The following is a 57,671-nucleotide window of genomic DNA, read 5'->3' as shown; positions in this document are numbered from 1 at the left end:
TCACTCGTCCAGCATGTCATCGAACGGCGTCTTGACCGCTACGTGGCCAAATAAGGAGGTTCCGAGTATGCTTACCGTTAAAGGATTAAACAAATCATTCGGTGAAAATGAAATATTAAAAAAGATAGATATGAAGATTGAAAAAGGGAAAGTCATCGCCATACTTGGGCCTTCAGGTTCAGGGAAAACGACGCTGCTCCGCTGCCTGAACGCGCTGGAAATTCCGAATCGCGGAGAGCTTGCATTTGATGATTTCTCCATCGATTTCTCCAAAAAGGTGAAACAGGCGGATATTCTAAAGCTCCGCCGGAAATCCGGCATGGTATTTCAGGCGTATCACCTGTTCCCGCACCGCACGGCTCTTGAAAACGTGATGGAAGGCCCTATTCAGGTGCAAAAGCGAAACAAAGAGGAAGTCAGAAAAGAAGCGATTCAGCTTCTTGATAAAGTCGGATTAAAGGACAAAATGGATTTATATCCGTTCCAGCTTTCCGGCGGCCAGCAGCAGCGCGTCGGCATCGCCCGCGCACTGGCGATTCAGCCTGAGCTCATGCTGTTTGACGAACCGACCTCAGCGCTTGATCCCGAGCTGGTCGGAGAGGTCCTGAAGGTTATCAAAGATTTAGCCAATGAAGGCTGGACCATGGTCGTTGTGACCCACGAAATCAAATTCGCCCAGGATGTGGCGGACGAAGTCATCTTTATCGACGGCGGTGTCATCGTGGAACAGGGACCGCCGGAGCAAATTTTCTCCGCACCAAAAGAAGAACGGACACAGCGGTTTTTGAACCGGATTTTGAATCCGTTGTAAAATCTTAAAAAACCCAAAACGGCATTCGTTTTGGGTTTTTTCTTTTATTAGATTAAATCCTAGCTCCCAGAAAAATGTGCGGTTTATGATTTTCATTTTGAAGCAGGACATTGTATCAAAGGGAGGAATTTCTTAAAGAGGACTATAAATGCCAAAACTCAAATATTAAACGTTACGGAGGCGCTATAATGAAAAAACTTATTATCAGCACCGCTTTAATTGGTTTCCTTTTTGCTGGTTTATTAAATGCGGGATCATACGCTAACGAGCCAGATTCATTTCAAATAGCAGAAAAGGCAATCAATATTTAAACCTAAACAGGGCGCCTGCGGCGGCCCTGTTTTTTTGTTGAGCTCCTTTCGCCTATTCCGCCCTTATGTCAGATATGCTACAATGACAATCGACTGATTTTTACGAAAGAAGGGACCTCACGTGAAGCAAGAACTTGTTCTGCGCTGGACATTTTATTTTACCGGTTTGATCATTTTGGCTTTTGGTGTATCCCTGACGATAGAAGGAAAAGCGCTCGGCATAAGTCCGTGGGATGCATTTCATTACAGCCTGTTTCAGCATTTCGGCCTTACCGTCGGTCAGTGGTCCATCATTATCGGAGCGATCATCGTCGGATTAACGTCATTGTTTACACGGGCTTGGCCAAAAATCGGGGCGATCCTGAACATGGTGCTCATTGGTGTTTTTATCGATTTTTTCAATTTTCTTCTGCCTGCCCCCTCGACCTACACGGGCTCCGTCATTGTCTTCTCTCTTGGCGTGGTGCTGATCGGTTACGGCGTCGGTGTTTATGTATCAGCAGGCCTTGGAGCGGGGCCGCGTGATTCACTGATGATGCTGATTACAGAAAAAACCGGCTGGAATGTGCAATGGGTGCGGAACGGCATGGAAATAACAATCTTGTTTGCGGCATGGGGCATGGGCGGCCCGATCGGTTTTGGCACCATTTTGACTGCCATCCTCACCGGACTCATTCTGCGCTTTTCATTGCCGCAGTCAATACTGCTGCTGAATTATGCTGTGGCAAGGCGGACAGCCGCTGTGAAAGCATCTCCGCCTCTACACTAAAACAAAGCCGCTTCGGCTTTGTTTTTTTATGTTCGACTCTATATGAGTCTTGTTGAAGTATGATAGGATGGTTTTGACAATCTTTTGCAGACGGAGGACCTAGAATGAAGATTTACGGAATACATATGGACCGCCCGCTTTCTCAGGAAGAGACTGAACGCTTCATGTGTTTCATATCGCCTGAAAAACGGGAGAAATGCCGGAGATTTTATCATAAAGAAGATGCTCACCGCACCCTGCTGGGAGATGTTCTCGTTCGCTCAGTCGTCAGCAGGCAGTTCCATCTGGACAAAGCCGATATCCGCTTCAGCGCGCAGGAGTACGGAAAGCCCTGCATCCCTGATTTGCCTGACACTCATTTCAACATTTCCCATTCCGGCCGTTGGGTCGTTTGCGCGTTTGATTCACAGCCAATCGGCATCGATATTGAAAAAATGAAACCGATCAGCCTTGAGATCGCCAAACGTTTCTTTTCAAAAACAGAGTACACAGACCTTTTAGCAAAAAAAAAGGATGAACAGACAGACTATTTTTATCATCTATGGTCAATGAAGGAAAGCTTTATCAAACAGGAAGGCAAAGGCTTATCGCTTCCGCTTGATTCCTTTTCAGTGCGCCTGGATCGGGACGGACAAGTATCTATTGAGGTTCCGGACAGGCATACGCCATGCTATATCAAAACGTATGATGCGGACCCCGGCTACAAAATGGCCGTATGCGCTGCGCACCCTGATTTCCCCGAAGAAATGACAATGGTCTCGTATGAAGCGCTTTTATAAATGACTCAGGAGTTTGCTGCCAAGCTCAATATTTTTCGATGAGAATGTATAAGGTTGCTTCAGTCTTCATACTTGAGACTGGCAGTCCTAGATGGGTGAAAATGTGAAGCGGAGTGAGGTTTCGGAGTCATGATTCTTAATGAAAGTCCGGCATGGCAATCCCACGCTCCAGAAAAAGAATCCATCTCTATGAACAAATGAAAATATATGTTAAAGTTGAAGGAAAATATATCCTGAGGTGTATTGTAAGAATGATTCAACATAGCGTCTTCCTAGAGGGAGCCATTTCATTACGAGATATGAGGTATTACTTTTTATACCAGCAAAGAAAAGCAGCAGTGATTTATTACATTGATCTTTTTCTTCTCTCTACCTTGGTGTATTCCATCATTGGATTTCCGTTTACTGTTTATTACAACGAAACGTTAGAATTGATTTATAATGGTATTTTCATAGCAGTGATATCTCTGATTTTCACCCTGCTCTTTATCGCCTTTTTATATCTGCGGCTGCGTAACGGTTATAAAAACAATGAGCGATTAAAACGAAAAAGGACATATACTGTTAATCGGCAAGGCATTCATATTCACTCCAAAAACTATGATACTTTGTTTGAATGGGATGAAATAAAGGGAGCGGCAGAATATAAACACTTATTCTCCATAAAAACTTCCAGTCGCCAGCTGATCTTGGTGCCTCAACGTTTTTTCACATTCGAAAATGAGCGGCACTCATTCAGACAGCTATTAAAAGAACATGTGCCCGCCAAACAAGTAAAATTGCAATCTTAAAAAGAGGGGTGCTTGCGCTCCCTCTTTTTTTGTTGAACATGAAAGGTTTTAAATGGCACCAGCTCCAATAAAGCTGATAAACCGACGAGCCCTGCACAAACAACAATAATCAGCAAATAATCATGAGTCATGTCAAAAAACAAGCCGCCCGCGTACACACTGAGAGCACCGGCGATCTGATGGATAAAGAAAGTAATGCCTAACAGCGAGCCGATTAATCCTGAAGGATAGCTTTCAGAAATAGACGCCGCGGTCAGCGGGATCACACCTGTGTAACTGAGCCCGAATAACAGGATAAAACCGAAGTACCAAAGTTCGCTTTGATGGATTCCGAGAATGGGAATGAGCAGGCAAATCAAGCTGAGCAGCCGAAGGAAAAATAAAATGGATAGCATCACGCTTCTGCTGCCGAGGAGATCTGACAGCCAGCCCGCCAATAATCCGCCAATGATGATAAACGCACCGAATGCGGCCATCATCCCGTTGACATGCGAGACATGCGCATCCTTCAGCATCGGCACAAGGCATCTATGATTCCCATGGTAAATCCGCATGTAAACACGCCGAAGTACAGGATATGAATGAGACGGGACTGCTTCACCACGCTCCAAAATCCCCGCCAGTCATAAGATTTTTTCACTGACGGCGCTTGCGCATATGGCGGGTGCTTCATCCCAAAGGCGAGAAGCGGCAGGAGAACAGCAGCGATGACGAGGCCCAATATCGTATAAGTGTTTTGCCAGCCGACATGATACGGAGCTGCGGCCCAAATGGGCGAGAGCAGCAGCAGGCCCGCAGAATTGGCATTGGTCAAAATAGCGAGCGCCAGCCCCTTGTGCGTGTCAAACCAGCGGCTGATGAAATACTGAGTCGTCACGCCGACCGCACAGGAATAGCCGATTCCGCCGAGCACGCCGTAAATGGCGGAAAACACATGAACATTCGATGAATGCGGAAGCAGCAAAAAGCTTGCGCTAATGCTAACAGCTCCAAGCGCCATCATTTTTCTGACGCTGAACCGATCGATCAAAAACCCGACAAAAAACTGCACGATGCCTGTTGTGATCATAAAAATGCTGACGGAAACCGAGATCAGCGACCTGTCGGCATGGAAGGTATCCGCCATCGGCAGCATAAAAAATTGAAAGGAGTTTCTGAATGAGTTCATTCCAATGGCGAAAACAAACGTAAGCAGCAATACAAACCATTTCATCTTAGGAGACGCGAGCATGTTTAGACCTTCCTTTGTTTGAGTATTGCGACTATTATATCATGTGAAAATTGACATTCCACACACAAAAAAAGCGGAACAGCCTAAGCTGTCCGCTTTTGATCACGATTGAATAATCGGATGCTGATTTAATATCGCAAAAATCCGTTCTGCCACTTCTTCCGTATGTGACAGCAAAAACATGTGCCCGCCGGCAAATTCATGGAATGTGATGTCTGCCGCCCACTTCTTCCAGCCTTCCGCATCTCGAATGCATTTTTCATCATCAAGCCCATTAAAGACATGAACAGGCGATTGGATCGGGGCCACATCGCGAAGGTCAAATTGTTCAAGAGCACGGTAATCCGCTCGGAAGGAAGGCAGGAAAAAGGACATGACTTCCTTATTTTCAACGAGCTCCGCGGGCATCCCGCCTAATTTGATAATATGATCGAGAAACTGATCATCAGGCAGATGGGACACTTTTTTCCGCTGAATATGCGGCGGCTGAATCGCAGAAATGATCACCGCCTGCGGAAAGATACCTTCACGCTCCAGCTTTTGCGCCAGCCTGAAGGTGATCATTCCGCCCATACTGTGTCCAAACAGCACGAACGGCCGATCAGGGCAAAGATTCAATTCTTTTTTGTACAAATCGGTCAGCTCTTCGAGGTCCTCAATGGCTGACGTTTGATTCGTGCCGTGTCCCGGCGGCTCGGCAGCGAGCATCTCACACTCCCCCTGCAAAAAAGCATGGAGAGGGCGAAACGACGCTGAGTAGCCGCCGGCAAACGGAAAACAGATGAGCCGCGTTTTTTCCGACGCATCGAATGATTTGAAGAGTTGGCTCATGGGCCGTCTCCTCCTTTCATCACTTCGTTTAAGAAACCGTTACGGTTTGTATATTAAGTAATTCGAGCAAAATCCCCACATTCCTATCTAGCGTTTCACCTTGCAGCATTTCAGCGTGTGTTCCGAAGCCTCTTTTCACACGGTAAGCACCTGTTGTGGCCTCTTCCCATGATGCAAGCCATTCCGGCATGTCAAAATCAGTATCGGATGTCAGCAGATCAATATCCGCTTTCACCTGTCCTGTGCTGATCAGGTTGACGTAGTAGGAGTAGAAAGCGTGTGTTTTTTGCTTGAGGCCTTGTTTGACGGCTTCGCTGTTGAGCGCTTCATTGTCTCGGTTGACATTCATCAGCGCTTCGACATCATTCTCAACCGTGCGTCCGTCCAGATCGCTGATACCTTGTTTTTTATAGGAATCCACCATGATGATCCGCTGAACAACGCGGCCTTGTTCCTCAAGCTTTTTGGCAGCTTCAAACGCAAGGCTGCAGCCCGCTGAATATCCGAACAGTGTCAAAGGCCCTTCCGGCTGAAGCTCCTGGATCAAATCCGCATAGCGGTCAAGCCTGTTATCCTCCTCAATGAAATCAAAGGCGCACAGTTTATATGACGGCAGGCGGCTGGCCATGTTTTGATACATGAGGCCATAGCCCAAGACCGGCGGGAATGCGAAAATGATTTGCTCCTGATCGGGATTCATGATGGTTACATCCTGCAATCCATCTGAGCCTCCGTTTTTCAAATACGCTGAAATGCCTGCGATCGTCGGCGCTTCAAACAACAGCTTCACCGGAATATCTATCGCTAGCTCTTTCTTGATGCGGGAAGCGGCGGTCATCGCCTTTAAGGAGTGTCCGCCGAGCGCAAAGAAATCATCATGAATGCCGACCTGCTGTCTGCCAAGGATCTCGGACCAGATGTGTGCGATCGTTTCTTCCGTCTCGTCGCGAGGCCCGATCCACTCTTCCGCCAGCTGATCCTGATCCGGTTTTGGCAGCAGCCGTTTATTGACCTTCCCGTTTGTCGTTAAAGGAAGCTCCTCCAGGAAAGTAAAGGTTTGCGGCACCATGTAAGCAGGAAGCTGTTTTTTCAGGTGCGCCTTTACATCCTCAACTGATAGCTGTGCCCGGTTCACGAGGTAGGCGTTGATTGATGCATCTCCAGACTCATGGCGGTCAACAACAACAACCGCATCTTTCACACCCGGGTATTCCTGCAGCTGCTTTTCAATTTCTTCAAGCTCGATCCGATGTCCTCGTATTTTGACCTGATCATCAATTCGGCCGGCGTATTCAATCGTCCCATCCGGCAGCCAGCGTGCCAAATCCCCTGTGCGGTAAAGCGTCTCACCGGGCTTGAACGGATTTGGGATAAACGTTTGCATCGTCAGATCATGACGGTTCAGATACCCTTTTGACACGCCCATTCCGCTGATGCACAGTTCACCGACCGCTCCGAATGGCTGGAGCTGGTTTTTCTCGTTAAGAATATAAACGCTGGCATTGCTGATCGGCTTTCCGATCGGCAATGAGGAGATGCCATCCGGTATTTCATGTACAACATGAGCTGTCGCAAACACCGTGCCCTCAGTAGGCCCGTAGCAATTAATCAGCTTGCCCGGCCCCAGGATCCGCAGCGCTTTTCTGACGTGAGGCACAGACGCGCGCTCTCCGCCGAATAATACGCAGCGAAGCCCCTTCATCCAATCCTCTCCCGCATCTGTGAGAAGATTAAACAGTGCGGTTGTCGCAAACATGACATTGACATTCTCCTGCTGGATCAGATCTGTGAGCCGTTCTGTATCAAGCAGTGTATGTTCATCTGCGATAATGAGCCGTGCCGCATTTAATATTGAAGCATAGAAATCAAAGGTAAATGCATCAAAGGCGTAATTCGAAACAGATAAGAACGTATCTTTTTCAGAAAATGCCATGTAGTCTACATGCTTGACCAATCCTTGAATATTGGCATGAGTCGTAATATTGCCCTTCGGCTTTCCGGTTGTGCCGGACGTATACATAATATATGCCGGATCATCAGGATCAATTGCGATTGCAGGGTCGCTTGCCTGCTCGTCGAACCGTGTTTGATCATCGATGAAGAGTGTTGTTCCTGTATACGGCAGCTGAATCGCTTTTTCTTTCATCTCCTGATGTGTCAGCAGACAGGCTGCCGCACTGTCAGTCAGCATATACGAGATTCGGTCCTCCGGCAGCTTCGGATCAATCGGAAGATAAGCCGCTCCCGCTTTTAATACCCCGAGAATGCCAATCACCAGTTCAAGCGAGCGCTTTGTATACAACGCGACAACGGAGCCTTTGCCCGCGCCTTGCTTTTGCAAACGGCGCGCAAGGCGGTTTGCTTCCTCATCTAATTGACGAAAGGACAGAGTCTGGCCGGAATACGTAAGCGCCGGCGCATCAGAATGAATGTTCACTGCTTCCTTGAACCAATCCGTCAGAGGTTTCGCCTCATGAGTTTGGGCCGGCGGGTTCAAGCCGGTAAGCAGAAACTCTCTTTCCTTTTCGTCAACAAGGCTGATCGTATGAACAGGCTGATCCGGCTTCTGGATGAGCTGCTGAATCGCTGTGAGCAGCTGAGATTTTAAGCGCAGAATAAACGCCTTATCAAACACATTCTCATTGTAGGCAAGCTTAATCAGCATCTCGTCTCCCGGGGAAGCCATCAGATTGAGATCATAATTCGACTTCTCAAAAACATGGACATCTTCCATATCAAAGCCGTTTTCACTGTTTTCTTCATTTTTTGCATCCTGAAGCGGATAATTTTCAAACACAATGATGTGGTCAATCAGTTTTGGCTGATCAGCCTGGCTTTGGATGTCATAAAGCGGAACATATTGATGCGGCTCAGACTGAAGCGATTGCTCCTGCAGCTGCCTGAGCAAACCGTTAAATGTGATATCCTCAGATAGTTTCACCCGTCTCGGGACAACGTTAATAAACAGCCCGACCATATGTTCAACGCCTTTGATTTCCGCGGGACGCCCGGAAACGACTGTGCCGAAGGTCAAATCGCCAGACCGCTGATAGCGGCTGACCAATACACTCCAGACTGCCTGCAGCGCCGTACTCAAAGTGGTATGCTGTGATTTTGCAAGCTCGGTAAACGCCTTTGTTTCCGCCTCGGGCAGAGAGAAGAGCAATTCTTTGGGCTCGTAGCCGTCCGTTTGTTTCTTTCTTTGCTCCGCAAACGTCGCTTGTCCTTCAAAATCCTCTAAGTACTCGCGCCAGTAACGCAGTGATGCCTGTTTATCCTGCTTTTCAAGCCACTTGATGTAGTCCTTATATGGTTTGACCGGCGGCAGGCTGTATGGCTTTTTCTCGCGCAGGGCATTGTATACCTTAAACAGGTCCTGCACAACGATGCCGAAACACCAGCCGTCCAAAATCATGTGATGGTAGCTCCACACCCACTCAAAGCTTTCTTCAGCTTTTTTGAAAATGGCTGCCCGCATTGGGATATCCCGCGTCAAATCAAAGCCCTTGATCTTATCCTGTTCTTTGTATTCGTTGATTTTGGCTGCTTGCTCGCTGCCCGTTAAGTGTGTCAGATCGATTTCTTCTATCTGAAACTGCCGTTTTTTCAATACGACTTGGACAGGCCTTTTTACTTTTTCGTGAATGAACACGGTACGAAATACATCGTACCGGTCCATGATCACATTCATGCTTTCTTCGAGGCATTTGATATTCAAGCTGCCTTTTACTTTCATCGTGATTTGTTCAAGATAAAAACTCTGGCCGGGATTCAGGATGGTATGAAACAGCATCCCTTCCTGCATCGGCGATAGGTAATACATATCTTGAACCTGATCCTTGCTAAATTGACTCATATGCTTCGCTCCCGCCTTCTGTAATTCCCTTGCGTTTTATTTTAAATTCTCCTCAAGCATGTCAAAAATATCGCCCATCTCGTCCATTCCAAGGTCCTCAGCACTGAAGTCGCTCGGCGTGAATTCCTTGTCTTCTTTTTCCGTGCAATGGCGGATCAGCATCAGGAGGTTTTCTTTAAACCGTTCCATTTGTTCCTCGACTGTAGCTCTTTCAAATTCTTTCTCATTGTAGGAGCAGGACAGCACAAACCGGCCGTTTCTGATCATGCCGCTGAAGCTCAAGGCGTACAGCGCTTCTGATTCCTCGCTTACTTGGCGCCCCATGTCGAAAGCGGACGGCTCAAAGAAGTCGGTTTTCACTTCACTGTCGAACTGGCCTAAATAGTTAAAGCTGATCTCTGGCGTGAAGCCCTTTGTTCCCTCTGCTTCTGTGACATAACGGAGAATGCCGTAGCCGACACCTTTGTCCGGAATGCGGCGCAGATTTTCTTTAACTGATTTGATGACGGCTGAGGCGTCTGCTTCAGGCATATCGAGCACAACAGGATATTGCGCCGTAAACCAGCCGACCGTTCTGGAGATATTCACATTCGGAATGATGTCCTCCCGTCCGTGCCCCTCCAGATTAATGCCGATTTTGGCATCGTCTGTCCATTCCTTCATTGTCAAACCGAGCGCGCTGAGAAGAATATCATTGATTTCGGTTCCATATGGCTGATGGACATCCGTTAAGAGATGTTTGGTGTCTTCTTCCGTTAATTCACACAGAACGGATGATGTATGCTTGACGATCCGCTGCTCTGTTTCGTAATCCTTCGGCAGAGGAGAAACCTGTTCAGCGTCAATTTGCGACCAGTATTCAGCCTGCTGTAAAAGATGCGCTGATTGGCTGAATGCCGCCAGTTCTTCCGCCCAATCCTTGAAGGAGTTCGTTTTTTGCGGGAAGACAATATTCTCTTCTTTCTCAGCCTGCACATAGCCTGAAGCAAAATCTTCAAGCAAAATCCGCCATGACACGCCGTCTACTACGAGATGGTGTACAGCAATGAGCAGGTGGTCGCCAGCTTCCGTCCGGTATTGCTCCGCCTTGAGAAGCGGTCCGTTTTGGAGATCGAGACTGCTTTGCAGCCTGTCCGCGAGAATCTTGATCTGGTTTTTCAGCATGTCTTCATCGGAGCCGTACAGGTCGACGATTTCAAAGCTGACCTTGCTTTCACTGATCGGTTTATACGCCTGAACGATGTCCCCGTTTTCCTCACGGTAAACCATACGAAGTGCGTCATGGTGATCGACCAGCGCCTGCAGCGTTTTCTCCACCAGTTCAGGGTCAAAGCCCTTCGCGGCGTGAAGCATCACCGATTGGTTCCAGTGGTGCTTGTTCGTAAAGTTCTTTTCAAAGAACCAGCGCTGAATCGGCGTCAGGTTGACTTCTCCCTCTACAGGCCCTTGGTCTGCCTGCTTGCCTTCGGCACGCTCCACGTATTGGGTCAGCTCCTCAATCGTCGGGTGCTGGAAGAGGTCTTTCATTTCCAGCTTCCAGCCGTGCTGGTTCAAGCGGCTCGCCATTTGGATTCCTTTGATGGAATCTCCGCCCATTGAGAAGAAATTGTCGCTGACACCGATCTCCGGAATGCCGAGCACATCCTGCCAGATACCGGCAAGCAGCTCTTCCATGTCGGTAGCCGGCGCTTTGTATTCTCCGCTTCCCGCTTCGATGTCCGGCTCAGGCAGGGCTTTGCGGTCTACTTTGCCGTTTGCCGTAACCGGAAGCTCGTTCAACGTCACCCAGAATGCCGGAATCATGTAGTCCGGCAGGGTTTCCTTCAGTGCTGATTTCAGCGCTTCGATGTCAGCGGTTTCCGGTGTGACGTACGCCGCGATCGCTGTATTGCCGCCTTTATCTTTGACAGCTGACACCGCCGCATCCTGCACGTCAGAAAGCTGGGCAAGCTGGACTTCGATTTCCGACAGCTCGATCCGGTAGCCGCGGACCTTGACCTGATGGTCGATCCGGCCGATGTATTCGATGCCGCCGTTCACCCATTTCACCAAATCGCCGGTGCGGTACATGCGTTCACCCGGCACAAACGGATCAGCGACAAACCGCTTCGCGGTTTCGTCTTCTCGATTCAAATAGCCGCGCGCCAATCCGCGTCCCGCCACGCAAAGCTCTCCGGCTACGCCTTCCGGCTGCACCTGATTGCCCTCGCCGAGAATGTACACTCTCGTATTGGCGATCGCACGCCCGATGGACAGCGAACCTTTCTCCGGATTGATCTCTGTGCTCGTGGCAACGACCGTATTTTCTGTCGGCCCGTAGTTGTTGACGAGCGTGTACGGCTGTTTCACCGCGCGCTTCAGCTTGTCTCCGCCTGTGAGTAATACGCGCAATGATGTGTTCTCAAGCTCCATGAACTGTTCCGCCAGCTGCGTCGGCAGGAACGTAATCGTCACGCCATGCGTTTCGAAATAGTCGTTCAGGCGGACGATATCGAGGCGGATCGCTTCATCAATGACATGAAGCTCGGCGCCGATCGTCCAAGTCGGGAACATCTCCCAAATGGAAGCGTCGAATCCAAAGCCCGCGTACTTCGCACTGCGGTCCTCCGCAGTCATGCCAAACGCGTCGTGGTGCCAGAAGCACAGGTTGACAAGCGCATGGTGCTCGATCATGACACCCTTCGGCTGTCCGGTCGTTCCTGACGTGTAAATCATGTACGCAAGGTTCTCCGCGTTTGCAGCTGTGAGTGGGTTGTCCTCATCGTTTTCATCAAGCGGCAGACTTAAAATCGTGCGAGCTCCGTCGAGAAGAATGACGTCTCCCTTGTAGCTGTCCGGCACCGAAATGCCTTCCTGTTTTAAGAGAAGCTTCGCGCCGCTGTCTTGTAAAATATAGTCAATCCGCTGTTCCGGATAATCAGGATCAATCGGCACAAACGCCGCTCCCGCCTTCAAGACGCCAAGCACCGCGGCGGACATTTCCAGCGACGGCTTCGTGAGAACGCCGACGCGCTCATCCGCACTGACGCCGCAGTCGATCAGAATCCGCGCAAGGCGGTTCGCCTTGGCGTTCAGCTCGCCGTACGTCCAAGACTGGCCGTTGTATGTGACAGCCGGGCGGTCTTTGTAGCGCTGGGCTGTTTCTTCAAATAGCTGATGAACCGTTTTGTCTGTCGGAACAGGCAGCGTTTTGCCCTTCCATGCCTCAAGAAGCGTTTGTTTTTCTGTTTCAGTGACGAGTGACAGGCTGGAAAGCGGCTGATTTGGATTTTCCGCAGCTGCCTTTAGTAAACGGAGAACGTATTCGCTCCATTTTTCAGCCGTTTCTTTTGAGAACAGATCAGTCGCATATTCAAGATGCAGGCCGATGCCGTTTTCATCAGTAAACCCGCCTAGTGTCAGGTCAAACTTAGACGTTCCCTGATGAGATTCGTAAGGTGAAATGCTTAGATTTTGCAATGTAAGCTGTTCTTTATCAGGATTTTCTGTCGTCACCATCACGTTAAACAATGGATTTCGGCTCATATCCCGCGGAAGATCAAGCTGATTGACCAAGTCCTCAAACGGATATTCCTGATGTTCAAGCGCTGACAGGTTCGTCTGTTTTGCTTGCTTCAGGAGCTCTGCAAAGGTTTGCTGTTCTTCCGCTTGCATTCTTAAGGCAAGCGTATTGACAAACATTCCCGGCATATCTTGGACATCTGCATTCGTCCGGCCGGCAGTAACCGAGCCAATGACGATATCCCGCTGTCCCGAAATTTTGCTTAAAAAGATGTGGAAAACAGCGTGAAGCACCATGTGCAAGGTCGTTCCGGTTTCGGCGAGCAGCTTTTCCACCGCCTTTGCCGTCTCGCTTCCCGTATGGAAACGGACCGTATCTCCTTTAAAGCTTTGCACAGGCGGACGGGCGTAATCGAGCGGAAGATCAAGCTCCGGCAGCTCTCCTGAAAGAACCGAGAGCCAGTACGCCTCATGCTCCTTCATCCGTTCCTTTTGCTCAGCTTCATGTTGCCAAACGGCGAAATCCTTGTAATGAAGCGCAGGCTCCGGAAGCTGCTCTCCTTTATACAGCAGCGCCAATTCTTTCACAAAAATGCCTCTTGATACGCCGTCTGCGATGATATGATGCATATCCAAAAGCAGCAAATGTTTTTTCGCTTCTATTCGAAGTAAAGCTGCGCGAATGAGCGGTGCATCAGTTAAATCGAACGGCCGGATAAATTCCTTGATCTTTTGGTCCGCTTCGTCTTCTTCCGCTTCAAACACATGAAGATCAATCGCCGCCTCCTCGATAATGCGCTGAACAGGCTCACCGTTTGCTTCCATAAAGGATGTCCGCAATGACTCGTGGCGGTTCACAAGCTGATTGAGCGAGTCGCGCAGACGCGCGATATCAAGATCGCCTTCCATCAGAAGAACAGATGGCATGTTGTAGCTGATCGTCTGCCGGTCAAGCTGATTCAGGACATACATCCGTTTCTGCGCGGATGACAGTGGGTACATCTCCTGTTTGTCAGCCGGTTTGAGCACGTGATGGCCGCCTGAAACTGCCGATGCCTCCATATAAGCCGCCAGCTGGCGAACAGTTGGCTGCTCGAACAGCGCTTTAAGCGGAACGGTTTTCTCTAATTCGGCCTGAATGTTGGCGATGAGCATCATCCCTTTTAATGAATGGCCGCCTAAATCGAAGAAATTGTCATCAATGCCGATCGCATCTATGCCAAGCGTTTTCTGCCACACATTGCATAGGCTCTTCTCAAGCGCTGTTTCCGGTGCGGCTGAGGCCTTGTGTCCGGATTGCGCAGCGTTCGGTTTCGGCAATGCGTTTCTGTCGGTTTTCCCGTTTGCCGTCAGCGGAATCGCGTCCAGCTGGACAAAGAAGGCAGGAATCATATGGGACGGCAGTGTTTGCGAAAGCTGGCTGCGGAGCTCCGCTTTTTCAATAGCTTGATCCGCCGTATAATATGCGCAAAGCTCTTGAAGCCCGCCCTCAGAAACCGCCAGCACAACGGCTTCTTGAATTCCATTAAGACTGAGCATGACCGTTTCAATCTCCTTCGGCTCAATACGGTAGCCGCGGATTTTCACCTGCTCGTCAGCCCGTCCGATAAATTCAAGCGATCCGTCCGAAAGTCTCCGTACAACATCTCCGGTTTTGTACATACGGCCGCCCGGCGAAAACGGATTTTCTACAAATCTCTCGGCTGTCAGCTGAGGTCTGTTGAGATACCCTCTCGCAAGCCCTTGTCCCGTGATATAGAGCTGTCCGCTCGCTCCCGGAGGCACAAGCTTCAACGCTTCATCTAAGACAAGCGCGCCGGCATTCGCAATCGGCTGTCCGATTGTCGGGCGTTTCGCGAATGCGTCCGGCTCAGAAAAATCAATCCGTCCGGCGATGGCGCCGATCGTTGCTTCAGTCGGACCGTAGTGATTGATAAATTCGGCATGTCCATACACCTTGCGAAAAGCGAGAACATCAGCCGGGATGATTTTTTCTCCTCCCAAGACAATCAAGCGCAGGGATTCAAAGTGTGGCTCTTTTGCAAAGCTGGCTGTGTTCACCATTGTATGGAACAGAGACGGTGTCAGTTTCATATAGGTGACTCCGTGTTCCTTGATATAGCGCCCAATTTCATCCGGCGCCGTATAGGTTTCCTTCGGCACGATGTGGAGCTCGCCCCCTGCCAGAAGCACAGGGAACATGCTCGTGTAGCCCAGGTCGAATGCGTAAGACGAAAGCAATACAGACTTATCAGTTTCCGTCAGGCCCGCCTCTTTACTAAACCAAGAAACATAGTTTGTCAGATTGCGATGCTCGATCTGCACGCCCTTCGGCTTTCCGGTCGTACCGGACGTATAAATGACGTATGCCAGATTGCGAGATCCGGAAATCGGTGATGGGCGTTCCTTGCTCTCATTGCTCCATTTTGCGTCATCAAGATTGACGATTGTTCCTTCATATCGGCCAATGGCCGTCATGTTTCTTTCGTTCACGACCGCAATTTTCGCTCCGCTGTCCTCTAATGAATAACGGATTCGTTCTTCAGGTGTATCAGGATCAATCGGCAGGAACGCCGCCCCCGCTTTCATGACGCCAAGAATCGATACCATAACCTCAGCTGACCGATCCATGACAATCGCGACGATGTCTTCACTTCCTGCGCCTTGCGCGCGAAGATGATGCGCCAGCTGGTTCGCCTGTTCATCAAGCTCGCGATAGGTAAGAAGGTTTCCGCCAGCCTTTACCGCAGGATGATCAGGCGTTTGCTGCGCCTGTTCTTCGAAAAGAGCTGCAAAGGTTGCTTCAGTCATTTGCGTCATATGCCTTTCTTCAAGCAAAGCAGCCGTTTCTTCTGGTGAAAGCAAGTCTACATCAGACAGCCGAACATTTGGATGAGCTGCGGCCGTTTTGATAATATTGACAAAGTGGCTGCTCCAGCGGCGGATGGTTTCGTCCTTAAACAGGGCAGTCGCATAGTCAAAGCTTAAGCCGATGTCCTCTTCTCGCTCGACCGCTTCCAAGGAGAGATCAAATTTCGCCACGTGATGAAGCATGGAATATGAAGAAATCTTCAAATCTCCCAATCTCAATGAAGGAATCTCCATGTTTTGCATGTTGAACATCACGCTGAACAGCGGACTCCGGCTTGTATCCCTTGTAAGCGGAAGTTTTTCAATCAGCTCCTCAAGCGGATAGCTCTGATGCTCGAATGCTTGAAGACTTGCTGTTTTGACCTCTTCAAGGAATTGCGCAAAGGTTTTCTCCCCCACAGGCGCCGTTCTGAGTGCGACTGTATTGACAAACATCCCCGGCACACCTTGCAGATCAGGATGTGTTCTGCCGGCTGTCGGCGAACCGACAATGATATCGTCCTGAGACGCGTACTTAGAAAGGAGCACATTGAACGCCGCCAGTAAAAACATGTACATTGTCGTATCGGTTTCTGCCAAGAATGCTTTGATTTGAGCGGTGATTTGCTTATCAAGCCCGAACATCACCCGCTCTCCGACAAAGCTCCGTTCAGCAGGCCGCTCGAAATCCGCGGGAAGATCAAGAATCGGCAGCTCGCCTTTAAAGGTTTCGAGCCAGTATGCTTCATCTTTTTGATGATCAGCCTGTTCTTTTTGCCACACAGCGTAATCTTTATAGTGAACCTGCGGCAGCTCAAGATCAGCGCCTTGATACAGTTTGGCAAGATCACCGATTAAGATGCCTGTTGAGCTTCCGTCAGTGATGATATGGTGCATATCAATGAGCAGCAGGTGGCGTTTTTCGTCAAGCTGGACAAGCTTCGAACGGACGAGCGGCGCGCGGTTTAATTCAAACGGCTGAATGAACGCTTTGATCATTTCCTCCGCGTCTTCTTCCCTTCCCTTGGCAGCCTCCAGCTGGAACAATACGTTTTTATGAACGGTTTGTACAACTTCTCCATCAATCATGTCAAACGATGTACGGAGAATTTCATGCCGGTTGATTAGTTGCTGAATTGCGTTTTCAAGCCGGTCTTTATCTACTTCTCCCTCCAGCAAAAGTACAGCGGGGACGTTGTAGCTTGTGTTTGCTTGTCCAAGCTGATTGAGGATATACATTCTCCGCTGGGCCGGGGATACAGGATAATGCTGCTGATAAGGTGCTTGCCTGATCGGTTCAAACGTCTGCTCCTCCTTCCTTTCATTCTCATCCAAATACAGAGCCAGCTCTTGAATGGTCGGCTTTTCAAAAAGCACTTTAATCGGTACTTCCTTATGGAAATGCTCTTGGATTTTTGCCGTCATCATCATCGCTTTCAAAGAATGACCGCCGATCATAAAGAAGTTATCAGTAACACCTGCTTTGACGCCAAGTATCCCTTCCCAAATCTCCGCTAATGTCTTTTCACTCTCTGTTTCTGGGGCTGCGTACTCTGATTGCACCGCTTCTGATTGAGGCGCAGGCAGTTCTTTTTTGTTGATCTTTCCGTTTGGCGTGAGCGGCAGGCTGTCCATCTGAATCAAATGAGCAGGAACCATATAGTCAGGCAAAGATTGGGACAGCGTTTTTCTCAGCCCGCTCACAGACACTTCACGGTCCGCCGTAAAGTACGCGCAAATTTCATTTTCATCCGCTTTGTTCTTCCGGATGATCACCGCAGCTTCTGTCACATGTTCTGCCATGTTCAGTTTTGTTTCAATTTCGCCAAGCTCAATTCGGAAGCCGCGCACCTTCACTTGGTTGTCAATTCTGCCTAAAAATTCAATATTGCCGTCCGGCAGCCATCTCGCCAAGTCACCAGTGCGATAAATCCTTTCACCCGGTCTGTAGGGGTCTTCGAGAAATTGCTTTTTCGTCAGCTCAGGAAGATTCACATATCCTCGCGCTACACCGATTCCGCCGACGCACAGCTCACCGGGCGCGCCAATCGGCTGCAGGCGCTGCTGCTCATCCATGATGTAGGCGGTCGAATTTCCGATAGGCTTTCCGATCGGAATAGAGCCGCTGTACTCGCGGTCGATCAGAAAAGTTGTTGAAAACGTTGTGTTTTCTGTCGGGCCGTAACCGTTCCACAATGAAAGCGACGGTGATGCCTGTTTCACTTTGCTGACAATATGCGGCACGAGCGCGTCTCCGCCGATGATCAAATGGCGCAGTGTGCCGAACATCCCCGCATCCTTTGCGGCAAGCTGGTTGAATAAAGGTGATGTCAGCCACATGGTTGTGATGCTCTGTTCACGGAGAAATGCCGCAAATTGTTTCGCATCAAGCAGCGTCTCTTTTTTGACCGGATAAAGCGCTGCGCCATTCAGCAGCGCGCCGAATACCTCAAAGGTGCCGGCATCAAAGCTGACAGCTCCCGTTTGCGCCATGCGGTCCTCTTCAGTAACAGGAACATACCCGGCATTTTTAACGAGTCGAAGAATGCTTTTATGTTCAATCATGACGCCTTTCGGTTTGCCCGTTGAACCTGATGTGTACATGATATATGCCAAATCAGACGGGGCGGAAGGCAGATTGAGATTGTCAGCTGCTTCGCTCTCTGCAAAGCAGCTGTCCAGTGTAAGAACCGGCACTTGCAGCTGCTGCGCCTGCTCCGCATATGTCTTTCCAGCCAATACCATCCGAATCGAGCTGTCCTCCGCCATGAAACGAAGGCGATCCTCAGGAAGCGCGGGATCAAGCGGCACATAGGCGGCGCCTGCTTTTAACACAGCCAGCATCCCGACAACGGTTTCTGCCGAGCGATCGTTCATAATTGCTGCCGTTTCGCCTTTTTGAAGGCCTTGTTCGACAAGCTTTCTCGCCAGACGGTTAGCCGCTGCATTCAGCTCACGGTATGTGAGCTCGGCTCCTTCATATACGACCGCAGCGCTCGCCGGCGTCCGTTGCGCCTGCTCTTCGAACACTTGGTGAACAGCCATTCCTTCAGGGAGTTCCGCTTTCGTGCGGTTAAATACTTCTACAATTTTGCGCTGCTCTTCGTCTCCCACAAGCCCGTATTCACGCACAAAAGCGGCCGGCTGATCGACAGCAGCCTCCATCATGCGGGTAAGGTGCTCCGCTGCCCGTTCGATAAAAGCGGAATCAAAGGCGGCTCCGTTATATTTGATTTTGACGGTCCATGTTTTGCCCGGATACACAATCAGGTTGAAATCGAAGCTCGTTTGCTCAAACGCGCTTTCTACCTTAATAGAAAAACCGAGGCGGTCTTCCATGCTGCCGTTTTCAAGCTCTTGGTCAAGCGGATAATTTTCAAACGCGACCAGATGGTTCAAGAGATTGCCGTCGAGGGCTGAACGTTTTTGAATCTCATAGAGCGGCACGTAATCGTAACGCTCCGCCTCTACTGCATGCTGCTGAACCGCTGAGAAAATATCAGCGAAAGCAGCGTCTCGCTCAACTTTTACCCGCACCGGAATCGTGTTGATAAACAGCCCCGCCATCGTTTCAATCCCGTTGATTTCAGACGGCCGGCCTGATACGACCGTGCCGAAGACAACATCATTCGTAAAGTTGTATTTACTGAGAACGATGCCCCAAACAGCCTGAAACAGGTTCGGCCCTGTCACTTGATGGCGATTTGCCGTTTGCTGAATGCGGGCAACCAGTTTTTCGTCCCATGTAAATGAATATTCTTTATTAACGTATTCGTCTTTTTTCTCAGACAGGCGGCCCGGGAGCACGCTCGGCTGTTCAAAACCCGCCAAGCGTTCGCTCCAGTAGCTCTCTGCTTCTTCATTGTCCTGTTTTCCAAGCCACTTGATGTAGTCGGAATAAGGCTTTCCCTGTCCATTTGCCGGCATCCGGCCTGCTCTAAGTGCTTCGTAGTTTTGGAACAGGCTTTTCATGAGGACGCCCATGCTCCAGCCGTCCATCATAATATGGTGATTGCTCCAGACCAGATATAGCTGATCTTCATCAAGACGGAAAACCGCCACCTTGAACAATATGTCTTTTGCCAGGTTAAAGCCTTCGCGCTGTACGTCTTGTTTATAACGCTCAATGTGCTCTTTTTGGCGGTCTTCATCTGCATGGCTGATATCCTCATAATGCACCTTTGTTTTACGTTCCGCTAACACGACCTGACGCGGCTTTTGCAGCTGCTGGTGCACAAATACCGTGCGGAGAATATCGTATGACCGGATCAGTTCATTAACGCTTTTCTCAAAGATTTCAAGATCAAAAATGCCGTGAATTCCAAGCTCTAATTGCGTGAAGTACGAGGAAGAATGCGGATCAAGCATCGCATGATACAGCATTCCCTCCTGCATCGGTGTCAGTGCGTACACCTTTTGAATCGATTTTTTGCTCATATGCCACCTCTATTAGAAAATTTCCATTAATTTATCCAGCTCATCCAGCGTCAAATCGTCGTCGCCAAGGTCACTCGGCGTCAATTCCGTATCATCTTGAGATAGGCAATGTTCAATGATTCTGAGAAGATGGGCTTTAAAGCTGTCGCTGAATGTCTGTACTGTTTTTTCATGAAATTCAAGAGAATGATAGGCCAGCGACATCGTCAGTTTTCCGTTTTCAATATATCCGACAACATCAAGTGCATTCGGTTTTTCTGTTTCCGGACTTAGCGACTGTCCTGACGGCAGCTCTGATCTCTTGAACAAACCTGCATCCGACATTTCATCAAACTGCCCCAGGTAGTTAAAGCTGACATCCGGCTGAATCGAGAACGCCACATCTTCTTTATGTTCCGGTGCCGTCAGATAGCGCAGAATGCCATATCCAACTCCCTTGTTCGGCACATGTCTGATATCTTCTTTCATTTGCTTCAGCTGGTAGCCCAGATCATCCGCATGCTTCATATCGAGCACCATCGGGTACATACTCGTAAACCAGCCGACTGTGCGGGAAATGGTCAGGTCTTCTATCATTTCTTCACGTCCATGCCCCTCTAAATGAACACTTACTTGATCCTGACCTGTCCACTCCTTCATCGCCAATCCGAATGCCGTCAGCAAAATATCATTCATTTCTGTGTGATATGCCTCATGCACCTTTGTAGTGAGCTGTTCTGTCTCTTCAGCAGTCAGCGAAAATTCGATTGTCTTTGTATGTTTCATTCGCTGATCATCAGATTCGCGATCTTTCGGAAGCTTTGCCGCGACAGTCTGTTCTTCAAGCTGTCTCCAATACTCTTTTTCTTTCAAAAAGGCCTTGGAGTTCGCGAAGTCTTGCAATCTCTCTGCATACTCCGCAAATGAATGTGTTTTCTGCGGGAGTACCGGTTCATTGCCTTGCTCAAGCTGTGTATATACCGCGGCGAAATCCTCCAGTAAAATCCGCCACGACACGCCGTCAATCACTAAATGGTGAACGGCAAGGAGCAAGTGGTCTCCGTCTTCAGCTTGGAACAAGCCTGATTTTAACAACCCGCCGTCCTGCAAGCTGATGCTGCTTTGCAAACGCTCCGCTTCTCTCTCTATGCGGTCTTCATGATCTTTCGCTTGTCCCTCAATGTGAATGATCTCCAATTGAGCTGAAGCAGCTTCAAGTCCTCTGTTGTATTGAACGACATGATTCGGCTCCTCACGGTAAATCATGCGGAGTGCGTCATGGTGCTCGATCAGCGCCTGCAGCGTTTTCTCCACCCGTTCAGGGTCAAAGCCCTTCGCGGCGTGAAGCATCACCGATTGGTTCCAGTGGTGCTTGTTCGTAAAGTTCTTTTCAAAGAACCAGCGCTGAATCGGCGTCAGGTTGACTTCTCCCTCCACAGGCCCTTGGTCTGCCTGCTTGCCTTCGGCACGTTCCACATATTGGGTCAGCTCTTCGATCGTCGGGTGCTGGAAGAGGTCTTTCATTTCCAGCTTCCAGCCGTGCTGGTTCAAGCGGCTCGCCATTTGGATTCCTTTGATGGAATCTCCGCCCATTGAGAAGAAATTGTCGCTGACACCGATCTCCGAAATGCCGAGCACGTCCTGCCAGATACCGGCAAGTAGCTCTTCCATGTCGGTAGCCGGCGCTTTGTATTCTCCGCTTCCCGCTTCGATGTCCGGCTCAGGCAGGGCTTTGCGGTCTACTTTGCCGTTTGCCGTAACCGGAAGCTCGTTCAGCGTCACCCAGAATGCCGGGATCATGTAGTCCGGCAGGGTTTCCTTCAGTGCTGATTTCAGCGCTTCGATGTCAGCGGTTTCCGGTGTGACGTACGCCGCGATCGCTGTATTGCCGCCTTTATCTTTGACAGCTGACACCGCCGCATCCTGCACGTCAGAAAGCTGGGCAAGCTGGACTTCGATTTCCGACAGCTCGATCCGGTAGCCGCGGACCTTGACCTGATGGTCGATCCGGCCGATGTATTCGATGCCGCCGTTCACCCATTTCACCAAATCGCCGGTGCGGTACATGCGTTCACCCGGCACAAACGGATCAGCGACAAACCGCTTCGCGGTTTCGTCTTCTCGATTCAAATAGCCGCGCGCCAATCCGCGTCCCGCCACGCAAAGCTCTCCGGCTACGCCTTCCGGCTGCACCTGATTGCCCTCGCCGAGAATGTACACTCTCGTATTGGCGATCGCACGCCCGATGGACAGCGAACCTTTCTCCGGATTGATCTCTGTGCTCGTGGCAACGACCGTATTTTCTGTCGGCCCGTAGTTGTTGACGAGCGTGTACGGCTGTTTCACCGCGCGCTTCAGCTTGTCTCCGCCTGTGAGTAATACGCGCAATGATGTGTTCTCAAGCTCCATGAACTGTTCCGCCAGCTGCGTCGGCAGGAACGTAATCGTCACGCCATGCGTTTCGAAATAGTCGTTCAGGCGGACGATATCGAGGCGGATCGCTTCATCAATGACATGAAGCTCGGCGCCGATCGTCCAAGTCGGGAACATCTCCCAAATGGAAGCGTCGAATCCGAAGCCCGCGTACTTCGCACTGCGGTCCTCCGCGGTCATGCCAAACGCATCGTGGTGCCAGAAGCACAGATTCACAAGCGCATGGTGCTCGACCATGACACCCTTTGGCTGTCCGGTCGTTCCTGACGTGTAAATCATGTACGCGAGGTTCTCCGCGTTTGCAGCTGTGAGCGGGTTGTCCTCATCGTTTTCATCAAGCGGCAGACTTAAAATCGTGCGAGCCCCGTCGAGAAGAATGACGTCTCCCTTGTAGCTGTCCGGCACCGAAATGCCTTCCTGTTTCAAGAGAAGCTTCGCGCCGCTGTCTTGTAAAATATAGTCAATCCGCTGTTCCGGATAGTCGGGATCAATCGGCACAAACGCCGCTCCCGCCTTCAAGACGCCAAGCACCGCGGCGGACATTTCCAGCGACGGCTTCGTGAGAACGCCGACGCGCTCATCTGGGCTGACGCCGTAGTCGATCAGAATCCGCGCAAGGCGGTTCGCCTTGGCGTTCAGCTCGCCGTACGTCCAAGACTGGCCGTTGTATGTGACAGCCGGACGGTCTTTGTGGCGCTGGGCTGTTTCTTCAAATAGCTGATGAACCGTTTTGTCTGTCGGAACAGGCAGCGCTTTGCCCTTCCATGCCTCAAGAAGTGTTTGTTTTTCTGTTTCAGTGACGAGTGACAGGCTGGAAAGCGGCTGATTTGGATTGCGGGTGACTGCATCTAGAAGCTGCATCCAGTATTGCTTCCATCGTTCAATCGTTTCAGGCTTAAACAGCGCTGTATTGTACTCGAGTACAAACGTAAGCCCGCCATCGGTTTCGTCAGCCGTCAGTGTGATGTCAAACTTGGCCGTTTTCCGTTCAAACGGATGCGGCTCAAGCTGAATCCCTTTCATCGTTAAATCCTTGATATTGGCATTTTGCATTGAAAATACGGCATCGAATAACGGGTTTCTGCTTATGTCACGCTGAACCTGTATGTTCCCGATCAGGTCCTCAAGCGGGTAATCCTGCGCTTCAAAAGCGCTGAGTGCTGTTTCTTTCACTTCGCGAAGGTAGTCAGTAAATATCTTTTCACCCTGCGGATATGTGCGCAGCGCCAATGTATTGACAAACATTCCGATCACGCGGCTGACGTCCGCTTGAGATCGTCCGGCTACAGGTGAACCGACGATGATATCGTCTTGCCCGCTTAGTCTTGATAAAAACGCACTGTATGAAGCAAAAAGCACCATGTACAGTGTGGAATCCGTTTCTTTTGCAAGTCTGCGCAGCGCATCAGCTTTGCCTGCTTCTAATGTAAATGCAATGCGGTCTCCCTCAAACGTTTGAACCGCAGGCCTGCTATAGTCAGTCGGAAGTGTCAGCACCGGCAGATCTCCTTCCAGCTCCTTCAGCCAATGCTCCTCTTGCTTCCTGTAAAGCTCAGACTGAATGAACTGCTGCTGCCACACGGCATAATCCTTATATTGAATACGGAGCGGCTCAAGGGTTTCTCCGTCGTACAGCTTCGAAAGCTCCTCAATCAGTACACCGACAGACGTACCGTCAGAAATAATATGGTGCATATCGAACAGCAGCACATGTTCAGTGTTTGAATGCTTGATCAGTCCCATTCTGAATAGCGGAAGCCGATCGACATGGAAAGGCCTGATAAACTCAGATACGATCCGTTCTGTCTCTTCTTCTGCAGCTTCGAAATAGGCTAATTCACACTCCGCTTCCTCCCAGATCCGCTGCACCGTTTCTCCATCTTTCATTTCAAACGTGGTTCTAAAGGCTTCATGTCGCTGCATTAACTGCTGCATGACGCTGTTCAGCCTTTCAACATCAAGCTCACCCGTAAGGCGCAGAACCGCCGGCATGTTATAGCTTGTTTGCGCTCCCTCAAGCTTCTCGAGTACGTACATCCGTTTTTGCGGTGAAGAAACAGGGTACGTTTCTTGTTTCTTTGCCGGACTGATGCTGATGGCTGCCCCTTTTTCAGCAGAGGCAATCACCTGTGCCAAGCCTTCAACCGTCGGTGACTGGAAGAGATCTTTAAGTGACAGCTCAACCCCCAGTTCCTGATGAACCAAGGCAAGCATCTTCATACCTGCTAATGAATGTCCGCCAATGTCAAAGAAGTGGTCATAAACGCCGACTTGTTCAGCCTGAAGCACTCTCGCCCAAATGTCTGCGAGTTTTTGTTCCGTTTCATTACGAGGCGCAACATATGAAACACCTCTTGAGACGCCGGCATCAGGAAGCGGGAGCGCTCTCCGGTCGATTTTTCCGTTTCCGGTCAGCGGCAGCTCGTCCATTTGGATAAACACCGCAGGAACCATGTAAGCCGGCAGATCCTTCGCCGCATGCTCTCTTAACTCTTGAGATGACATTTCGCCTTCTCCGACAAAGTACGCGCAGAGCAGCTTGTCTCCCGCTCCTTGATCAACAGCAAGCACGACAGTTTCCTGCACACGGTCATGGGTTTGCAGCTGATGTTCGATTTCTCCAAGCTCAATACGCTGTCCGCGGATTTTTACCTGATGGTCGATCCGTCCGATAAATTCGATGTCGCCATTCGGCAGCCATCTGGCAAGGTCACCCGTTTTATACATACGTTCGCCGGATGTAAACGGATGCGGAACGAACTTCTCCTCAGTCAGCTCCGGACGGTTGTAATAGCCTTTCACGAGTCCTTCGCCGCTGACGCAAAGCTCTCCGGCGATCCCGGCAGGCTGCACATGTCCAGCCCGGTCAAGGATGTACACTTCCGTATTGCTGACTGGTTTTCCAATCGGAACAGACAGCGTGTGCTCATCTAATTCATCAACTGGATGATACGTCGCGAAAACCGTGCTTTCAGACGGTCCGTACATGTGAAGGAGCTTGCCCTTTCCGACCATTTGCAAAGCTTTTCTTACATGTTCAACCGAAGCCCGCTCCCCGCCAAACATAATTTTGCGAAGCGTTGACAAGCACGCCGGATTCAAGTCCACAAGAAGGTGGAACAAAGCGGTTGTAATCATGAGAATGCTGATGTTCTCCCGTTCAATGACGCGGGACAGGCGAGCCATATCCAAGACGGTTTCTTTCGGTATCAGCACAAGCTTGGCGCCGTTTAACAATGAACCGAACATATCAAACATAAACGCGTCAAACACGTAATTGGAAAGTCCGAGAATTGTATCCTGTTCAGTAATGCTGAGATAATTCGTTTCTTTCACCGTGCGCAGAATATTGGCATGCGTCACGATATTACCCTTTGGCGTTCCTGTCGTTCCGGACGTATACGTCAGGTTAGCCATCGCCACAGAATCAAGAGGCAGCGCGAGGTTTTGCGCATCGGCATGGTAGCTTTCTTCCTCATCCGCAAGCACAATCACACCGCTGAATTCGGCTTCCTCAGCTAAAGCCTTTAATTTTTTCTGAGTGAGAAGCACCTTCGCTCCGCTGTCGCGGAAGAAATGCTGCATCCGCTGAATCGGATGTTCCGGATCAATCGGAACATAGGCCGAACCTGTTTTTAATACCGCGAGGATCGACACAATCATGTCCATTGACCGTTCGCATAAGACAGCCGCTGTTCTTCCTTCTCCCGCTCCAAGCGAAAGAATGCCGCGCGCTAACCGATTGGCACGCTCATTCAGCTCACGATAAGTGAGTGATTCGCCTTCATATTGAAGTGCAGGATGGTCTGGCGTTCTCGCCGCCTGCTCCTCAAACAGCTGAACAATCGTTTTGTCTTTCGGATAAGATGTTCTTTCCGGGTTAAACCGCTGAATTTGCGAAGCAGCCTCCTCTTCAGAAAGAAGCTTGTACTCAGAAATCAGTTTCTCAGGCTCGGCCGCAGCATCTTCAAGCAGCCGCGCAAAATGGTTGAGCAGCCTGTCAGCTGTGCTTTGCTTAAACAGCTTCGTGCTGTAGTCCAAATCGAGCTCAATGCCCTCAACGGTTTCTCTCGCCTGCACCGTCAAATCAAACTTTGCAATCTTGAAGTTGGTCTCGTGAACAGACAAGGTCAGATCACCGACAGACGGAATGCCTTCTGTCGCGTTTTGAAGACTGAACATCGTGTCAAACAGCGGATGTCTGCTTACATCACGCGGAATGCTCAAATCTTCAACAAGCCACTCAAACGGGTAGTTCTGATGAGAAAAGGCATCCAGCACCTGTTTGCGGACACGCGTGATCAATTTGGTAAACGTCTCGTCCTGCCTCACTTCACTGCGAATCGCGAGAGTATTGACGAACATCCCGACAATGCCCTCTGTATCGGAGTGGTTTCTGCCCGCTGACGGCGTGCCGACAATGATGTCATCCTGTCCCGTATACTTTGACAAAAGGGTATAGTAAGCGGACAGCATCACCATATACAGCGTGGCGCCGTTTTGTTCAGCCAAACGATGTAAGCGATCCTTTAATCCCGCATCCAGCTTGATTGACACCCGGTCTCCTTCAAAGCTTTGAACAGGCGGTCTCGGATAATCAGACAGAAGTTGAAGCACCGGAAGCTCGCCCGCAAAGGCTTCCTTCCAATACGCCCGTTCCTTCTGGTATCCTTCAGCAGCCTGGCCGCTTTGCCACACGGCATAATCCTTATACTGAAGGCGCAGCTCAGGAAGCTGTTCACCTTTATATAAACGTGCTAACTCCTCCAAGATAATGCCGATGGACACACCGTCAGAAATCAAATGGTGCATGTCAAACAGCAGCATATGACGGCTCTCTTCAAGCTTCATCAAGCCGATTCTGAACAACGGCGCTTTCGCCAAGTCAAATTTCCGGACAAATGATGTCATAACCGCCTCATCGGAGCGGCCGCCTTTTTCAATGATCTCGATATTGAAATCGACGCTGTCATGGATTTTCTGTCTCGGCGTGCTGTTTTCAAGAACAAATGACGTTCTCAAAGATTCGTGGCGGCGGATTAATCCTTGAAATGCGCGCTCCAGCTTTTGAATCTCTAAAGGTCCTTCCAAAATCGCTGCCGCCGGCATGTTGTAGCCGACTCCCGCATCTTCGAACTGGCTGACGATATATGTTCGCTGCTGCGCCAGCGAAAGCGGGTAATGCCCTTGTTTTTCAGCAGGTTCAATCGCTGCAAATGCCCGGCTTTCTCTGTGGTCGGCTTCCTCTGCAAGTGCGGCAATCGTCGGATGCTCAAACAAATATTGAAGCGGAATGTCAGCGCCTGTTTCCTTATGAATCTTTGTTAAAAGCGTCATCGCCTTCAATGAATGCCCGCCTGTTTCAAAGAAATTGTCATAGATTCCTGCCTTCTCAACATTCAGCACGTCCTGCCAAATGGCTGCGATTGCTTTTTCTGTCTCATTGCGCGGTGCCGTATAGGCCGTTCCGCTGACCGCCTTCACCTCCAGCGCAAATAGCTTGCGGCGGTCGACTTTACCGCTTGGCGTGAGCGGAATTTCTGTGATTTCTGTAAAGTAAGCCGGCACCATATAGTCAGGAAGCTGTCTGGCCGCATGCTCCCGCAGGCTGGCCGGAGCAAATTCGCTGTCTGGCTTCAGCACAACATATGCGCAAACCTCAAGGTTCCCCTGTTCGTCAGGGCGTGCTAAAACAACGGCTTTCGCCACGTCTGGCGCCTGCTGAATCACGGCTTCAATTTCGCCAAGCTCAATCCGGTATCCGCGGACTTTAACCTGGTCATCTTCTCTTCCTAAATATTCGATTGTTCCATCCGGCAGCCAGCGCACCACATCTCCAGTACGGTACATGCGGTCGCCTGGCACGAACGGATCTTGTAAAAACTTCTCAGCCGTCAATTCAGGCAAATGCAAATAGCCTCGGCCGACACCGTCGCCGGCGATATAAAGCTCGCCCGCCACGCCTTCCGGCTGCAGCCGGCCTTTCTGATCCAAAATATATAAGCGGTTATTCCCCAGCGCTTTCCCGATTGGCACATACGCTGATTGAACAGCACTCTCCGGGATAACGGGATGAACAGACGCGTCCACACATGTTTCAGTCGGTCCATACACATTGGTCAAACGCGGCGCTGCGCCTGCTTCCTTAAACAGGTTCAGCAGCTTGTCCGCAACAACAGACGATAAGCCCTCTCCTCCGATCAGCATGTGCTTCAGCTTGAGGCCTTCAAAATCGCCCGCAGCGATCAGCATTTGCAGATGGGCCGGTGTACCGTCCGTCGCTTCAATGCTGTGCTTGCGGTAATACGCAGCAAGGGCGGATCCGTTCGTCACTGTTGTCTTCGGTACGATATAAAGGGTTTGCCCCAAAAGGAGCGACGCGAAAATCTGCTTCACTGACGCATCAAAGTGGAACGGCGCAAGCAATGCCATCCGCAATGTCTGGCTGCCGCTTTGGTAAATCGTCCGCTGCAAAGATTCAACCAAATGATGAACCTGGCGATGCTCGATCATCACGCCTTTCGGACGTCCGGTTGTTCCCGATGTGTAAATAATGTAGGCAAGGTTTCGTGCGTTCATATCTGCATGTAAGCTTTCAGCTGCACCTTCCGAAATGGCCCGATCAAAATCAATCAGCTCAGCATTAGTCTTAGGAGCCTCAACCTTCGATTCAGTCAGGATAAAGTCCGCACCGCAGTCATCCAAAATATATTGAATGCGCTCCGCCGGAAATCCGGGATCAATCGGCACATAGGCCCCGCCGGCTTTTAAAATCCCCATGATAGATGGAATCATACGTTCAGAGCGTTCAAGCAGAACCGCGACAGGACGGTCCGGGCCGACACCTTTCTGTTTCAGCACATTGGCGATGCGAGCAGATTGTTCATGTAACGTTCGATAGGACAATGTCCGGCCTTCAAATACAACTGCCGGAAGATCAGAAAGCCGTTCAGCCTGTTCTTGGAACAGCTCAGGAATCGTCATATCCTTGCGATAGCTCACAGATTCACCGACGGCTCTCGCAAGCAGTTTCTCTTTCTCCGCTTCAGAAATCAGCGTTAATTCATCAATTGCATGGTCTGGATGCGATAACGCGTTTTCCAGCATCGTAATCATGCGCTCACAAACAATTTTGATTTCGTCACGTGAAAATAAATCAGTGCGGTAATCAAAATCAATGGTGAGGCTTCCGGTATCCCATCGATCCTTTACATGAATCGAGACATCATTTAATCCGCTGCCGCTGAAAATCGGCTCAGTCAAAAAAGCAAGTTCCTCTTCTTTCTGCCACTGCATCACCTGATATTCAAGAGATACCGTAAACAGCTTGGTCAAAGAACGCTTTGTTTCACGCAAATCGTTGATCAGAAGGTTATACGGGTACTTTTGGTGGCGAAGCGTCTTCATGAGATCCTTCATACGGTCTTTGACAAAATCTAAAAACGCCTGCCCGCCATCAATGTTTGTCCGAAGCGGAACAGTGGAAACAAACATGCCAAGCATCTGCTTCTCTTTCGCATTCGTCCGGTTGCCCATAAAGGTTCCCGTCACAACATCATTCTGGCCGCTGACTCTGTACAAATAGGCGGCAAGCACCGATTGAAACACCGAAAGAACACTGACCTTGTTTGTTTCACAAAAGGATAGAAGCTGCTGATGAAGCGCTTCAGGCACATCCTTAGAAAACCTCGCAGCATCCAAGCTTCCTCCCGCAGAAGCATTCCGTTTCAGGGAAACAAGTTCCGGCACCGATTCGAATTGCTTGTTCCAAAACGCTTTGTCCTTTTCAAATCGCTTCGATTGAGCATAGTCCTGTTCAGATAAAACATGATCGATAAATGAGTGCGAGATGCCTGCCTTTGTTTTTGAAGCACCGGCTAATTCTAAGTAAATATGCATAATGGCATTTCCGAGAATATTCATGGAAATTCCATCAGAAATCACGTGGTGGACATTCACGTAATACCACACTTCATTTTCTTGTAAAGTGAACAAAGAAAAACGGAACAAATCACAATCATAAAGCGGCAAAGGTTTTCTCGTTTCCTCCCGGCCCCATTGTGAAATAGTTTCTCTCGCATTCGGATCTGCAGTGGTGTCTGTATGTTTTATATCAACAGGCCGATACTCGCTTATATATTGAACGGGCTCTCCGTTTTCATCGAGCCGCAAACGAAGGCGCATGGCGTCATTTCTGCGGATAAACTCTTGAATCGCCCGTTCGACAAGCGTCCGGTCAACTCTTTCAGCTGAAACCAGCTTACCAATCCCCGCGAGATTCGAAATGCTCGTCTGAGGATAAAATTTTTCTGTATACCAAATTCGTTTTTGTGCATCCGTTAAAGGGTAAAAAGTCATTTCCATATTTGTCATACCTCCCCTGATCTTCAATAAGCAGTGAACATGTGCAGCTTATTTTTCTTTTCTTGTTCAAATAAGCTTTTGATCCTTATGAACTAACATCCAAGAAAGCCCAAAGCACTACGCTAAAAAAACAGTACAGCCAACAAAAAAACAAAATGCCGCTATCTAAACGGCTGCCACCAATCATCATTGCGGCGTTTAACATAAGCGAACAAAGACCGCAACAGCCTCGCACCAGTTGAAAACAGTTTTGGCTATTTATTCATGGTTTTCAATATTTTTTTACATTACTACCGTTCACTTTAAATGAAAAAAATGTTTTTATCACCGAAAAATAGGTGAAAAGTTCCATGCGGGATACCGAAAGATTCCATTTTATTTACTGGGATATTTTTGCGGGATACCGCAACAATTTCCACTAAACATTATTTACAGAAAAATTAAAAAATTAAAATCAGATGATCCCATTTATCCCGCTTTATTATTGAATGCCCTTTACAATCTTTACATGGCATCTGTTTACCGCGCAAAAACCGAAAATCACGCAAAAAAATAAGACACTCTTATGCTAGAGTGCCTTACAACGATTCCTTAATGACATTTTTATCGATATCAATCAATTCCATATACCCTTTCCCCCACTCATACATGGCATCAAGAATAGGCATCAGGCTCTCTCCTTGCGGGGTCAAGGAATATTCAACCTTCGGCGGGACAACCGGATACACTTCCCTGTGAACGATCAAATCCTGCTCAAGCTCTCTCAGCTGATTCACGAGGATCTTCTGCGTAATATCAGGAATCAAAGCTTTTAATTCATTGAACCGTTTTGTACCTTCTTTTCCCAAATGCCACAAAATGAGCATTTTCCATTTACCGCCGATCACCGCAAGCGTTAATTCCTTCTCACAATTAAACCTTTTATCGTCCATCCGGCTCAAAAGAACCCCCCCTTGGTATACTTTTTGTATGTTACATGCATATCATCACTTACTTACTTTTTCGCAGACTCCTTTTATTATACTCACTCCTAAAACCAAGCGAAAGAAATCTGATTGCCTCTCCTCACAGTATCCTCCAAGTAACTATTTGACTTCAAAGTGCCTACTATTCATGAAAAGAGGGAACCTATAGAATGAATAGTAATTCGAAAAGGGAGTGGATCAACAATGGAATTACAGCTAGCATTAGACCTCGTCAACATCCCGGAAGCCATCGAGCTCGTCAAAGAAGTGGAACAATACATCGATGTGGTTGAGATCGGAACACCGGTTGTCATTAATGAAGGCCTTAGAGCCGTTAAAGAAATAAAAGAAACATTTCCGCAATTGAAGGTTCTGGCAGACCTGAAAATCATGGATGCCGGCGGATACGAAATCATGAAAGCGTCGGAAGCTGGCGCTGACATCATCACTGTTTTAGGGGCTACAGACGACGCAACAATTAAAGGCGCTGTTGAAGAAGCCAAAAAACAAAAGAAGAAAATTTTAGTGGACATGATCAACGTGAAAGATATTGAATCCCGCGCGAAAGAAATTGACGCACTCGGTGTTGACTACATCTGCGTCCACACTGGCTATGATCTTCAAGCAGAGGGCAAAAACTCTTTCGAAGAATTAACGACAATCAAAAATGCCGTAAAAAACGCAAAAACTGCAATTGCGGGCGGCATCAAACTTGATACACTGCCAGAAGTGATCAAACAAAATCCTGACCTTGTCATTGTCGGGGGCGGAATCACAAGCGCAGCAGACAAAGCAGAAACAGCTTCAAAAATGAAACAGCTGATTGCCCAAGGATAATTCAGATGAAAACGACTGAATACGTAACGGAAATTCTCAATGAGTTACACCGTTCAGCGGCTTATATTTCTGATGAAGAGGCTGACCAGCTTGCCGATCACATTCTTTCATCCAATCAAATTTTCACTGCGGGCGCGGGTCGTTCCGGCCTGATGGCAAAATCCTTCGCGATGAGATTGATGCATATGGGCTTCAACGCCCATATCGTCGGTGAGATTCTCACTCCGCCGCTCCGAGAAGGAGACCTCGTCATTATCGGCTCAGGATCAGGAGAAACAAAGAACCTGATCCATACAGCGGCAAAAGCAAAAAGCTTACATGGAATTGTTGCCGCTTTAACCATCAATCCGGATTCAAGCATTGGAGCACAAGCGGATCTCATCGTCAAAATGCCTGGCTCTCCTAAAGACCAGTCAAACGGAAGCGATAAAACCATCCAGCCAATGGGATCATTATTCGAGCAAACTTTGCTGCTATTCTACGATGCAGTGATTTTAAAACTCATGGAGAGAAAAGGGCTCGATTCCGGAACCATGTTCACACACCACGCAAACCTTGAATAGCTTCACACAACCGGCCTGATTTTCAGGCCGGTTTTAATATTTTTTAAAATAAAACTTCAAACCCAAAAACCCGATAAGTAATATGATCTGCAAACTATAAAAAGGAGGAATTATGTTGATAAAACAATTAAAGCTTAAACTAGGAACAAAAATTCTATTCCTGGTTTTCGCGATTATTCTATTGTTTTCTGCATCAGTCGGCACTGTAATGCTTAAGGAAATTACAGAAAGCATGAAACAAATGGCTACTGAAAAAGCGAAAGGAGATCTCGCTTTAAGCAGCACTTATATTGATGATGTTATTCCAGGTGACTGGCAGATAAAAGACAATAAGCTATATAAAGGACAGACACAAATCAACGATAATGAAGACATTGTTGATCTGCTAGGCAAAAAAACAGGTGATACCGTAACCATTTTCCAAGAGGATACACGAGTTTCAACCAATGTCATGAAGAACGGCGAAAGAGCTGTCGGCACCCAGGCTTCTCCTGAAGTTACTGACGCTGTTTTAAAGAACGGAAAAACATTCAACGGACAAGCAGACGTGGCAGGTTCTTCTTATCAGACTGCATACATGCCTTTAAAAGATAAAAACGGGGACATCATAGGGATGCTGTATACCGGAGCCAATCAAAGCATTTTGGCATCGCTTACGCACTCACTCTTCACTCAATTCGCTGTTGTTCTTGTTATTGTCATTATTGTATCAGTCATCCTTGTTCTGCTTTTCACCAGAAGAATCAATAAGCGGCTGGACGCTTTAAAATGCGCTTTCGAAAGTGCCGGAAACGGAGATATGACAATAGAGGTGTCAGACAAGTCCGGTGACGAACTATCAGAACTCAGCGTCTATTACAATAAGATGAGAATAAAACTGAACGATACCATTCAAACCGTACAGCAATCAGCCCTTCAGCTTGCGTCAGCCTCTCAGCAGCTATCAGCGGGAGCAGAGGAGACAAATCAAGCTTCAGAAAAGATTACAGAAGCTGTACAGCAGATTGCTAATGGAGCCCAGCAGCAGATCGCTAGAATTGAAAACAGTGAAAGCTCATTAAAGAAAACTTCAGCAGACATCCGGGATATATCTTCTAATACTGCTGCTATTGCTGACAAAGGACAGCTTGCACAATCAAAAGCCGACATTGGGCAAAAGGAAATTTCAGATGTACAGTCACAAATGGATGCCATTCACGATTCGATCCAGAAAAGCGGAGAAATCATACAGCAGCTGGATGGCCGTTCTAAACAAATTGAGCAAATCTTATCCGTTATCACCCAAATTGCCGATCAGACGAACCTGCTTGCGCTGAATGCAGCGATTGAAGCTGCAAGAGCCGGTGAGCACGGAAAAGGCTTTGCTGTTGTTGCCGATGAAGTACGTAAATTAGCGGAAGAATCTCAACGGTCTGCGGGACAGATTTCAAAACTGATCACAGAAATACAAACGGATATGAACCAATCTGCAAGATCTATTGAGCATGTGAAAACAGAAGCTGAGGAAGGTGTCAGCATGATCCAGCGCACCAGAGATGCATTTAAGGAAATCACAGCCGCAACAGGTGAAATCAGCGTCGAGATCAGTGATCTATCAGCATCTGTATCAAACATTTCAGAAAGTGCACATCACATCAACGAATCCTTTGCAGCCAATACAGCTGATATTAAAGAATCTACAGAAAATACCCGGCAAGCTGCAGCATTAACAGAGGAACAATTTGCCGCAATGGAAGAGATTACTGCTGCTTCTGAAACGCTGTCTCAATTAGCCGAGGAGCTTACCGGTATCATAAACCAATTTAAAATAATTGATCAATCCGAAAACAGCCGATGACCTATTATCATTATTGTAAATTGGCAACGTTATTTTACTGAAAACTAATATTTCGACCTGCAAAAATTACGATTTCATCAATAAACTGATAGTAAAACATAAAATTTTAACCTTTACACCAAACGCTTTCTGGATTACTCTTGGGTCAGTTTTAAAGTTGCTACAAGCGGGAGGTGAACATCACGATGGACATCATAAAAACGATACTTCTCGTCATCGTCGTCATAGCAGCTGCAGCTGTTGGCCTGATAAAAGGAGACTTTTTCCCAGCTGATCAAAAAACGTCTCAAACGAAATATGATGAAACAATTGCCTTCCCTTCTGACCGTTATCCTGAAACGGCCAAACATATTAAGGATGCGATAAATGAAGGGCACTCAGATGTGTGCACCATCGACAGAGACGGAGCTGAGGAACACCGCGAGCAATCATTAAAAGACGTACCGCCCAAAACGGGGTATGACAGAGATGAATGGCCAATGGCCATGTGCAAAGAAGGCGGCGAAGGGGCTTCTGTAGAATATATTTCTCCCGCCGACAACCGCGGTGCAGGCTCTTGGGTCGGGCATCAGCTTACAGATTATCCAGACGGTACAAAGGTTTTATTCACCATTCAGTAAATAGTTAATAGAGGAGGAGCCGCACATTGATCAAGTCATGGAAGCCGCAAGAACTATCGATTTCATATCATCAATTTACTGTATTTCAAAAGGATTCAGCACCTCCTGTAATGGATTGGACTGATGAAGCGATTGAAAAAGGATATGCTGCGGCGGACGGAGCGATTTCGTTTGAAGCACAAAGAAATACAAAGGCCTTTATTCTTTTGCGCCTGAACAGTTCAGAAACTGTAACCTCCTTCGAAAAAAAGGTGACTGTTCCTTTTCATGTCACAGAAAACGGAATTGAAATTGAAAGCATTATGTCTAAAAGGCTGTCCTTTGATCTTCCTAAAGGAAACTATCAATTGACATGCTGGACTGTGCCGGCTGAAGTGTCAGACCTTCACGCAGACACTTATATTATTGATGCTGTTTCTGTGTAATGAAAAAGCCCTGAGAGAATAACTCTCAGGAGCTCTTTATAAACTTTCATGGTTTGCTTCATTAAAGCGCCATACTCGTCCATAAGCGCCTGAGGCATATCCCAGTGATATAAAGTCAGAACCGGATCGCTGTTATGAGAAAGCAATTCATCAATCAGGTAATCATAAAACGCAAGACCTGCTTCATTGATCTCGCCTTTTCCACTTGGAAAAATCCGCGGCCAGCTGTTGGAAAATATCGATGCGCTTATAAGCCCATTTGAGCCATCAAAGCGGCATCTTCTTTATAGCGATGACAATGGTCAGCCGCAATATCACCGTTCGTTCCTTTAAACGTTTTGCCCGGTATTTTCGTATACACATTCCCTACAGAAGGTTCTTTGCAATCTTCGTTCCAAACGCCTTCAATCTGGTACGTTGCAGAAGCAGGCTCCACAAAACATGTTTCGAGAAAGATTCTGGATGCTGACGAATCATAGTGTTTATCACTCCTGAAATATTTGATAAACCTATCATTGGCTATGAAACGCGCTTCAGAACAACTCGATATTAGTCGCGGAAAAGCTCAGCCAATACTTTTTCTCTTTGTCCAAGAAAATACCGTGTTAATTGAACATGTTCTGTATCCTCATACTCTGTATAATGTATTCTCCCGCCATCAAAGCTTAAAATCTTAGCGTTGGGATAGCCCAGCAGGATCGGAGAGTGAGTCGCAATGATCATCTGTACATTTCCACCTCTCACCAAATCATGTATAACTCTCAAAAAAGCCAGCTGCCTGGCTGGAGAAAGTGCCGCTTCTGGTTCATCTAAAAGATAAATCGCTTTTTCTTTAAAGCGATGATTAAATAGAGACATAAAGGACTCTCCATGTGATTGCTTGTGCAGCGGCCTCCCTCCATAAGAGCGGTATGGCCGCGGGGCGTCCAATTCCATCTCATCCAGATGAAGAGAAAGATGATAAAACGATTCAGCTCTTAAGAAGAAGCCGTTTGCTACCTTTGGTAGCCAAGATAAACGTATGTAATTTCCCAAATGGGAGCCTGACTCCTGTAATTCATAGACATTATTTCGGCTTCCGCCCGCTGTATTGAATTCACACTTATCTGCTATAGCTTCAAGCAAAGTAGATTTGCCAGATCCATTTTCTCCTACAAAAAAAGTCACTTGGCTAGTAAACAAAATTTCATTTAACTGGCTTATAGCCGGGATAGAAAAAGGGAATCTGTCAAAGTCCGAAATCTTATCTCGAAGAAGGGTAACCTTTTTTAAAAACATAGCATCTCCTTTCCATCACTCAGTTACATAATATATTGAGGAAAAACTTCTGCATCCATAAACATACAACCCATCCTAGTATTCCAGCGCATAACGCTAACCAGAACGGCACATGAATTTTTAGCAAAAACGCCAAAATAACGAGAAAACAAACTGTAGCAGGGATTCCTGTCAGCACACCAGATGCAAATTGACTTAATTGAGCTGTTTTTTCACCCTGTATTTGCATCCAACAAAGACTTAATAAGCTGACCAGGGGCAAAGCAGCAATGATTCCCCCATAGGTCGGGTGCCTTTTTGATATTTCAGTGACAAAACCGATAATCAAAGCAGAAATGATTATTTTGCTTAAAACTGCCATTGTTTAGCTTCCTTACTTAAAAGTTCAAATGCCTGCTCAAGGATTTCTTTTTCTGACGGGCTCATTCGTTCAATTATCTCTTTTAATTTCTCTTTATCTAGCTGTGTATGCTGTTCAAGAATAGATCTTCCTTCTTGTGTTAAAAAAACTAATACCTTTCGTTCATCCTGCTCACTTCGCCGTTTAGCTACAAATCCCTTTTGAATTAAACGTTTAGTATGCTCTGAAGCTGTATTGTGAGAGACAGACAAATATTCAGCCAAAGCCCCTATAGTTGCTTCACCTTGCTTTTCAATATGCTGCATAAGCCGTATTGCCTGGTGAGAAATATTTTCTTTATGTTTGTAATGCAGTAAATAATATATATCTGTCCACTGCTGATTTAGTTTAGCTATGAAATCCATTTCCATCATACACCCCCTTTTTATATCTTATTATAAGATATAATCATCATAAGCGATACATTTTTTCATCATATTCATTCAGCAAATCTTCAACAATAAAAAAGCATCCAATTCCCATTGGATGCTTACCGTCTTAATGTCTTTTTTCAAATGTATGCACATGAGGATGTGGCTTAGGAACAAAGCCGTTTTGTTTCAGCATTTCAAAGTGTTTGTCCATATGATTTTTGATGTGTTCGCCTCTTTCTTTAGGCAGGACACCGTATTGCACATACTTTGAGATCACGTCTTTACGTTTTTTCAGTATATCTGCTTCAAGTTTTTCAATCACTTTCTTTTGCTGGTCTGTCAGTGTGACATTTGCGGGAGGCTGCTGCTGTTTTTCAGCGGCTTCAGCTGTGCCGGCCAGAGAAATAACGACTGCGGCTATGAACATTGTGATGATATTGTTTTTGATTCGCTTCATCCAGATATTCCTCCAATCCTATTTTTCCTATGTTTTGTTCTATTGCTTTTTTTATACATGCAAAATAAAAAGAGCGAACCATTATTCGCTCTTTCTGATCTGTTCATCATGATAAAGTTCTTCTTCATCCGGTGATGCATAAGTGACATACGTTCCCGCAATTAAATCATGCAGTGTCCGTTTGTCTTCCCGCACGCCGATCAGAATCAGACTGGCGATCAAGCCGAGTCCGAGGGTTATGCCGTAAACCAAATCGCCAACAATAACCCGCAAAACCATCGTTAACAGATTGACCTGCGCCCCGTCTTTTTTTACGATTCTGATTCCGCAGATTCTTTTTCCGATAAGGTAGCCGCGCCAAAACACCGGCAGCAAAATAGAGTACAGCAGTACAATCAGACTGATGAACAGGCTGTCGTTCGGGTCTTTTCCTGTAATCAGCCAATAGATCAGCAAAAGAGGCACCGAAACGATAATGTAATCTAACAATACAGCTCCCAGTCTGATCCAAAATCCAGCTGGTTTGTAAATATTCATTTGACTCCCCCATTATGGCTTTAATATGGCTTTGATGTTTCCGTCTTCTTTCTTATCGAATATATCATATGCCTTAGGGGCATCAGTAAGACTTAATTTGTGCGTAATAATGTCGGTAGGATCGATTTCTTTCTGCTTCACCATGTCATATAGCATTGGCATCAGATGAATGACGGGCGCCTGGCCCATTTTGACTGATACATTTCGTGTAAAGAAATCGCCGAGCGGAAAACCGTCCGCTTGAGAAATATATGCACCTGTCAGCTGGACTGTGCCAAACTTTCTCACGGCTTCAGAAGCAGTGAGGATCGGGCTGATCGTGCCAAACTGATTCGGCTTTTCAGACGTATTTTCTTTAGGAAGCGGCGTTCCGTCCATTCCCACACAATCAATGACAACATCTGCCCCGCCGTTTGTTTCATTATAAAGTAGCTTCCCGATTTCATCGTGTTCCGAAAAGTTAAACGTTTCCGCCCCATTTGTCCGTTTTGCATGTTCAAGCCGATGCGAGACTTGGTCCACAGAGATGACACGTTTTGCTCCTTTCATCCAAGCAAATTTTTGCGCCATCAAGCCAATCGGCCCCGCTCCGAGAATCAACACGGTATCACCTTTTTTCACACCGCTGTGCTCTACGCTCCAATAAGCTGTCGGCATCACATCGGATAGCAGCAATACTTGTTCATCCTCAAGCTCGCTGTCTGCCGGTACCTTAAAGGAAGAAAAGTCAGCGTACGGGACACGAAGGTATTCAGCCTGCCCGCCCGGAAAATTTCCGTTGAATTCGGAGAAACCGAATAAGCCGCCGGCATCGGTATGCGGGTTTGGATTTGATTCATCACATTGGCTCTCCATCTGGTGCTTGCAGTAGAAGCATTCACCGCAGCCGATGTTAAACGGAATGACGACACGGTCACCCTTTTTTAACGTGTTGACTTCATTTCCGACTTCTTCAACGATACCCATTGGTTCATGACCGATGATATAATCCGGAGCAGCTGGAATCCCGTTTTTATACAGGTGAAGATCGGAGCCGCAAATACCTGTTGCGGTAATACGGATAATGGCGTCCTTCCCATGCTGAATCCCGGGATCTGCTACGTTCTTCACTTCAACACGCTCTTTTCCTTGGTATGTCAGTGCTTTCATGCTTGTACAACTCCCTTTTTTATCACTGGTTCCCTTTGTAGCCGTTTTTAAACGCTCACACGCTTTTTGTATACACAATTCAAACTTTTCGAAAACGCCATCAACATATTGCAACCCCTTATGTTCAGTGCTATCTTTTTAGTTGATTAACAGATTGGGGGAAACATAGGTGAAATCATTCATGCAATCCAAAGCCGTTATATTCAGTTTTACAATGGCTTTCTTTCTTATATTGGCAGCCTGTTCCGGCAAAAATGAAGCCGGTTCCAAGGATACAGGCTGGGCGCAGATCAAAGACAAAGGGAAAATTGTTGTCGCTACATCGGGCACACTTTATCCCACTTCTTATCATGATACGGATTCCGGTTCCGATAAACTGACGGGCTATGAGGTTGAAGTCGTTCGTGAAGCGGCAAAACGCCTTGGGCTGAAGGCTGAGTTCAAGGAGATGGGCATTGACGGGATGCTGACAGCGGTGAACAGCGGACAGGTTGACGCAGCCGCAAACGACATCGATGTAACGAAGGACCGTGAGAAGAAGTTCGCATTTTCCACTCCATATAAATATTCATACGGCACTGCAATCGTCCGAAAAGACGATTTATCGGGGATTAAAACACTGAAAGATTTAAAAGGGAAGAAAGCGGCTGGCGCTGCTACGACAGTCTACATGGATGTCGCGAGAAAATACGGTGGCAAAGAAGTGATTTATGATAATGCGACCAACGAGCAGTATTTAAAAGATGTCGCCAACGGACGCACTGATGTTATTTTGAACGACTATTACCTGCAGACGCTTGCGCTCGCAGCGTTCCCGGATCTCAACATTACGATCCACCCTGACATCAAGTACATGCCGAACAAACAAGCGCTTGTCATGAAAAAAAGCAATACAGCACTTCAGAAAAAGATGGACGAAACGCTGAAAGACATGGGCAAGGATGGCACTTTGACTAAGCTGTCGAAGCAATTCTTCAATAAAGCAGATGTATCAAAGAAACTGGATGTCGGCGTTCAAGACGTTGATTTGTAATCGGACGCCATGATCAATAGCATTCAGTGGGAATATATTTTCAACACAAAGCTGGCCATTGAATCGTTTCCCTATGTCATAAAAGGCATTGGGTATACCCTGCTCATCTCTTTTGTAAGCATGTTCGCGGGAACGGTGATCGGCCTATTCCTATCACTCGCCAGAATGTCTCAGCTTGCCTTGTTAAGGTGGCCGGCGAAGCTCTATATTTCTTTTATGCGGGGCGTTCCGATTTTGGTGATCTTGTTTATCCTTTATTTCGGGTTTCCTTATATCGGCATTGAATTTTCGGCTGTCACAGCCGCTTTAATCGGCTTTAGCCTTAACAGCGCCGCCTACATTGCGGAAATTAACCGCTCAGCCATTTCATCGGTTGAAAAAGGACAGTGGGAAGCCGCATCCTCTCTCGGCCTTTCCTACTGGCAGACGATGAGAGGCGTCATTTTGCCGCAGTCGATCCGTATTGCGCTGCCTCCGCTTGCCAATGTATTGCTCGACTTAATCAAAGCATCCTCTCTCGCTGCAATGATTACAGTGCCGGAATTGCTCCAGCATGCGAAAATCATCGGCGGCAGAGAGTTCGATTACATGACCATGTATATTCTGACCGCTCTCATTTATTGGGCCATCTGCTCAGCAGCGGCCGCTTTTCAGAATATCCTTGAGAAAAAATACGCTCATTATGTTTAAACAAACGTTTCATTAAAAAAGCCGCTCCCGCAGGAGACGGCTTTTTTTATTGATTCGGTCTTCACTCGAACGGGTCCTCAAACAGCGGCCAGTCTGAATCAAATTCACACTTGACCAGCAGGCACTGATCAAGCTCTTTCGTGATCTTCACCGGTTAAAATCAAGAAAAAATAAAAAAGACACGCCCAAAGCGTGTCCGTCAAAACTTAAACATCCGCCGGACTGCTTTCCGCGCTCCAGCTTTTTCTCCAGTAAAAGCCTGCGGCAAGCACGAACGCAAACGCCAGCATCGCAATACAGGAAAACGTGATAAAACCGATTGCATATGTGCCTGTCATTTGCTTTAGCGATCCTAAAATGTTCGGCAGGAAAAACCCTCCGATGCCGCCGGCCGCGCCGACGATTCCCGTCACCATGCCGATTTCTTTGCGAAAGCGCTGCGGGACGAGCTGGAATACGGCTCCGTTACCCATTCCGAGCCCCATCATTCCGACAAACAAAAGAACGATGACCATTGAAAGTGACGGCAAGCTGCTGACCCCGGCCATGCACAAGGCCACGATGACAAACAAGACAGAAAGAACCTTTGTGCCGCCTACGCGATCTGAAATCCAGCCCCCCACAGGCCGGAAAAAGCTTCCGGCCGCCACACACAGCGTAACGAAATCGCCAGCGTGAATTTTTGACAGCTGATATTGGTCGACAAAGAAAATAGATAAAAAGCTTGATAACCCCACAAATCCTCCGAATGTGACGCTGTACAGCAGGCAGAAAAACCATGTTTCTTTTTGCCCGAACACGCGCAAATAGTTTTTGAGCGGCTGCGGCGCCGGCTGTGCGGGAGAATCCTTTGCCATGGATACGAAAAGGACGAAGACGATCAGCAAAGGAATAAGCGCAATCCCCATGACAATATGCCAGCCGAACTGCTCTGCAAGGCGCGGACCAAACAGGGTTGCAAACAAGGTGCCGCTGTTCCCCGCGCCGGCGATCCCCATCGCAAGCCCCTGCAAATGAGGCGGATACCACCGGCTTGCCATAGGCAGCGCAACGGCAAAGCTTGCCCCCGCCACCCCAAGCAAAATCCCGATAGCATACAGCTCAGGCAGCGAATGGCCGCCAAATGTTCCCCAAAGCAGCGGAATCATTGTCACCAGCATCCCGATCACCGCCGTTTTTTTCGGTCCGATTCTGTCTGTTAAAATCCCCAGAATGATACGAAACACAGATCCTGATAAAATCGGTACAGCCACGATAAGCCCTTTCTCAACGGGAGACAGGCCAAAATCCTGAGAAATATATACCCCCAGCGCCCCAAGCATAACCCATATCATAAAACTCACATCAAAGTATAAAAAGGAACAGAGCAAAGTGAGTGGATGGCCGCTAGTTTTCAGTTCCGACAGCTTCATAAGATTCCCCTTTCTTACCCCTTCATTATTTTCAATTTTCTGAATTAATGATATATGAGCATTTTTTTCTAGAAAAGACATGTGTCAGTTTTTATGACACTTTTAATGCGTTAACAATGCATTGTGACATAATTTTTGATAGGAGATAACCTACAAGCTGCATCAAAGGAGGTTTGGTACATGAAGAAACAAAGATTGGTATTAGCAGGAAACGGAATGGCGGGAATCCGCTGTATTGAAGAAATATTGAAGCTGAATCGCCAAATGTTCGAGATTGTTATTTTTGGAAGTGAACCGCATCCAAACTACAATCGTATTCTCTTATCCTCAGTATTGCAGGGAGAGACGTCACTCGATGACATCACACTGAACAGCAAGGAATGGTACGCCGCAAACGGAATTACCCTTTACACGGGCGAAACGGTTGTTCACATTGATACAGATCGGCAGCGGGTCATTACAGATCGCAAACGGACCCTGCCTTATGACACATTCATTGTCGCAACAGGCTCCTCCCCTCATATTCTCCCCATCCCCGGGGCCGACAAAGAAGGCGTCTACGGATTTCGAACGATAGAAGACTGCCAAGCGCTGATGAGCATGGCCAAACACAATCAAAAGGCAGCGGTGATCGGAGCCGGTTTATTAGGACTGGAAGCCGCAGTCGGTTTACAGCATCTCGGCATGGATGTCAGCGTCATTCACCATTCTGCCGGCATTATGCAAAAACAGCTCGATCAAACGGCATCGCGGCTGCTGCAGGCGGATCTGGAACGGAAAGGCCTAACCTTTCATTTGGAGAAAGACACTGTATCCATTTCTGGAACCGCTCAGCCAGACGGAATCCAATTTAAGGACGGAACTTCACTGAAGGCAGACTTGATTGTGATGGCGGCTGGTGTGAGGCCGAATATTGAATTGGCTGTTTCATCGGGAATCGCAGTCAACCGCGGGATCATCGTGAACGACTGCATGCAGACGAGCGAACCGAATGTCTATGCCGTCGGCGAATGCGCTGAACATAACGGAACAGTATACGGTTTGGTATCGCCGCTTTATGAGCAGGGAAAAGTGCTCGCCAAACATATTTGCGGTGTGCCATGTGAGGGATATCAAGGCTCGGCACCATTTGCAGCGTTAAAAATAGCTGGAATTGATGTGTGGTCGGCCGGAAAGGTTCATGAGGATGATCGCACAACGAGCATCAGCATCCGCGATGAACAAGCAGGTATTTATAAAAAAGCACTCTTTGAGGATGACAAACTGGCCGGCGTTATTTTATACGGAGACACACGTGACAAGCGGCGGTTTCTCGACAGCCTGCTCACACAAAGAGACATCTCGATCGTGAAAAAGCAGCTGTTTGCACCGGAGAAAACGGATACATCTTTTAAATCTATGCCTTTAAGTGAAACGATTTGCCAATGCAACTCAGTGACGAAAGGCGCGATCGAGGAAGCGGTGCATACGAAAGACTTAACAACTGTCGAGGAAGTCAAGCACTGCACCAAAGCATCCGGCTCCTGCGGCGGATGCAAGCCGCTCGTTGAAGACCTCTTGAGGTACATGAGCAGCGGCGAATATACAGAACCCGCCGGCACACCTTCGTTTTGCGGCTGTACTGATTTTACGGAAGACGACATCATTGCTGAGCTTCAGCGAAAGCCATTCACTACTCCTGCAGAAGTGATGAACCAGCTTGGCTGGAAAACGAAAAACGGCTGCGGCAAATGTGTGCCGGCGATTCAATACTACTTAGAAATGCTGTACCCCGGTTTTATTCAGCCTGAGCCAGCCGCTGAAGACACATGCACCCTCATTCCGCAAATGTACGGCGGGCGCACAAACGCGGAACAGCTAAGAAACATCGCCGACATCATCGAGACATACAGCATCCCTGACGCATCCATCACTCACAGCCAAAGACTGAAGCTTTCCGGGATTAGGCCTGCGGATCTCCCGCACATCAAAAATGACCTGAAAATACCCGCTTACTCAAACAAACACCGCCGCACGCTGCAAAGTGTCAGAGCTTGTACATGCGGACAAAACCGATCGATCCAGAAGCTGGCAGCCCAAATCGAAAGACATCTTGAGATGCTTTCCATGCCTGCTTGCATATCTATCAGCTTATCATGTGAAGCAGACTGCACCGCTGCCGCCCTACAAGATGTCGGGGCGATTCGGACGCCAGCCGGCTGGGACATCTACATCGGCGGCGTCCGGAGAACTCATGCCCGTTCCGGAGCTCTGTTTTGCGTGACAGACACCGCAGAAAGCACTGCCCGCATGATCAAGGGACTGATCCAGTATTATCGGGAAACCGCTCATTACGAGGAAGCTGTACATCAGTGGATGGACCGTGTCGGGATCGTGAATATCAGAGAAGTTCTATTTGAAGAGGATCTAAGGACACATCTGCTGGAAAACCTCAAAACAGACCTGTCACTGATTCAAAAACTGCCCCTAAAAACAGGCGCACATAAGAAAGGATGAGGCATTTTGACTGAACGGCTGCTTAGATATTTTCATGAGAAACAGCAAAACATCCAATCAGAAAAAACATATGACACCCAATGCCCGTTTTGCAGCATGCAGTGCAAAATGCAGCTTGTGGAACAAACCACCGTCACACGAAAAAAGTACACTGCGATCGGGATTGATAATCCTACGACACAGGGCCGGTTATGCATGAAAGGCATGAACGCCCACCAGCATGCTCTGAACTCCTCCCGCATCACCCGCCCGCTGCTGAAGAAAAACGGCGAATTTATGCCTGTTTCCTGGGAAGAAGCACTAAATCATATCAAAAACCAAGTGACAATGATTCAAAACGAACACGGACATGACGCTATGGCTGTATACGGAAGCGCCTCAATTACGAATGAAGAGGCGTATTTGTTAGGGAAGTTCGCACGGGTAGGCTTACAGACAAAATACATCGACTACAACGGGAGGCTTTGTATGTCCGCCGCAGCAACCGCAGCCAACCAAACATTCGGCGCGGACAGAGGCTTGACGAATCCCTTATCAGACATTCCCCACACCCGTGTGATCATTCTGGCCGGCACTAATATTGCGGAATGCCAGCCTACGATTATGCCGTATGTTGAAAATGCGAAAGAAAACGGAGCTTATATCATCGCCATTGATCCGCGTGAAACAGCGACAACGAAAATCGCCGATCTTCATCTCAAAATCAAACCCGGCACAGACGCCGCCCTTGCCAACGGTCTCGTCAAAATCATCATCGACGAACAGCTTGCGGACGAGGATTTCATTCAATCACGAACAAATGGATACGAAGAGCTGAAGCGGCATACGGACACGCTGAGCCTGGAGGATATCGCCGAACAGACGAGTATCCCGCTGGCACACATGCAAAAGGCCGCTGTGAAGTTTGCCAAGGAAACGTCAGGCATGCTGTTTACTGCCCGCGGGATTGAACAGCAAACCGATGGAACAGCGGCTGTGAAAGGCTTCTTAAACATGGTGCTGATCACCGGAAAAATCGGCAAACCTTACTCGGGCTACGGAGCGATCACTGGACAAGGCAACGGGCAAGGCGCAAGAGAGCATGGCCAAAAAGCCGATCAGCTTCCGGGCTACCGATCTATTGAAAACGAACAGCACCGGGCACATATTGCAAAAGTGTGGGGAGTCCATCAGGACGATCTGCCGCGAAAAGGTGTCTCAGCCTATGAAATGATGGAAAACATCAATGACGGCGATATTAAAGGACTGTTCCTCATGTGCTCCAACCCCGTTGTCTCCAGCCCAAACGCGAATCTTGTGAAAAAAGCTTTACGAAAACTAAGGTTCTTTGTCGCGATCGATTTGTTTATTTCTGAGACTGCGAAACTCGCCGATGTGATTTTGCCGGCCTCCTCTTATTTAGAAGATGAGGGCACCATGACAAATATCGAAGGCCGCGTGACATTAAGGGAAGCAAGCCGGCCGTGTCCCGGTGAAGCAAAGCATGATTGGCAGATCATTTGTGAGATCGCAGCTGCTCTCGGGAAAGGCCGGTATTTTTCTTACTCGTCAGCAGAGGATATTTTTAATGAATTGAGAGAAGCGAGCAGAGGCGGGATTGCCGATTATTCAGGCATCACATATGACAGGCTCAGACGTGAAGGCGGCATTCATTGGCCATGTCCGGAACCTGATCACCCCGGAACAGGACGCTTGTTTGCGGACTCATTTACACATCCGGACCAAAAAGCGGCATTAAGTGTGATTCCAAACGAACCGGCAGTCCCAAAAGAGAAGCCGACATCCGATTACCCCCTTTATTTAACAACAGGCCGGGTCATGTCTCACTACTTAACAGGCGTCCAAACGAGAAAAAGCGCCGCCCTTGCCGCGAGACATTTTGAATCGTTTATGGAAATCCATCCGCAAACAGCGGCATCCTTAAATATTGAAGACCGTGTACTGGTAAAAATCGAATCCCCTCGGGGAAGCATCATTGTCCGCAGCAAATTATCAGAACAAATCAGAAAAGACACCGTATTTGTTCCCATCCACTGGGCAGAGGCTCAAAATGTGAATGATTTAATCGGAGAAGCCTTAGATCCAGCTTGTAAAATGCCCGGTTTTAAGGTGTGCGCCGTGAGAATCAGCCCTATTTGATTTTTTCATAAAAATTTTAGAACTTTTTGTATATTTCGTTACATTTTATAACATGTATCTTAAATATTACTTTTCGCCATGCTATGCTGAAAAAAACATTGATAAGGAGCGGATCATCTGATGGGAAAAAAACAGCTAGTTCTTGTTGGAAATGGAATGGCCGGGGTAAGGGCCATTGAAGAGATACTGAGTGTTGCAAAAGACGAGTTTCAGATCACAATTTTTGGTGCCGAACCGCATCCCAATTACAACCGAATCCTTTTATCAAAAGTACTTCAAGGCGATACAGATATTAAAGATATTACGTTAAACGATTGGGACTGGTACGAGGAAAACAATATTCAATTGTACACAAATGAAACAGTCATCAAAGTGGACGCAGAAAACAAAACGGTCATTACAGACGCAGACAGAATCCAGCCATACGACGAATTGATCCTGGCGACAGGCTCTGTCCCTTTTATCCTTCCGATTCCGGGCGCAGACAAAAAAGGCGTCACGGCTTTCCGGGATATAAAAGATACAGACACGATGCTCGCCGCGTCAAAACAATATAAAAAAGCAGCCGTCATCGGCGGAGGACTGCTTGGTTTGGAAGCCGCTCGCGGACTGCTGAATCTCGGCATGGATGTGTCTGTCATTCACCTCGCCCCATACCTGATGGAACGCCAGCTTGATCCAACTGCAGGGCGCCTGCTGCAAAACGAGTTAGAAAAACAAGGGATGACCTTTTTACTTGAAAAGCAAACCGAAGAAATTGTCGGTGATGACCGTGTTGAAGGCCTTCGTTTCAAAGACGGCACAAGCATTGAAGCTGATTTAGTCGTCATGGCTATCGGCATCCGCCCGAATACGCAGCTTGGCATAGAAAGCGGCATTCCGGTCAACCGCGGAATCATTGTCAACGACTATATGCAAACTGAAATCCCGCACATTTATGCGGTCGGCGAATGCGCAGAACACCGGGGGATTGCATACGGGCTCGTGGCACCGCTCTATGAACAGGCAAAAGTGCTGGCGAAGCATATGTGCGGCATCGAAACAAAACCGTATGAAGGCTCCGTTCTCTCCACTCAGTTAAAGGTATCGGGCGTCGAGGTTTTCTCTGCCGGGGACTTTGATGAATCAGAGGACAAAAAAGCGATTAAAGTATTCGATGAGCAGGACGGCATCTATAAAAAAATTGTCCTGAGAGACAACAAAATTGTCGGTGCTGTTTTATTCGGCGACAGCAGCGAGGGCAACCGCCTGTTTTCTATGATTCAAAAAGAAGCCGATATTTCTGAAACCTCAAAAGTATCAATCTTACAGCCGCTCAACCAAGAAGCAGGCACAAGCATTACCGCAGTGATGAGCGACGATGAAATCATCTGCGGCTGCAACGGCGTGTCAAAAGGCGACATTATTCAAGCCATTCAGGAAAAGGGCTGCTCGTCAACGGACGAGATCAAAGCATGCACCGGTGCATCCCGTTCATGCGGAGGCTGTAAGCCGCTCGTAGAAGAAATCCTCCAGTATACGCTCGGATCGGACTTTACTGCGTCAGCGCAAAAAGAAGTGATTTGCGGCTGCACCACATTGTCGAGAGATGAAGTCGTAGAAGAAATCAAAGCCAAAGGGCTGTCACATACAAGAGAAATCATGAACGTGCTCGGCTGGAAAACGCCAGAAGGCTGTTCCAAATGCCGTCCGGCTCTGAACTACTACTTAGGCATGATCAATCCAACCAAATACGAGGATGAACGGACATCCCGCTTTGTTAATGAACGAATGCACGCCAATATTCAAAAAGACGGAACATACTCAGTCGTTCCCCGGATGTACGGCGGCGTGACCAACTCCGCAGATTTGCGCAAAATTGCCGATGTTGTCGACAAATATGAAATCCCGCTCGTGAAAATGACAGGCGGCCAGCGAATTGATCTCATCGGCGTGAAAAAAGAAGACCTTCCGAAGGTTTGGGAAGATCTTGATATGCCGTCAGGATACGCGTACGGAAAGACACTCCGGACAGTAAAAACGTGTGTAGGCGAGCAATTCTGCCGTTTCGGCACGCAAGACTCCATGGCACTTGGCATTGAGCTTGAGAAAAAATTCGAAGGGCTGAACACGCCTCACAAAGTCAAAATGGCCGTGTCTGCCTGCCCGCGGAACTGTGCGGAATCCGGCATTAAAGACCTTGGCGTTGTCGGCATCGACGGAGGCTGGGAGCTCTATGTCGGCGGAAACGGCGGAACCCATTTGCGCGCCGGTGACTTGCTGATGAAGGTGAAAACAAATGAAGAAGTGTTAGAATACGCAGGCGCTTATCTGCAATATTACCGGGAAACCGCAAACTATCTGGAACGGACATCCGCATGGCTTGAGCGCGTCGGTTTATCCCATGTCCAATCCGTATTAAACGATCCGGAAAAGCGGCAGGAGCTGAACGATCGAATGAATGAAACACTCTCTGTCCACAAGGATCCATGGAAGAGCTTTTTGGAAGATAAGCAAACCTCTAAAGAATTATTTGAAAATGTCGTGACCACATCATAATGGCAAAAACAAACATTGAGGAGGAACGGACATGGTGAACAAAGACGTAACAAAAGTATGGATCGGAAAAATTGAAGAATTGCCTGAACAATTAGGTAAAACAGTGTATATTGAAGATAAGGAGCTCGCGGTTTTCAAGCTTTCAAACGGAAGCGTCCGCGCCATCGAAAACCGTTGTCCGCATAAGGGCGGCGTTCTGGCTGAGGGTATCGTCAGCGGCGAATATGTTTTCTGCCCGATGCACGACTGGAAAATCTCCTTAAAAGACGGAATCGTCCAAGAACCTGATCACGGATGCGTTAAAACATACGAAACGCTGATCGAAGGAGAACATGTTTACCTCGTATATTGATCAAAAGACCGGATCACTTTTCAAGTGATCCTTCATTTTTTACAGTGACGGAAGGATGACATGATCATGAAGAACGGAATCGTATATTTCGTGGGAGCCGGTCCCGGCGATCCAGGGCTGCTCACCATCAAAGGAAAACAGGCGCTGGAGGAAGCAGATGTGGTTTTATATGACCGTCTCGCCAACCCGAAGCTGCTCGAATTTGCATCACCGGATTGCCGGTTTATTTATTGCGGAAAACTGCCAGACCGCCATTTTATGAAACAAAGAGACATTAACGCCCTGCTGGTTGAAAAAGCAGCACAGGGATTAACCGTCGTCCGTTTAAAAGGCGGAGATCCGAGCGTTTTCGGAAGAGTCGGCGAGGAAGCAGAAGCTCTGCATGAGCACGGCATCCGCTATGAAATGGTGCCGGGCATCACCTCTGGAATTGCAGCGCCGCTATATGCGGGAATCCCCGTCACACATCGGGATTTCGCGTCGTCTTTTGCGATGATTACGGCGCATGATAAATCATTAAAAGGCACGCCGAACCTTGATTGGGAAGGGCTTGCGCGAGGCGTTCAAACCCTTGTCTTTTACATGGGCGTCAAGAATTTGTCCTATATTTGCCAGCAGCTCATCACGTACGGAAAATCGCCTTCCGCCCCTGTCATTGTGGTCCAATGGGGTACATGGGGCCGCCAGCGGAGTGTGAAAGGCACACTTGAAAACATTCAGCAAAAAGTTCAGGAACACCAGATTACAAACCCTGCGATTATCGTCATCGGAGATATCGTCAACTTTCAGACACACAGCTGGTTTGAAAGCAAACCACTCATCGGCCAGCACTTGATGGTTGTCACTCATGGCGAAGATGAAGACCCGCTTGCAGACAAGCTGCGTGCATCCGGTGCCGATGTCATCGAATGGCCGAAGTGGCGGACTGAGCGCATGCCTGCCAATGAAGAGATCCTTCGAAAGATCGGCACATTTGAAGACATTTTTTTCACCTCGCGCCGTGCGGTTTGTGAATTTTTCCAAGCGCTGGCTTCCAAGAAAGTCGATATCCGCCAGCTGACAGCCCGACTGAGCGCGGCATCTGAGCATGCAGAAACGGAGCTTGAAAAACGAGGTTTTCTAATCTCCGCCCCTCAGCCTGTTTCAGAAAAAACGCTGGTTGTCGGGAGCCGCCATTCCGTGAAAGACACGCAGAAGCATAAGTCCTGTTCGTTTTATATGACCCATGAAAACGTCATTGATGACCGGTTCACCCACATGATTCAGCGAACCATCAGTGAATCTCCGCTGCACATGATCATTTGCCCAAGTAAGTCGTCTGTTCAGCAATTGATCAGCACAGGCGAACAAATTGGCATTTTGCCGGAACCGTCAGCGAACCACCCTCCTATCGTCTGCATAGGCGATGACACAGCTGCCAGCGCCTATGGATTCACAGCGGTCCAAGAGCTGGATGAATTGTTTGCTTTCATTCAGAATCAACAGGCGGAAAAAAAGCTCGTTCACAGCTGATTTGGGCAGCCCTTTCCTTAAGGGCTGTTTTATTTATGCACCAATTTTTTGTGATGGGTTGAATACATCGCCATATTCTCGGCCTTAGGATCTACATACGCCTTCGCGCTGTTGACCGCTGTCGGGCCTTCCGTAAAGCCGCCGGCAATCAATCTCAGCTTGCTTTCATAAAAAGCCGCGTCCCCCGCCACAAACACGCCCGGAAGATTCGTCCGCATATGTCTGTCCGCTTTCACCCTGCCTTCTTCAATCTCCAGCCCCCACTCCTTCATCGGCCCGAGATCAATTTTGAACCCATGATTAATGATCAGCTCGTCAACCTCTAAATCTTCTCTTTGACCAGACACGGTATGGCAAACAGTCACGCTTTGGATGCGTTCCTCATCACCGCGCAGCTGCTCTAAGCGATAAGGAGTGAGCACCCGCACTGCTGAACGCTTCATTTTCGTCACGCTGCTTTCCATTCCGCCGAATTCCTCACGCCGATGAACAACAGTCACAGACGCCGCAATCGGCTCCAGCTCATTGGCCCAATCGACCGCAGTATCTCCGCCGCCTGATATGACGACCCGCTTGCCTTTAAACGCATCAAGCTTTTCCACTCCATAATGAAGATTCTTGCCCGCGTACCGGGTTGCATCCTCACTGTCAAACTCATTGACCTCAAGCGTTCCCATACCGCAAGCCAAAATCACGGTTCTTGTGTAATGCTTTTCTCCTTTAGAACCCGTCAGCACAATAGTGCCGTCACTCAAGCGTTCAAATCCGGCCACTCGCTGATTCAGCACGATGTCAGGATCAAACGTCGCCGCCTGCTCCTTTAACTGCTCGATCAGCTGCTTTCCCGCAATTCCCGGAATTCCGCCGATATCGCGAATGATTTTCTCAGGAAAAAATAAAGACACCTTCCCTCCGAGCCGCGGCAAAAACTCGATTACTTTCGTTTTCAGCTCCCGCATCCCGCAGTAAAAAGCCGTAAACAGCCCGATCGGCCCCCCGCCTATAATCGTAACGTCATATATCTCGTGATTTTCAGCCATCCGTCCTGCCTCCCGTACACATCTATATCAATATTTTAATTGAGAATGAATATCAATAAAAAGTATATCATATTTCGCGTGCCCTTGTTTATTCAATTCCTCTCCTTGTGATCAATTGCTGAAAACTCTATAATAGGCAAAAAACAAATGGGAGAAACAGGATGAAATGAAAAGACAAGTCAAAACGATCACATTCGAAGGACATACACTAGAATATTCTGTTACAGGCAAAGGAGCCCCCATTCTTGTCATGCATGGCGGCCATTCAAATTGTTACGAGGAATTCGGGTACACGGCGCTGATTGAGCAAGGGTATTCCATTATCACGCCTTCAAGACCCGGATATGGACGAACGTCAAAAGAGATTGGAAAAAGCCTTGCCAACGCCTGCCGTTTCTATGCGAAGCTGATAGATCATTTACAAATTGACAAGGTCCATGTGATTGCCATCTCCGCAGGAGGACCGAGCGGCATATGCTTTGCCTCTCATTATCCGGAACGGGTTCACACTTTGACCCTGCAATCCGCGGTCACTAAGGAATGGCTCACTCCCAAAGACCCGGAATACAAAACCGGACGAATCCTCTTTGGACCGCCTGTGGAAAAATGGATATGGAAGCTGATTTCCGCTTTGAATAACGCATTTCCGCGTCTGATGTTTCAAGCCTTGAGCCCGCAATTCAGCACACTTTCGTTTCAGCGAATCAAGTCACTGATGGATGAAAAAGACATAGAAGCATTCCGAAAAATGAACAGCCGGCAGCGATCACGTGAAGGATTTCTAATTGATTTGACGCAAACTGCTGCCTTTTCAGACGAGCTGCAGGCCATCTCATGTCCTGTATTGATTATGCAGAGCGTTTATGATGGATTGGTCAACTTGTCACATGCACATCATGCAAAGGAACACATTCCTGATGCCTCCCTCTGTATGCTTCACTCATGGGGGCACCTGATTTGGCTCGGAAAAGAAGCGGCTGAAACAGATAGAATCCTACTCGAATTTTTGGAATCCTAAACAAAGTGAAACAATCCTTTCTCCTCCTCCGTCAAACAAGCGGTGTCTTTTTTCTGGTAACATGAGAGGCAGCTTAACATGAGCGGAGGTTTTATTGTGACAGCACAATCATCTTTTCTTCAGCTGAATTCTATTTTTATCAGCATTTTAATAGAAGCCATTCCGTTTATTCTGATTGGCGTCATACTTTCCGGAATCATACAAATGTTTGTTTCTGAAGAAATGATTGCGAGAATCATGCCGAAAAACCGATTTCTCGCCGTTTTATTCGGTGCGCTGGCCGGGATTTTGTTTCCCGCCTGCGAATGCGGCATCATCCCGATTACGAGGCGGCTTCTGTTAAAGGGGGTTCCTCTCCACGCGGGCGTTGCTTTCATGCTGACTGCGCCTATCATTAACCCTATCGTCTTATTTTCTACTTTTATTGCGTTCGGAAACAGGTGGAGCGCAGTCTTTTACAGGGGCGGACTGGCGCTCGCCGTTTCGGTGATCATCGGGATCATCCTATCCTATCAATTTAAGGATAATCAGCTGTTAAAACCTGATGAACCCGGGCACCACCACCATCATCATCACACCCTACTTCAAAAGCTGGGCGGAACCTTGCGCCATGCCATTGATGAATTTTTCTCCGTGGGGAAATATTTAATCATCGGCGCCTTTATCGCAGCCGCGATGCAGACGTATGTCAAAACATCCACTCTGCTTGCGATCGGGCAGAATGATGTATCCTCTTCCCTCGTGATGATGGGTCTGGCATTTGTCTTGTCGCTTTGTTCAGAAGTCGATGCGTTCATCGCGTCTTCCTTCAGCAGCACATTTTCATTAGGATCTTTAATCGCTTTTCTCGTCTTTGGCGCGATGGTGGATATTAAGAATCTATTGATGATGCTTGCGGCCTTCAAAAAACGATTTGTTTTCCTGCTGATTACGTACATTGTCGTGCTCGTCTTAGCAGGATCACTACTGGTAAAGGGGTGATTGGATGTTTCGTTTATTGGTGCTGATGGGGTTTACGTTTTTCTTTTATCATCTGCATGCCTCAGGAAATCTAACAAAATATATCAATATGAAATACGCCTATCTTTCCTTTATTGCGATCTTCTTGCTGGCCATTCTGACAGCCGTTCAAGCGTATGTATTTATCAAGTCGCCTGAAAAAGGCGGGCATCAACACGATCATGATTGCGGGTGCGGCCATGATCACGAGCATGACCATGAGCAAAACAAGCCATTTTATCAGCGCTATTTGATTTATGTTGTGTTTCTTTTTCCTTTGGTGTCGGGAATCTTCTTCCCGATTGCGACGCTCGACTCGTCCATTGTCAAAACAAAAGGGTTCTCGTTTAAGGCGATGGAGAGCGGCGATCATTATTCCCAGACACAGTATTTGCGGCCTGATGCTAGCCTTTATTACGCGCAAGACAGCTATGATAAACAGATGAAACAGCTGTTTAACAAGTATTCCGGCAGGAAAGAGATTTCTCTGACCGATGATGATTTCCTAAAAGGAATGGAAACCATTTATAACTATCCGGGTGAATTTCTCGGACGAACGATTGAGTTTCATGGATTTGCGTACAAAGGAAACGCGATTAATAAAAATCAGTTCTTTGTGTTGAGGTTTGGCATCATTCACTGTATCGCTGATTCCGGCGTTTACGGGATGCTTGTGGAGTTTCCGAAGGACATGAACATCAAGGACGATGAATGGATTCAGATCAAGGGCACTCTGGCCTCAGAATATTATCAGCCTTTCAAATCAACGCTCCCTGTTGTGAAAGTAACTGACTGGAAAACCATTAAAAAGCCTGATGATCCGTACGTTTACAGAGGATTTTGAAACCAGTACAAGTACTGGTTTCTTTTTTATTTCTTTTTCATCAGCATCAAATCAAGATAGAGCTGACATCGCGTTCTGAAATCACTTAAATCGATCGATGTCATTTCAGTAATCTGTTTGATGCGGTAATTCAATGTATTTTGGTGAATAAACAGCTGTTCCGCGGCTGGTTTTGTTTTGCAGTTGTTGAGGAGATAGATTTCCAGTGTTTTCAAAAGCTCGGTGCTGCTTTCTTCGTCTTTCGCTTTTAATAAAGCCAAATCCTTATTTTCGTATTCTAAAAGTTCATTTTTCTGTTCAATGCTTTCTAAATAGCGGTAAATGCCGAGTTTGGCATATTCATATGGGATGTTTTCCTGATTGCCGGTGATTTCGGCGGCTTTGATGACTTCTAGTGCTTCTGTGTAGCTTTTGCCAAGCTTTAAAAGGTGATCATATTCGTTTCCGATACCGATATAAATAGGTGTAGGTATTTTTTGAAAGTGAAAATGTGTTAGCAGCTTGTTAATAAATTCAGAAGCTGCCGAGGAGACGGAGCTTTTTTGGGAAAAACTCGCTACGACGATGACAATATTGGATTCGATCGTTAAGACATGACTGACTTTATCCCGTAAATTCAGGTACGACCTGATATTTTCCTTTAAATCCTCAACCGCTTCCCCATCCCCATTCGCGGCGTGCAGGATGACAACTGAAAACATGGAAGGCAGCACGGTGTTGATTCTTTCAGCTTCCCGTCTGAGTTCCTTCTCAGAAATGAACTGCTGATAGATCGCCCGTTTGATGAGATCTTCCGCTTTTTCTTCTTTTTCCTGTTTCAGCTTGTTCGTTTTATAAATGATTTTCCCGACGTGGAAGGACGTTTCATACAAAAAGTCGAGCTCTTCTTTCGTCAGATTTTGGTCCAGCTCCTGAATCCAGATGTAGCCCATGACTTCCCCTTTGTGCTTCGCACTCACGACCACCCTCTGGTTTAGCCCAATGCTTTCAATTTTATTGACACGAAAAGGCTCAGGCTCTGTTTTCAGTTTTTCAATGATTCCGTCTTTCAAAAACCTCTCAAAAATCTGGACCGGACATTTTTTCGAAAAAATAGTCTGCTGATTGGCAGAATCAAAATGGTTAATATAGTAAGAATTATAGGCTAACAAAAAGAAATCCGCGCTTTCCAGTATTACTGGTTTTTGCAGTTCATAGCTGATAAAATCAATCA

35 protein-coding genes and 3 pseudogenes (2 of these 38 only partly in view) are annotated in these 57,671 nt (G+C 47.8%); 21 read left to right on the top strand and 17 right to left on the bottom strand.

Annotated features, from left to right (window positions below; translation table 11 throughout):
• The 6 genes from tcyB to G4P54_RS01985 all read left to right on the top strand — a co-directional run.
• Positions 1–54, top strand: partial view of a cystine ABC transporter permease TcyB gene (tcyB, locus tag G4P54_RS02005; RefSeq protein ID WP_014662754.1) — the end only. It extends 651 nt beyond the left edge of the window; the window shows 54 of its 705 coding nt (coding positions 652–705); its start codon lies off the left edge, out of view; it ends in the stop codon at positions 52–54.
• A 13-nt stretch (positions 55–67) separates the two neighbouring features.
• The gene (gene tcyC / locus G4P54_RS02000; protein WP_024713952.1) at positions 68–811 is read left to right on the top strand and encodes a cystine ABC transporter ATP-binding protein TcyC; all 744 of its coding nucleotides are present in this window, start codon (positions 68–70) and stop codon (positions 809–811) included.
• A 188-nt stretch (positions 812–999) separates the two neighbouring features.
• Positions 1,000–1,122, top strand: coding sequence for a hypothetical protein (locus tag G4P54_RS21450; protein ID WP_277348588.1), 123 nt, complete (start codon positions 1,000–1,002; stop codon positions 1,120–1,122).
• Positions 1,123–1,243: 121 nt separating this feature from the next.
• Positions 1,244–1,891, top strand: coding sequence for a YczE/YyaS/YitT family protein (locus G4P54_RS01995; protein ID WP_024713951.1), 648 nt, complete (start codon positions 1,244–1,246; stop codon positions 1,889–1,891).
• Between the two features lie 104 nt (positions 1,892–1,995).
• On the top strand, positions 1,996–2,670 hold the full coding sequence (locus G4P54_RS01990; RefSeq protein ID WP_167871619.1) for a 4'-phosphopantetheinyl transferase family protein: 675 nt from the start codon (positions 1,996–1,998) through the stop codon (positions 2,668–2,670).
• Between the two features lie 251 nt (positions 2,671–2,921).
• Complete coding sequence (locus tag G4P54_RS01985; RefSeq protein ID WP_167871618.1) at positions 2,922–3,461, top strand: YcxB family protein; 540 nt, start codon at positions 2,922–2,924, stop codon at positions 3,459–3,461.
• Here the strand turns inward: G4P54_RS01985 and G4P54_RS01980 are convergent.
• From G4P54_RS01980 to hxlR, 6 genes and pseudogenes are all read right to left on the bottom strand, one after another.
• A pseudogene (locus G4P54_RS01980) lies at positions 3,458–4,692 on the bottom strand (MFS transporter). The gene G4P54_RS01985 and the pseudogene G4P54_RS01980 overlap by 4 nt on opposite strands.
• Before the next feature lie 102 nt (positions 4,693–4,794).
• On the bottom strand, positions 4,795–5,523 hold the full coding sequence (srfAD, locus tag G4P54_RS01975; RefSeq protein ID WP_024713945.1) for a surfactin biosynthesis thioesterase SrfAD: 729 nt from the start codon (positions 5,521–5,523) through the stop codon (positions 4,795–4,797).
• Between the two features lie 28 nt (positions 5,524–5,551).
• A complete protein-coding gene (gene srfAC / locus G4P54_RS01970; protein WP_167871617.1) occupies positions 5,552–9,379 on the bottom strand; it encodes a surfactin non-ribosomal peptide synthetase SrfAC in 3,828 nt (1,275 codons plus the stop codon).
• A gap of 36 nt (positions 9,380–9,415) precedes the next feature.
• The gene (gene srfAB, locus G4P54_RS21165) at positions 9,416–20,167 is read right to left on the bottom strand and encodes a surfactin non-ribosomal peptide synthetase SrfAB (RefSeq protein WP_167871616.1); all 10,752 of its coding nucleotides are present in this window, start codon (positions 20,165–20,167) and stop codon (positions 9,416–9,418) included.
• Between the two features lie 12 nt (positions 20,168–20,179).
• Positions 20,180–30,943, bottom strand: coding sequence for a surfactin non-ribosomal peptide synthetase SrfAA (srfAA, locus tag G4P54_RS01960; protein WP_167871615.1), 10,764 nt, complete (start codon positions 30,941–30,943; stop codon positions 20,180–20,182).
• 578 nt (positions 30,944–31,521) lie between these two features.
• A complete protein-coding gene (hxlR, locus tag G4P54_RS01955; RefSeq protein ID WP_024715482.1) occupies positions 31,522–31,884 on the bottom strand; it encodes a transcriptional activator HxlR in 363 nt (120 codons plus the stop codon).
• Positions 31,885–32,112: 228 nt separating this feature from the next.
• Between hxlR and hxlA the strand changes: the two genes are divergently transcribed.
• The 5 genes from hxlA to nin all read left to right on the top strand — a co-directional run bounded on the left by hxlA (position 32,113) and on the right by nin (position 36,190).
• Positions 32,113–32,745: a 3-hexulose-6-phosphate synthase gene (gene hxlA, locus G4P54_RS01950; protein ID WP_167871614.1), complete on the top strand. Its 633-nt coding sequence runs from the start codon at positions 32,113–32,115 to the stop codon at positions 32,743–32,745.
• Positions 32,746–32,750: 5 nt separating this feature from the next.
• Positions 32,751–33,308, top strand: a complete 558-nt coding sequence (hxlB, locus tag G4P54_RS01945; RefSeq protein WP_167871613.1) for a 6-phospho-3-hexuloisomerase — start codon at positions 32,751–32,753, stop codon at positions 33,306–33,308.
• Between the two features lie 112 nt (positions 33,309–33,420).
• Complete coding sequence (gene tlpC / locus G4P54_RS01940) at positions 33,421–35,145, top strand: methyl-accepting chemotaxis protein TlpC (RefSeq protein WP_167871612.1); 1,725 nt, start codon at positions 33,421–33,423, stop codon at positions 35,143–35,145.
• A gap of 173 nt (positions 35,146–35,318) precedes the next feature.
• On the top strand, positions 35,319–35,765 hold the full coding sequence (gene nucA, locus G4P54_RS01935) for a DNA-entry nuclease (protein ID WP_167871611.1): 447 nt from the start codon (positions 35,319–35,321) through the stop codon (positions 35,763–35,765).
• A 26-nt stretch (positions 35,766–35,791) separates the two neighbouring features.
• Positions 35,792–36,190, top strand: coding sequence for a DNA-entry nuclease inhibitor (nin, locus tag G4P54_RS01930; protein WP_024715487.1), 399 nt, complete (start codon positions 35,792–35,794; stop codon positions 36,188–36,190).
• A gap of 68 nt (positions 36,191–36,258) precedes the next feature.
• On the opposite strand, the pseudogene G4P54_RS01925 reads toward nin, so the two are convergent.
• The 7 genes and pseudogenes from G4P54_RS01925 to G4P54_RS01895 form a co-directional block, all read right to left on the bottom strand.
• Positions 36,259–36,667 (bottom strand): annotated as a pseudogene (locus G4P54_RS01925) (family 1 glycosylhydrolase); the annotation flags it as partial.
• A 72-nt stretch (positions 36,668–36,739) separates the two neighbouring features.
• Complete coding sequence (locus G4P54_RS01920; protein WP_024715489.1) at positions 36,740–37,468, bottom strand: AAA family ATPase; 729 nt, start codon at positions 37,466–37,468, stop codon at positions 36,740–36,742.
• A 19-nt stretch (positions 37,469–37,487) separates the two neighbouring features.
• Positions 37,488–37,829, bottom strand: coding sequence for a DUF3147 family protein (locus tag G4P54_RS01915; RefSeq protein ID WP_024715490.1), 342 nt, complete (start codon positions 37,827–37,829; stop codon positions 37,488–37,490).
• A complete protein-coding gene (locus G4P54_RS01910) occupies positions 37,817–38,239 on the bottom strand; it encodes a MarR family winged helix-turn-helix transcriptional regulator (RefSeq protein ID WP_167873801.1) in 423 nt (140 codons plus the stop codon). Before G4P54_RS01910 ends, G4P54_RS01915 begins: the two co-directional genes overlap by 13 nt.
• Positions 38,240–38,366: 127 nt before the next feature.
• A complete protein-coding gene (locus G4P54_RS01905; RefSeq protein ID WP_167871610.1) occupies positions 38,367–38,699 on the bottom strand; it encodes a YckD family protein in 333 nt (110 codons plus the stop codon).
• A gap of 81 nt (positions 38,700–38,780) precedes the next feature.
• Positions 38,781–39,236, bottom strand: coding sequence for an RDD family protein (locus tag G4P54_RS01900; protein WP_024715493.1), 456 nt, complete (start codon positions 39,234–39,236; stop codon positions 38,781–38,783).
• 12 nt (positions 39,237–39,248) lie between these two features.
• A complete protein-coding gene (locus G4P54_RS01895; RefSeq protein WP_167871609.1) occupies positions 39,249–40,385 on the bottom strand; it encodes a zinc-dependent alcohol dehydrogenase in 1,137 nt (378 codons plus the stop codon).
• A 169-nt stretch (positions 40,386–40,554) separates the two neighbouring features.
• Here G4P54_RS01895 and G4P54_RS01890 point away from each other — a divergent pair, with 169 nt between their 5' ends.
• Together G4P54_RS01890 and G4P54_RS01885 are read left to right on the top strand one after the other, a co-directional pair.
• Positions 40,555–41,418, top strand: a complete 864-nt coding sequence (locus G4P54_RS01890) for a transporter substrate-binding domain-containing protein (protein ID WP_167871608.1) — start codon at positions 40,555–40,557, stop codon at positions 41,416–41,418.
• A gap of 9 nt (positions 41,419–41,427) precedes the next feature.
• Positions 41,428–42,108 carry an amino acid ABC transporter permease gene (locus G4P54_RS01885; protein ID WP_167871607.1) on the top strand — a complete coding sequence of 227 codons (681 nt, stop codon included), beginning with the start codon at positions 41,428–41,430 and terminating at the stop codon, positions 42,106–42,108.
• A 61-nt stretch (positions 42,109–42,169) separates the two neighbouring features.
• Here G4P54_RS01885 and G4P54_RS21150 read toward each other — a convergent pair.
• Both G4P54_RS21150 and G4P54_RS01880 read right to left on the bottom strand, forming a co-directional pair.
• Positions 42,170–42,253 (bottom strand): annotated as a pseudogene (locus G4P54_RS21150) (hypothetical protein); the annotation flags it as partial.
• Between the two features lie 61 nt (positions 42,254–42,314).
• A complete protein-coding gene (locus tag G4P54_RS01880) occupies positions 42,315–43,520 on the bottom strand; it encodes an MFS transporter (protein ID WP_167871606.1) in 1,206 nt (401 codons plus the stop codon).
• 180 nt (positions 43,521–43,700) lie between these two features.
• Between G4P54_RS01880 and nirB the strand changes: the two genes are divergently transcribed.
• From nirB to cobA, 5 genes are all read left to right on the top strand, one after another.
• Entirely contained in the window at positions 43,701–46,016 is a 2,316-nt protein-coding gene (gene nirB, locus G4P54_RS01875) for a nitrite reductase large subunit NirB (RefSeq protein WP_167871605.1), read from the top strand.
• Positions 46,017–46,022: 6 nt separating this feature from the next.
• Positions 46,023–48,155 (top strand): assimilatory nitrate reductase catalytic subunit NasC, encoded by a 2,133-nt coding sequence (gene nasC, locus G4P54_RS01870; RefSeq protein ID WP_167871604.1) that lies wholly within the window; start codon positions 46,023–46,025, stop codon positions 48,153–48,155.
• Positions 48,156–48,275: 120 nt separating this feature from the next.
• On the top strand, positions 48,276–50,693 hold the full coding sequence (gene nasD / locus G4P54_RS01865) for an NADPH-nitrite reductase (RefSeq protein WP_167871603.1): 2,418 nt from the start codon (positions 48,276–48,278) through the stop codon (positions 50,691–50,693).
• Between the two features lie 31 nt (positions 50,694–50,724).
• On the top strand, positions 50,725–51,045 hold the full coding sequence (gene nirD / locus G4P54_RS01860; RefSeq protein WP_167871602.1) for a nitrite reductase small subunit NirD: 321 nt from the start codon (positions 50,725–50,727) through the stop codon (positions 51,043–51,045).
• A gap of 60 nt (positions 51,046–51,105) precedes the next feature.
• Positions 51,106–52,557 (top strand): uroporphyrinogen-III C-methyltransferase, encoded by a 1,452-nt coding sequence (gene cobA, locus G4P54_RS01855; RefSeq protein ID WP_167871601.1) that lies wholly within the window; start codon positions 51,106–51,108, stop codon positions 52,555–52,557.
• Positions 52,558–52,586: 29 nt separating this feature from the next.
• Here the strand turns inward: cobA and ffoR are convergent, their stop codons facing one another.
• Positions 52,587–53,597: a ferredoxin--NADP(+) reductase gene (gene ffoR, locus G4P54_RS01850; protein ID WP_167871600.1), complete on the bottom strand. Its 1,011-nt coding sequence runs from the start codon at positions 53,595–53,597 to the stop codon at positions 52,587–52,589.
• 166 nt (positions 53,598–53,763) lie between these two features.
• Between ffoR and G4P54_RS01845 the strand changes: the two genes are divergently transcribed.
• The 3 genes from G4P54_RS01845 (at position 53,764) to G4P54_RS01835 (ending at position 56,458) form a co-directional block, all read left to right on the top strand.
• Entirely contained in the window at positions 53,764–54,615 is an 852-nt protein-coding gene (locus tag G4P54_RS01845) for an alpha/beta fold hydrolase (protein WP_167871599.1), read from the top strand.
• A gap of 96 nt (positions 54,616–54,711) precedes the next feature.
• Positions 54,712–55,596, top strand: a complete 885-nt coding sequence (locus tag G4P54_RS01840) for a permease (protein ID WP_081719899.1) — start codon at positions 54,712–54,714, stop codon at positions 55,594–55,596.
• Positions 55,597–55,600: 4 nt separating this feature from the next.
• Positions 55,601–56,458 carry a TIGR03943 family putative permease subunit gene (locus G4P54_RS01835; RefSeq protein WP_167871598.1) on the top strand — a complete coding sequence of 286 codons (858 nt, stop codon included), beginning with the start codon at positions 55,601–55,603 and terminating at the stop codon, positions 56,456–56,458.
• A 26-nt stretch (positions 56,459–56,484) separates the two neighbouring features.
• Here the strand turns inward: G4P54_RS01835 and putR are convergent, their stop codons facing one another.
• A protein-coding gene (gene putR / locus G4P54_RS01830) for a proline utilization transcriptional regulator PutR (RefSeq protein WP_024715506.1) crosses the window boundary here: on the bottom strand, positions 56,485–57,671 show its 3' portion. The gene runs 49 nt beyond the window's last position; only the last 1,187 of its 1,236 coding nucleotides appear in the window; its start codon lies beyond the right edge, outside the window; it ends in the stop codon at positions 56,485–56,487.

This window comes from Bacillus tequilensis, from assembly GCF_012225885.1.
GTDB lineage: Bacteria > Bacillota > Bacilli > Bacillales > Bacillaceae > Bacillus > Bacillus tequilensis.
The sequence above is the reverse complement of the archived record's forward strand: the minus strand, read 5'-3'. Positions and strand labels throughout refer to the sequence as shown.

Excerpts from the sequence above, each read along its gene's own strand:
- tcyC (WP_024713952.1), top strand. The coding sequence starts at position 68 with ATGCTTACCGTTAAAGGATTAAACAAATCATTCGGTGAAAATGAAATA.
- G4P54_RS21450 (WP_277348588.1), top strand. The coding sequence starts at position 1,000 with ATGAAAAAACTTATTATCAGCACCGCTTTAATTGGTTTCCTTTTTGCT.
- G4P54_RS01990 (WP_167871619.1), top strand. The coding sequence starts at position 1,996 with ATGAAGATTTACGGAATACATATGGACCGCCCGCTTTCTCAGGAAGAG.
- G4P54_RS01985 (WP_167871618.1), top strand. The coding sequence starts at position 2,922 with ATGATTCAACATAGCGTCTTCCTAGAGGGAGCCATTTCATTACGAGAT.
- srfAD (WP_024713945.1), bottom strand. The coding sequence starts at position 5,523 with ATGAGCCAACTCTTCAAATCATTCGATGCGTCGGAAAAAACGCGGCTC.
- srfAC (WP_167871617.1), bottom strand. The coding sequence starts at position 9,379 with ATGAGTCAATTTAGCAAGGATCAGGTTCAAGATATGTATTACCTATCG.
- srfAB (WP_167871616.1), bottom strand. The coding sequence starts at position 20,167 with ATGAGCAAAAAATCGATTCAAAAGGTGTACGCACTGACACCGATGCAG.
- srfAA (WP_167871615.1), bottom strand. The coding sequence starts at position 30,943 with ATGGAAATGACTTTTTACCCTTTAACGGATGCACAAAAACGAATTTGG.
- hxlA (WP_167871614.1), top strand. The coding sequence starts at position 32,113 with ATGGAATTACAGCTAGCATTAGACCTCGTCAACATCCCGGAAGCCATC.
- hxlB (WP_167871613.1), top strand. The coding sequence starts at position 32,751 with ATGAAAACGACTGAATACGTAACGGAAATTCTCAATGAGTTACACCGT.
- tlpC (WP_167871612.1), top strand. The coding sequence starts at position 33,421 with ATGTTGATAAAACAATTAAAGCTTAAACTAGGAACAAAAATTCTATTC.
- G4P54_RS01920 (WP_024715489.1), bottom strand. The coding sequence starts at position 37,468 with ATGTTTTTAAAAAAGGTTACCCTTCTTCGAGATAAGATTTCGGACTTT.
- G4P54_RS01915 (WP_024715490.1), bottom strand. The coding sequence starts at position 37,829 with ATGGCAGTTTTAAGCAAAATAATCATTTCTGCTTTGATTATCGGTTTT.
- G4P54_RS01910 (WP_167873801.1), bottom strand. The coding sequence starts at position 38,239 with ATGGAAATGGATTTCATAGCTAAACTAAATCAGCAGTGGACAGATATA.
- G4P54_RS01905 (WP_167871610.1), bottom strand. The coding sequence starts at position 38,699 with ATGAAGCGAATCAAAAACAATATCATCACAATGTTCATAGCCGCAGTC.
- G4P54_RS01900 (WP_024715493.1), bottom strand. The coding sequence starts at position 39,236 with ATGAATATTTACAAACCAGCTGGATTTTGGATCAGACTGGGAGCTGTA.
- G4P54_RS01895 (WP_167871609.1), bottom strand. The coding sequence starts at position 40,385 with ATGAAAGCACTGACATACCAAGGAAAAGAGCGTGTTGAAGTGAAGAAC.
- G4P54_RS01885 (WP_167871607.1), top strand. The coding sequence starts at position 41,428 with ATGATCAATAGCATTCAGTGGGAATATATTTTCAACACAAAGCTGGCC.
- G4P54_RS01880 (WP_167871606.1), bottom strand. The coding sequence starts at position 43,520 with ATGAAGCTGTCGGAACTGAAAACTAGCGGCCATCCACTCACTTTGCTC.
- nirB (WP_167871605.1), top strand. The coding sequence starts at position 43,701 with ATGAAGAAACAAAGATTGGTATTAGCAGGAAACGGAATGGCGGGAATC.
- nasD (WP_167871603.1), top strand. The coding sequence starts at position 48,276 with ATGGGAAAAAAACAGCTAGTTCTTGTTGGAAATGGAATGGCCGGGGTA.
- nirD (WP_167871602.1), top strand. The coding sequence starts at position 50,725 with ATGGTGAACAAAGACGTAACAAAAGTATGGATCGGAAAAATTGAAGAA.
- cobA (WP_167871601.1), top strand. The coding sequence starts at position 51,106 with ATGATCATGAAGAACGGAATCGTATATTTCGTGGGAGCCGGTCCCGGC.
- ffoR (WP_167871600.1), bottom strand. The coding sequence starts at position 53,597 with ATGGCTGAAAATCACGAGATATATGACGTTACGATTATAGGCGGGGGG.
- G4P54_RS01845 (WP_167871599.1), top strand. The coding sequence starts at position 53,764 with ATGAAAAGACAAGTCAAAACGATCACATTCGAAGGACATACACTAGAA.
- G4P54_RS01835 (WP_167871598.1), top strand. The coding sequence starts at position 55,601 with ATGTTTCGTTTATTGGTGCTGATGGGGTTTACGTTTTTCTTTTATCAT.